The organism is Chloroflexia bacterium SDU3-3, from assembly GCA_009268125.1.
Lineage (GTDB): Bacteria > Chloroflexota > Chloroflexia > Chloroflexales > Roseiflexaceae > SDU3-3.
The window spans coordinates 1-57,671 of the sequence record WBOU01000006.1 but is presented as its reverse complement, the minus strand read 5'-3'; the positions used below and the strand labels follow the sequence as shown (position 1 = coordinate 57,671).

Sequence of the window (57,671 nt, the reverse complement as noted above, 5' to 3'; positions counted from 1 at the left end):
ATGGTCGCGCCCGAGCGCCCCGATGGCTGTCAGCTTGTCCTCGGGCAGCAGGTCGGCGCGGGTGTCGGTGATGCCGGTGGCCTCGGCCACCTGCCGCGCCACGCGGGCGTTGTCGCCGGTGAGCATGATCAGGTGGCGCACACCCAGCGCGCGCAGGCGGCCCAGCGCGGCGGCAGCGCCGGGGCGGGGCGTGTCGGCCAGGGCGATCAGGCCCAGCTCGCGCCCGCCCAGCGCCACCAGCATGGTGCTGCGGCCCTGCCCGGCCAGCTCGGCTAGGGATGCGCGGCTGGTGTCGCTCAGCGACACCCCGGCCTCCTCCAGCAGGTCAGGCGTGCCGATCAGGGCCGCTTGGCCGCCCACGCTGCTGCGCACGCCGCGCCCGGCCAGGTTGGCAAGCCCATCGGCAGCGGGCAGGGCCAGGCCGCGCTCGCGGGCGGCCCGCACCACCGCCTGGGCCAGCGGGTGGCTCGACTGCTGCTCGACTGCCGCCGCCACCTCCAGCAGCCGCCGCTCGTCCACGCCCTCGGCGGGGCGCAGCTCGGTGATGGCGAACTGGCCGGTGGTGAGCGTTCCGGTCTTGTCGAAGGCGATGGCGCGCACCTGCCCCAGGTTTTCCAGGTGTGCGCCGCCCTTGATCAGCACGCCGCTGCGGGCCGCCTGGCCGATGCCCGCCAGCACGGCGGCGGGCGTGCCGATGGCCAGCGCGCAGGGCGAGGCCGCCACCAGCATCACCATGGCGCGGTAGAAGCTCACATCCAGCGTCCACCAGCCCAGCAGCCACGGCACCACGGCCACTAGCCCGGTGGCGATCAGCACCGCAGGCACAAACCACGCGCTGAAGCGCTGGGCGAACTGCTGGGTGGGGCTGGTCTGCTGCTGGGCCTCGGCCACCATGCGCATCACCCGGCTGAGTGTGCTGTCGGCCACCAGCGTGTCCACCTGCACATCCAGCGCGCCATCCTGGCTGATGGTGCCCGCGAACACGCGCTCGCCGGGCTGCTTGGCCACCGGCACGCTCTCGCCGGTGATCGGGGCCTGATCCACATTGCCCTGCCCAGCCAGCACCACGCCATCCACCGGGATGCGGTCGCCGGGGCGCACCACCACTACGTCGCCCACGGCCACCTGGGCGATCGGCAGCTGCACTACATCGCCGCCGCGCCGCACCTGGGCGCTCTGCGGCATCAGCTGCCCTAGGGCGCTCACCGCGCTGCGGGCGCGGTCGAGGGCGTAGTGCTCGCCCGCGTGGCCGATCGAGAACAGCAGCAGCAGGAACGCGCCCTCGCTCCACTCGCCCAGGGCGGCGGCCCCAGCGGCGGCGGCCAGCATCAGCACGTCGGTGTCGAACTTGCCGCGGAACAGGCCGGGCACCGCCTCGGTGGCCACCTCGTAGCCGCCCGCCACATAGGCCAGCGCGTAGAACACCAGCGCCAGCCAGCCCGGCATGCCCAGGAACGACTCGCCCGCCCAGCCGACCAGCAGGAACAGCGCGCACAGGCCGATCAGCACGAAGTCCCAGCGCTCGCGCACCCACTGCGGCAGGAAGGTTGGCCCCTCGCCGCTGTGGTCGCAGCAGCCGACATGGTGCTCACCCTCGTGCGCGCAATCCTCGCCGTGCTCGTGCGCGGGCGCGGGCTGGAGCAGGCGCTCAAGCGTGGTGCGCTGCACCGCCGTGGGGTCGTAGGCCACTGCCAGCTGGCCGGGGGCGGCGCGGCTGGCGTGCAGCACGCCGCGCTGGCTCTGCAGCAGGGCCAGCGCGGTGTCGGCCTCGCTGGCCGCGCCCAGCGCCAGCAGCTCGTGGCGGTAGCGGCTGCCCAGCGTATCGCCCTGCTCGTGGGCCAGGCGTGCCAGGGCGGCCTCGTCGAGCAGCGCGGGGTCGTAGTGCAGGCAGAGGTCGGCGGCCTCGTCGGCCTGGACAATATGGGCCTTCTCGATGCCGCGCTTGGCGGCGAGCTGCTGGGCCAGCCAGCTGGCGCAGCCGGGGCAGCGGGCCGCTGGCAGCACCTGCGAGAGGTTGAGTTTAAGGGTTGCGCTCATAGATGCCTCGCTCTTTGAGATGCTATCTCAATAATTCAACGATTGAGCAACTATTCATATGTTACTACGAAATTGGGCCGTATGTCAAGTGCTAGAGGAACGTTTACCACCAAGACACCAAAGCACCAAGGGAACTATGGGACAAGAGAACGAAGACGACGAGGGCGCAAAGGCGCGAAAAACCGAAGAACTGTTTACCACCAAGACGCCAAGGAATGCAAAGAATGAATATATGTATGCTCAGGGGGGCTCGGATAATAGACCACAAGAACATTCAGAGCTTATTACGCTCATATTTTACAGAAAAAATAAAATATACCATAAGAGCAGTATTTTTCGGATAAAATTAAATATTCTGTGATTAAACATATTAAACAGCATTCCGTGACGTCTTCGTGACGAAGCATCGCTAGAGTGAGGGCGAGGACCGCACGCACAGAAAAGGAGAGCACCGAATGGAGAGAACGCAGCGTAGGCACCGCGCACCGGCGCTCACGGCCCTGATCACCGCCCTCACCTTCGTGCTGGGCAGCATGGGTGGGGCCACCGCCAGCGCCCAGGCCGCCACATCCTGCCAGGTGACCTACACCATCACCAACCAATGGCAGGGCGGCTTTCAGGCCGATGTGTCGATCGCCAACACCGGCAGTTCGGCGATTAGCGGCTGGACGCTGGCGTGGAGCTTCCCCGGCGGCCAGGAGATCACGCAGATCTGGAACGCCAGCGCCGCCCAGGCCGGTGCGGATGTGAGCATCAGCAACATCAGCTGGAACGGCAGCATCCCCGTGGGCGGCGCGCAGACTTTCGGCTTTCTGGGCAGCTGGAGCGGCAGCAACGATAGGCCTGCCAGCTTCAGCGTGAACGGCAGCCCTTGCGGCGGCGCGGCCACCACGCCTACGGCGCAGCCGACCACCGCCACGGCGCAGCCCACCGCCACCCGCACTAGCACGCCTACCGTGCAGCCCACGGCGGCGGCCACGCGCACGGCCACGGCGCAGCCCACCGCCACGCGCACCACCACCCCGACGCCCACGCGCACCATCTCGCCCACGCCAGCGCCCAGCGGCTGGAACCCGCCCAGCAACCTGGTGACACCGCTGAACGAGGTCTGGCAGCACGTCGAGTCGACCTACTCCAACCTCTACGGCTTTAAGAACTATGGCTGGGATCAGGTGATCGCGGGCCAGGGCAGCATCAACTACTGCGTGCGCTGGGACTCGGACGCGAAGGTGAGCGCCGCGCAGCGCGACCAGATCCACGCCGCGCTCAGCAGGCAGTTCAAGAAGTGGATGGACGCCATGCTCGACAACGGGCAGGGCACCAACGGCTGGCCCTACACCAGCGTGTCGGTCAAGGTGGTAGGCTGGGCCGTGCGCGACCGCAGCACCCTAGACTGGACCGACAGCTCGGTGGATATCTACGTGAACGACATCGCGGAGAATGCGCCGCAGTGCGCCGCGCCGTGCGGGCGGTTCTTCCACCAGGATGGCAACTACTCGGGCTGCCCCGGCGGCGCGGCCCGCCACTACGACATGTCGCTGTGGCTCACCAAGGGCATGGGCGGCGGCGCGGGCGGCGACTGGGGCCAGCGCGTCGGCAGCGAGTACATGGTGGGCGCGCTGAACAGCGACAACATCCACATTCTGCTGCACGAGATAGGGCACACCTTCGGCCTCGACGACTTCTACGACTGGACGCCCACCGGCATGTGCTGCTTCATCATGAACGCCGGGTCGGCCACCCAGATCACCGAGTTCGACAAGTGGATGCTGCGCGACTTCTGGCGGCACCTCAAGAGCCGCTACGGCTACTAGCGACCGGCCCATCCCGAGAACAAATATCACCAGGACGCCAAGACACCAAGTGAACAAGAGGGAAGAATATCAAGAAGAAGCGAGGGCAGAAAAGCATATGGGGATCGTGGAAATCTTCTTTCACTAGGCCCATGGTCCGAAGGTGCTACTGATGTTTTGATGGCCATAATCACCGTAGTCTGCCGGGATAGGCCAGAACATCGAGTTTAAAAGAGTATAGCCGCTCGCAAAATCACGAGCGGCTATACCCCGATTTGTGGCTTATAGCTGCAAGAAGCCGATAGTTACAAAGATGTAGGCTCTTCAGGAACGGACGTGATAATGGTCAAGTAGAACCAGATTTACCCAATATTGTTCGTCAGATACAGCATCAGGAAGCGGTAGAGAAAATTGCACGATTATGTTCCACGGCTACTCCTGAAGAGCCAGAGTGTATTGAGCATAACATATCAGGCAGCAGGGATATCGATGGTACAGCTCATTTCCAAACGGAGCCAGCGCCTTCACGTAATCGTTTGTCCGTACCTATCATATAGAAGGTTGTTTCTTTCTTTTTGTTGATATCACTAGCGTTAGCTTCCAAGCTGATCTCAAGCGTATCACCAACATGGAATATATTATTAACCTCAAGTACATTTTCATAATGATGAGATTGAGAACTACAGTCTAATTTGCTCATTGAACTATGAGAGCTGAAATTGCTTTTACCTTCTTCGATAGAGATAATTATATCTTTATAGGAGTTAGTTCCTGAACAGGTTAAACCTAGTATGATATTTGGTGTATCATCTGTAATAAAGAGTTCAAGTGTGCCTAATGTTGATACGGTATGTGGCTTAGGTATAGGTGTACTTTCTTTCCAAGGTGAATTGTTATTCAATATACTTGAGCAAGATGAAAGGGAAAACGCTAAAAGAACAAAAATACTAAGCTTATAGAGAGAAGTTGTCATTGTAATATCCTTGCTAACATCGATTAATATCTTTTGTATGATAATATCAATGTTTCGTAAAAGTTGGTAGTTGTGGTATTGTAAGTGAATGAATTCAAGGGGTGCGATGATCGATAATAATAGTGCTTTAAGTACACTTAGTATTAGTGATCTTTTTATAATTCTATCTGTCTAACTAATATCAACTAGGATATCCTAGTTGATATTAGAAAATGAACAGGTTAAAATTACTTTTGTTGCAAGATAATAATCATTTCACTTGCCAAACAGAATAGCTAACACCTCTAAACTCAAAGGCCTGACCAGACCCTGCTTTGTATGGATTACCTGCTAGGGGGAGTAAACCACACGTCATAATCAGTGACAAGATGCTTATGATAAGCATCAATTTCCCACGATGTGTTTGGTGGCATATTTAGCTAATATTGATAGGTACTACTACCCGATAAAGTGACATCAAATCCAATTCCGGCTGTAACAACTTGTGCCGAAACACCTACATTAGCATTAAAAGAATTACTCCATCCATATTGTGATGTGAGAGATAAAGTAGACTGGCAGCAGGAAGGCGCATTTCCAGAAACACTTGTCGCTAGAGTATAGCGGGTTGTCCATCCTCTTTTGACATTAGATATAGAATATCCTGTAGCAGCACTTGTCGAAAATGGGTTCGTGAAAGGCGGAGGGGCAAACTTCACAAAGACATCTTTGAATGCAACCAGCTTAACTTTTTTGCCCTGTTTGTAAAGATTAGGCTTCAGGTACTGCAATACTAAATCCTGCTGCGCTGGCGAAAACTGTTCCCACCTTGTACCAGCATTGTCACCAGCAAGTGCTAGCAGGGTAACAAGCTCTGCTGCTAGATCATCCGTCGTTTGACTCTGAACTTCCGCCTTCACTCATGGGACGATCACGAGGCTGAGCATGAAAAACATGCTGAGAAGCAGGATACGTACACGCATGATCTCTCCTTTTTGAATACCATTTAGTTAAAATTATTAGAAGTTGTTGGAAGTGGTATTAAGATTATAGCTATTTCATGCTACATGTCAATACATTATTTAATCTGTAGATTGCTGTTTCTGGCAATCCAATTTCATATTTAAACGGAAAAGATATCACATGCTAAGATCAGAAGAGAGCGATTAATGAAAATAACTGCTGCCAACCCAAGATGCCTAAGGCTTAACATAACATAACGAATTATTAGCACACCATAATTTGAAATCGCCAATATATTGCTCAATCACAGGGCGATAGCCATCATGTGTCTTGTTGTTATAGCCATAATCATGAACGTAGGTTGCCAACATAGGTCATAGCGACACTACAGACCCAATGTAAAAAGGGCATAGCCACTTGTGCTCTTGTACGTGGCTATGCCCCGACCTACAGCCCGTGTAGGGCACATGCCGACCAAACGAGGGGAACGATCTCTTTCCTTGGACAACGCGCCCGCTAGGCCAGCAGCACATCCTCGCCGCGCGTGTCTCCTCCCAAGCGTCGAAGTCGCGGCGCAGCGCATCCAGCTTGGCCCGCGCGGCGCGGATGTGCGAATTTGCCCAGCGGCTCTTGGCCGACTCTACCGCTTGATTCTAGCGTTAGCCCGCCGCCTCATCGGGATCGCATGGGTCGCCGTGGATCTCATCCCACAGCTCCTGGCCAATGGCCCGCGCCGCCTCGGCATTCTGCGCATCTACCGACTGCCAGTAGGCGATCTTGCGCTGGAGATACTCCATATGCGATTGCATCTGGCGGATGCGATCCTCCAGCAGCGGTCGGTACTCCTCCAGCAGGGCCAGCAGCTCGGGCGCGGCGGATGGCCCCTCGGGCGCCAGCTCGAAGTAGCGGCGCATGAGGTCGATCGGCATGCCGGTGGCGCGCAGGCAGGCCATGTGCTCCATGCGGTGCAGATCCTGGGCCGAGTAGCGGCGGTGCCCACTGGATGTGTCGCGGCGGATGGAGTTGAGCAGGCCGATCCGCTCGTAGTAGCGCAGGGTGTGCTCGCCTAGCCCGGTCAGCTCGGCGGCCTGCTGCACGGTGTACTCTGGCTCGTGGCCTGGGCGTATGTCGCTGGAGAAGGCTGCGGCATCCCGCCGCCCATAGCTTCGCTCTGCCATCGTGGCTTGTCCTTTCGGTCATCCGGATCGGGCCGCTGCGCCCATGATACACAACTTCGAGCGCGCTACGTCGAGGTGGCACCAGCTGATCTTCGGCTATGTTGCGGCTGCCTTGCAGTTGTTTGTCGAAGCTGTGCAGTTTTGTGAGGAAATCGCGCGTGTTTGGCGATCTATCATATGACAAACAGCGCTGTGTAGCTTTAGGGTGCGTTACATAGCAGTTCTCTTATCTTTACATAGTGTGCGCTACCCGTTTTTTGGCCATCTTAAACGTGTTATACTGCATATCAGCGAGGCTTCATGCTCCCAACGGCATGGAGCGATTCCTACCTTATACATACACCTATCGCCGCATATAGCGGCAGGCCCAGGCCAGGCCGCAGTACGAACTGCTATCGCAGCGGCCTTTTGACAAATAAGAGGGGTTGACGGCACAATATACCCTGCAGGAGATCATGCGACTGGCGCTGGCACCAATGGTGTCCTATCCCAATTCATCGCAGGGGCAGGGGAGCACATTCAACCAGATCAACGTACAACGATCCCGCAATTGCCAACCAGTGCTTTTGAATAGTGGTGTAGGAGTGCCACATACCATGATGATCACACAACGGCAGGCTGTACTAGGTATGTTAGGGCTACAGATCGTCGGCGCATGTATTCTGCTGATCATCCTGTTGGCCACCGGCGGCCTTATAGATCAGAAGCTGACTATCGGCATTGCGCTGGTGCTCTACAGCGCGCTGCTGGCCGCGTATATCAAGGGATGGGAGCCAGCGCGCTATATTAATGCGGTGGTGATGACGCTCTCGGTCGGCGCATCGATCGCCGAGCCATTTATCACCCAGCAGTTTGCCATCCAGCTGATCGTGGTGCCGATCATCATCCTGATCATGACCGACTGGCTCTGGGCTATCGGCAGCATCGTCGTGATGCTGGGGATGACCCTGTTCCGCGCTGGCGGCGTCGGCGTTTACACCAACGCCCAGATGCTGCTGCTGTATGCGGTGACGATCGCGGCGGTCGCGCTGCTGTGGAAGATCTCGCAGTCGAATGAGCTGCGGGCCAAGCTCAACGCCGATCGCGCCGAGGACGCCCGCTGGAAGGCCGAGCGCGACCAGCAGCTGGCCGAGGATCGCAGCACCGAGCTGGCCAAGATCAATAAGGACCAGGAGTCGCTGCTCGATCTGGTTTCGCAGCTGGAGATCCCGGCCATCCAGGTCGCCGAGGGTGTGCTGATCACGCCGCTGATCGGCAATATCGACACGCGCCGCGCCCAGATCATCACCCAACGGCTGCTGGCCATCGCCTACGAGCGCCGCGTGCACCTGGTCATCCTGGATGTGACCGGCGTCTCCATGCTGGACACCACGGTGGCGCAGCGGCTGATCAAGACCGCGCAGTCGCTCCAGCTGCTGGGCTGCCAAGTGACGATCAGCGGTATCACGGCGCAGATCGCGCTCTCGCTGACCCAGATGGGCGTGTCGCTAAACGATATGGTGCATACCACGCGCACCCCGCAGGATGCGCTTGACCAGTTCTATCATCAGCAGAGCCTCCAGGCGCGCTAAGGGCGGGCATTCGCGCGCTGGCAGATGCGCAGGGGCGGTCAGGATCTATCCTGGCCGCCCCTGCGTTTTCCCCCGCAGGCTAGAGCAGCTGCACCAGCCCGAAGGCCAGCGCCACCGCCGCCAGCCCCAGCACCACGCTTCCCGCCGAGTAGAGCAGCGCCAGCGCCCACTGGCCGCGCAGCATCAGCGTATAGGCCTCGTAGCTGAAGCTGGAGAAGGTGGTGAACCCGCCGAGCAGGCCGGTGACCACTAGCAGTCGCAGCGGCTCGCTGAGCGGCGCGCGCGTGACGTGCACCGCCATCACCAGGCCGATCACAAAGCTGCCTAGCACGTTGATGATCAGTGTGCCATAGGGGAAGGCTGGGCCAAATGTGCTGCCCGCCCAGATCGAGATGCCGTAGCGTAGGTTCGCGCCGACCGCCGCGCCAAGGGCGATCATCAGGATGGAGATCATCATAGCTTTCTGGTGTGCTCGTGCGGCATCGCGCGGGTCGGGTGCGGGCGCTTCAAGCTCATCGGGGTCACTCATCGGGGGCCTCGCGGGCGGATGGGCGGGCCACAGCGGCTAGCGCCGCCGCGACAATCGTGCGGTCGTGGGCGGTGGTGTGCAGCAGGTCGAGCGACCCAGGGTCGGCGTACTCGGCCACCAGCAGCGGGCGCACGAGGCAGCCCAGGAACATGGCCGCAAGCAGGTTGGGCTGGCCCGCGCGCACGCTGCCATCGCGCTGGCCCTCTGCCATCAACCGCTCAAGCATATCGAGCGGCCATAGGAAGCCGGGCGGGATCTCGCCAAACAGCTGAGGCTTCTGCTGAAGCACAAACAGCATGGCCGCAGGGTTGGCGCGGTAGCGCGCGAGTATCAGCTTCACGCAGCGCTCCAGCCGCGCAGGCGTGGCAAGCGGCAGCGCGACGATCTGCGCAGCGGCGTGGCCCAGATCGCCCATGTGCTCGATAAACAGCGCGCGGGCCACCGCTTCTTTAGATGGGTAGTGGCGGTAGAGCGCGCCCTCGGAGACGCCCGCGCGCTGCGCGATCTGCTTGATGCGCGTGCCGTCGTAGCCGTGCTCGGCGAAGCAGGCGAGCGCGGCTTCTAGGATCTTTAGCTCTTGGCTTGGTCGTGGCATGGGTTTTCTTTATGTGCGGGCTAGGCTCTGCCGCGTATGGTAGCGGGGGATTGGTGGTCTGTCAAACCTGGCGGCTGCTATCCCAAGGCTTGTACGTTCCTGATCGGCAGCATGTTTTTACCATCAAGACATCAAGGCGCGAAGGTGCGAAGGGGCATAGGGGTCAGGCGAATCGTTCGCTCTGGCCCTTTGCTGTGGTTGAACACATCGATCGCGTTGCGATCTGCTGCTTGACATGGTGCGCGTGGGTGTTTATAATAATTGTGAACATTCACTTACAAACAAAAGGAAGCATCATGCGAATCCAAGCATTTTCAACTGGCAAAGGCTATGTGAAAGAGGCCATGTGGCGAGCGCGGCGGTCGGGGGTGGCGCGCCATCTCGACACCTTCACCGACCGGCGCTGGAGCGAGGCCATCCCGATCTATGTGTGGGTGATCGAGCACGATGAGGGCATCTTCGTGGTGGACACGGGCGAGCGCGCCGATGCGCCGCACGCGCCGTTTGCGCGCTTCGAGATCGCGCCCGAGCAAGAGGTCGGCCCGCAGCTTGCGGCGCTGGGCATCACCCCCGCCGATGTGCGCGCCGTCATCCTCACCCACCTGCACGGCGACCATATGGATGGCATGGCGACCTTCGCCAACAACACCTTCCTGGTGGGCCGCGAGGAGTGGCAGGATACGCAGAAGCTCTCGCAGCGGCTGATCTTTCGCGCCCTGGGCCAGCAGATCCCCAGCTGGTTCCAGCCGCAGCTCGTCGATCTGCGCCCCGAGCCGCTGGGGCCGTTCCCGCGCAGCTTCGCGGTCACGCGCGATGGTGCGATCACGCTGGTGCCGACCCCAGGCCACACGCGCGGCCACCTCTCCGTGGTGGTGCGCGACGGCGATCTGAGCTACTTTTTGGCCGGGGATGCCGCCTACACCGAGCGGCATCTGCTCGAACGGCAGATCGACGGCGTGGGCTTCTACCCGCAGGATGCGCGGCGCAGCATGGACCAGATCGCCGCCTACATGGCTCTGCACCCCACCATTTTTCTGCCCTCGCACGACCCCGACGCGGGCCGACGGCTGCGCGAGCGGGCCATCACCACGCCAGTGGCGGCGGGTGCGGCCTACGGCGCGGGGAAGATCGCGGCGTGATCGGCCATCTCCAGCGGGTAGACGGTGGCGGCGCTGCCGTCGGGGAGCAGCTGCTCGACGGCCATGGTGCGCGAGCGATTCAGCCCGGATGCGTCGAAGCGGATGGGGCCAAAGAAGGTGTCGATCGCCAGCTGCTGCAGCTGGTCGCGCACCATGGCTGGGTCGAGCGAGCCGGCCAGCTCGATGGCGCGCTGGTAGGCCACCAGCGATGCGGCGGAGCACGCGGCGGTGTAGGGCGTGCTGGCGCTGTCGGGGAAGCGCTGGCGGAACGCGGCGTCGAAGCGGGCGGCGCTGCCCCACGGGTCGTCGCCTTGGTAGGCCAGCGCGGGCGTCCACTGGGCCGAGCCGAGCACGTAGTCGGCCCCGCCGCCCAGGGTCTTGCGGAAGGCGGGCGAGGCCGGGCCAACACTAAAGCCCATGGCGCGCGGCGCGAAGCCCAGCGCCTGGGCCTGCCGCACGATCAGCAGGGCATCCTGCAGGTGCGTTGCGCCCAGCAGCAGGTCGGGTCGGGCGGCCTGGGCTGCTGCCAGCTGCGCGGCCACATCCTGACTGTCGGCGGGGTACTGGGCCTGCGCCACCACGCGCATGCCGCGCCGCTGGGCGTAGGCGGCGGCACCCTCGGCGGTGGCGCGCGAGAAGATGTCGTCGGCGTGGAGGATGGCCAGGGTGCGCAGTGGCGGGTCGGCGGCCAGCGCCAGATCGACCATGCCGCGCAGGTAGCCGCTGGCGGGCGTCATGATGCCGAAGGTGTGGCGGTAGCCCTGGGCGAAGATGCTATCGGCGGAGCCGTTGCCCTCCACCAGCGGGATGCTGTGGCGCTCGGCCACGGCGGCGGCGGCGGCGGTAGGGCCAGAGCCATACGGCCCCAGCAGAAAATCCACGCGGTCGACCGCGATCAGCTTCTCGTACAGCTCGGTGGCCCGCTCGGGGCGCGACTCGTCGTCGTAGTAGCGCAGCTCGGCCAGGTAGCTGCGCCCGCCCACGCGGATGCCGCCCAGCGCGTTGATCGCCTCGATCGCCAGCAGGTAGCCGTCGCGGGCGTGCTCGCCCTCCTTGGCGGTCGGCCCGGTGATCGAGATCGTCGCGCCGAAGCGGATGGTGCGCGGTGGCTCGCCTGCGAGCGGGGCGCACTGGGCTAGGGCTAGCGCCGCCAGCAACAGCGTCGCAGCGCGCAGCAGCAGAGATCGATGCAGCATCGCAATCGCTCACTTTCCCCCTGGGCGGGTAGGCCGCAGGCGTACAACAGCGGGACTGGATGCATTGTACCGCATCCAGCCCCGCCGCGAGGAAGGCGCACCACCCCTGGGCTGCTAGGCTGCCGCCGCCTGGCCCTCGGCCAGCGCTGTGGGCTGGGCCTCGGCATCCACCACCTCGCCATCCAGCACGCGCCGCATCCGCTCGCGGTCCAGCGCGCCATCCCATCGCGAGACCACCACGGTGGCCACGCCGTTGCCGATCAGGTTGGTGATCGCGCGGGCCTCGGACATAAAGCGGTCGACGCCCAGCAGCAGGGCCAGCCCGGCCACCGGCACCGTGCCGATGGTGGCCAGCGTGGCGGCCAGCGTGATGAAGCCGCCGCCCGTGACCGCCGCCGCGCCCTTGGATGTGAGTAGCAGCACGGCCAGGATGGTGAGTTGCTGGCCCAGGTCGAGCTGCACGTTGGTGGCCTGGGCCACGAACAGCGCGGCCATGGTCAGGTAGATCGAGGTGCCGTCGAGGTTGAACGAGTAGCCTGCGGGGATGGTCAGGCCGACCACCGGCTTGGCGCAGCCCAGGTTTTCCAGCTTGGCCAGCATGCGAGGCAGCGCCGCTTCGGATGACGATGTGCCCAGCACGATCAGGATCTCCTCGCGGATGTAGCCCAGGAACTTCCAGAGGCTGAAGCCGGTGGCCCGCGCGATGGCGTTCAGCACCACGAACACGAACAGCGCGCAGGTGATGTAGACGCAGGCCATCAGCTTGCCCAGCGAGAACAGCGAGCCGACGCCGTACTTGCCCACCGTGAAGGCCATCGCGCCGAACGCGCCCACGGGCGCGAGCCGCATGATCAGGCCGATCGCGTCGAAGAACAGGTGCGAGGCGTGGTCGAGCAGGTCGGCCACGGGCTTGCCCTTCTCGCCGAAGCGGGCCAGGGCCACGCCGAACAGGATGGAGAACAGCAGCACCTGCAGGATCTCGCCGCTGGCGAACGCGCCCAATACGGTGTCGGGGATCATGTGCAGCAGGAAATCGACGGTGTTGAGCGACTGCGCGCCCTTGGTGTAGCTCTCGATCGCCGAGGTGTCGAGCGCCTTGGGGTCGATGTTCATGCCCGCGCCCGGCCTGACTAGGTTCACCACCACCAGGCCGATCACCAGGGCCAGCGTCGAGACCACCTCGAAGTAGGTGAAGGCCTTGAGCCCCACGCGGCCCACCTCGCGCATGTCGCCGATCTTGGCGATGCCGGTGACGACCGTGAAGAAGATGATCGGCGCGATCATCATCTTGATCAGCTTGATGAAGGCGTCGCCCAGCGGCTTGAGCGATGCGCCGAACGCGGGGAAGAGGTAGCCGATCAGCGCGCCGATGGCGATGGCGGCTAGCACCTGCACGTAGAGGTGCTTGTAGAACGGGGTGGGGCGCTGGGCGGGCGCGCCGCCGGTGGCGGCGCTGGGGGCGGCAAGCGTGGCATGATCCATGGTGGTGCGCATCCTCGCGTCCTTTCTGCTGCTGCTTGTTGCTGGGGGTGCTGTCTCAGATGGGTTTATGGTAGCAGCGCGCTGTAAAAAGGGCGTAAATGCGCGGGGGCCGATCGTAAATAATGTATAAATAATGCGGCCACCGTCGAGCGCAGGCCAGGGCGCTACGGCTAGCTGGCTAGGCTTCTGCCCGCTGCTCGGCGGCGCAGGTCTCCCTTGCGCAGCTGGCCGACAGCCAGATAGCCGCCCGCTGTCAGCAGCCCCAGGCCGAGGCAGATCTGCCACAGCGCCCCAGGGCCAAGCCTATCGATCACTAGGCCGCCCAGCGCAGGCGCGACGAGCACCGATAGCGAACGCATGGTGCTGTGTATCCCCTGATAGGATGCGCGCAGCTGATCTGGCGACAGCTGGGCGATCAGCACGCTCGCGATCGGGATGGAGAGAATCTCGCCCACGGTCCAGATCGCCGCGCCGATCAGATAGGCTGGGTAGGTGCTCATCCAGCTATAGATCCCCATCCCCAGGCCCAGCATCAGCGACGCCACGCCCAGCGCGATATGCAGATCGCGCCGCTGGAAAAAGCCCAGCAGCGGGATGCTGACCGCGACGACCATCAGCGCATTCACCGCCACCACGGTTCCGTAGGCAAGCGCGCCTAGGCCGTGAGCGACCATGTCGAGCGGCAGCGCCGATGACCACTGCACGTAGATGCAGTCAAACACGAACCCGAGCACGGAGTAGGCCCACAGCCACGGGTCGGCCAAGGCGCTGCGCAGCGGCGGCAGCCCAGCCCCGCGCCTTGGCTGCCCAGTCTCGGGGATGCCTACCCATACCAGTGCCGCAAAGCAGAGCGTGGCCGCCGCATCGCCCACAAATAGCAGCGTGTACGAGATCGGCGCGACCACCCCGGCGACCAGCGGCCCGATGGCGTTGCCGAGATTGTTTGCCCAGTAGCGCAGCCCAAACGCCTGCACACGCTGCTCTGGCGGCACCACATCGGCGATCACCGCCGACGTGGCCGGGCGGAACACCTCGTTGAAAAACTGGTAGGGGATGGCCAGCAGCAGGATGACCGGGATGCTGCGCACAAAGCCAAGGGCCAGCATCAGCAGCCCGGTGGCCCCAAGGCTGATCAGCAGGGTCGCGCGCCGCCCGACCATGTCGGCCAGTACGCCGCCGCATATGCCCGCCGCCAGCGACCCGAGGCCCATAAGCGAGATGATCAGCGTGGTCTGCGTAATCGACAGCCCCATAGAGGTGGTGAGGTAGAGTGTGAAAAAGGGGATGACGAAGTTTCCAGCCTTGTTGATGAACGATCCGACGACAAGAAACCAGAATGGCCGTGCGAACGGCATGCGCTTGGCGATAGCGCCAAGCAGCGGCCTGGGCGATAGATTCACGGTCGATCTCCTTTTCCCAATCTTCCCAGCGCATCCCCACACGCCCACGCCAATTTGGCAGAACCCATGCGATGCCCTAGAATTTTGCCAGAGCGGTCGCGTAGCGACCAGTGGGAGAAGAGACGCGGGGCATTAAAAAACGGCCATGCACACAATCGCCATCATCGCGCACGACGCGGTCAATCTGTTTCAGCTGGGGGTTGCGACCGAGATCTTTGGGCTAGAGCGGCCAGAACTGCGCGTGCCCTGGTACCACACGCTGGTATGCGCCGCTGAGCCGGGTGCGGTGCGTAGCGGCAGCGGCGTGATGATCAGCGCGCCGCACGGCCTGGCCGCGCTGGCCGAGGCCGATACCGTGATCGTACCAAGCTCGCCGCGCCTCCGCAGCGGGCCGCCGCCCCCCGAGCTGCTTGCGGCGCTGCATAGCGCGTGTGGCCGGGGCGCTCGGCTGATATCGTACTGCACCGGCGCATTTTTGCTGGCCGCCGCCGGGCTGCTCGATGGGCGGCGCGCCACCACTCACTGGGCCTGGGCAGGCGAGCTGGCGGCGCGCTACCCTAAGGTGCGCGTCGACTCGCGGGTGCTCTATGTCGACGATGGTCAGGTGCTGACCGCCGCAGGCACGGCGGCTGCCATCGACCTTTCGCTGTATGTGGTGCGCCAGGACTATGGGGCCGAGATCGCCGCAGCCGTGGCTCGCAGGATGGTGGTGCCGCTGCACCGCGAGGGCGGGCAGGTGCAGTATATTGAGACGCCGCTGCTCCGGCCCGATGCCGATGCGCCCTTGAGCGCGACGCTGGGCTGGATGGCAGCGCACCTCCATGAGGCGCTGACGATCGAGCAGCTGGCGGCGCACGCTGTGATGAGCGCGCGCACCTTCACGCGCCGCTTCAGTGCCGCGCTGGGCACTACACCGCACCAGTGGCTGCAGCGCCAGCGGATCGCCCTAGCCCAGCGCCTGCTGGAGACCACCGATACGCCTATCGAGGAGATCGCAGCGCAGTGCGGCTTTGGGTCGGCTGCGGTGCTGCGCTTTCACTTCCGGCGCGCGGTGCAGGTGTCGCCACAGGCCTACCGCCGCGCCTTTCAGCTGGGGCGCGGCGAGGCACCCATCACGTAGGGGCACTTTCGCGTTTTTTCCTCACCTCGTGCCTTCGTGGTGAATCGTTCTTTTGGAGCTTTGGTGGTAAACGGTCTTCCCTCACATGGTGTCACGTTTGGGGCGTTTTTGGGTCGGGCCGACCGTAGGCAATGCTTGCAGCGTTGCGCGGTCGGGGCGACCGGGTGCGGCCTCGATGGAGGAGGTTCTGTGTGGCGGGTGGGTGGTGCCCTGCGCGGGCGGCGTCAGGGGCCAGCCCTCAACAGGTGTCACTTTTGAGGCTGCTTCCGCGTGGTTTTTGGGTCGCCCCAACCGTAGGCAATGCTTGCAGCGTTGCGCGGTTGGGGCGACCGGCTGCGGCTTCGATGATGAGGGTGGTTTTTGTTCGGTTGGTGAATGCCCTACGCGGGCGGCGGCTAGGGGCCAGCCCCTAGCAACCCCGCGATGGGGCGATGCCCCCTTCGAACCCCCAATTTTGGGCGTTCCCGTGCCGTTCCCTCTATGGTTCGTGCATATGGCCATCCAAACACCAGCGGCACCTTCGCCGCATGGGCCGGGTGGGTAGGGTTGAGCGGTGCTTCTTTTGAGGCTGGTTTGCAGGCGATACTGGTTGTGTATGACCCGGCACGCGGGTTTGCGCCATGTGCCGCATCCAGAAGCCGCACTCATGAAAGTGACACCCTGTGAGGGCGATGCCCCTTGGAACCCCAATTTGGAGCGTTCCTGTGCTGTTCGCTGGCGGCTGGTGTTGGTGCATATGGCCAGTTTGCGCGAGCGACACCTTCGCCGGATGGGCCGGGTGGGTGGGGCGGTGCGGCGGGCATGGTTTGTTGGTGATAGAGGTGCGGTGTTTGGTTGTTGCATGGCTCGTATGCAATGATCTGCGCCAGATATGAATAAAATACCCTACATCATACATGAATTTGATCGATTATCATCGCCGGAAGCTTAATCACCATCGCCGGAAGCTTAATCACCATCGCCGGAAGCTTAATCACCATCGCCGGAAGCTTAATCACCATCGCCGGAAGCTTAATCACCATCAACAGGCCTTAACATCATTTTCTAATAGCGATCTTCGCCGCTCTCGCTTTCGCGTCTTTGCGGTGAATCGCCCCTTTGCCCCTTTGCCCCCTTGGAGCCTTGGAGTCTTGGTGGTAAACGGTCTCCCCTTCGTGTCTTCGCGTCTTCGTGGTGAATCGTCCCCTTCGCGTCTTCGTGGTATTCGTCCCCCGCTACGGCGCGAAGCGGTAGCCTACGCCCGACTCGGTGAGGATGTGGCGGGGGCGGGCGGGGTCTGGCTCGATCTTGCGGCGCAGGCGACCGACATAGACGCGCAGGTACTCGGCCTCGTCGCCATACTGTTCGCCCCAGACGCGCTGGAGGATCATGCGGTGGGTGAGCACGCGGTTGGGGTTACTGACCAGGAAGGCCAGCAGCGAGAACTCGGTGGGGGTGAGCTTCACCTCGTCGCCGCGCGCCCGCACGGTGTGGCCCTCTAGGTCGATCTCCAGATCGCCGAAGCGCTGGGCCACGGCAGCCTGCGGTGTCCACTGGCTGCGGCGCAGCACCGCCTGGGTGCGCGCCAGCAGCTCGCCCACGCCAAACGGCTTGGTGAGGTAGTCGTCGGCCCCTAGCTCGAAGGCCGCCACCTTGTCGGCCTCCTCATCCATCGCGGTCAGCACGATGATCGGCACGGTGGACTGCTCGCGCACGCGGCGGCAGACCTCCAGCCCATCCATGCGCGGCATCATCACATCCAGGATGAGCAGGCTGACCTGCTCGGTGCCCCAGAGCGCCAGCGCCTCCAGCCCGTTGGTGGCCTCGACCACCTGGAAGCCCCGCGCCCGCAGGTTGCGGCTGACAAAATCGCGCAGCGCCGCCTCATCCTCGGCCAGCAAGATTGTTTTCTGCTGCATCGCTCTCCTCTTCCTCTCGCTCCTTCGCAATCGGCAGCGTCAGGCAGAACGTCGTGCCTGCGCCGTCGCTCTCGGCCCAGATCCTGCCGCCGTGAGCCTCGACAAACGCCTTGCAGATGGCCAGCCCCAGGCCGGTGCCGGTGGCGCGGCGCTGCACGCCCCGCTCGGCGCGGTAGAACCGCTCGAAGATGTGCGGCAGATCTTCGGCGGCGATGCCGGGGCCGTCGTCGCGTACCTGGATGCGCACCGTGTCGCCCGCGCGCTCGGCGCTGAGCCAGATACCGCCCTCGCCGTAGGCCAGGCCGTTGGCCAGCAGGTTGCGCAGCACCACCTCGATGCGCGGGCGCTCCACGGCCACGGGCGGCAGCCCGGGCGGGATGCGCCGCACCAGGCGCGGGATGGGCTGGTGCAGCGCGGCCAGCGCGCCGTCGAGCAGCGCGCCCACATCCCAGGCCCTGGGGCGCAGCAGCAGCAGCCCGGCCTCCAGCCGCGAGAGGTCGAGCAGGTTGCTGACCAGCGCGGCCAGCTTGTCGGCCTCGCTGCTGATCGTGCGCAGGAAATGCTGCTGGTCTTCCGGCCCCCACACCACGTCATCCTCCAGCAGCGAGCTGGCGTGGCCCTTGATCGCGGCCAGCGGCGTGCGCAGCTCGTGGCCCACGGCGGCCAGCAGCGTGCTCTTGAACTGGTTGGCGGCCAGCGCCTCGCGGTAGAGCCGCTCATTCTCGCGCGCCACCTCGCGCAGGCGCTCGTCGCTGCGCTCGTAGAGCACCGCGTGCTCCCAGGCCAGCGTGGCGTAGTTGGCGAAGGTGAGCAGCAGGCCCAGGTCGTGCTGGCTGAACGGCTCGGGGCGGGTGCGCGAGACCAGCAGCACCACGCTGCCCACGTGCTGGCTGACGATCGGGATGGCCAGCAGGGCGCGGAACCCGGCGGCGTAGGATGCGGCGGGGAACGGCTCGCCGCTGCCCGCGATCATCTGGGTGGGCGCGCCGCTGCGCAGCGCCAGCGCCGAGGGCGAGTCGGGGGTGTCGGGGGCGATGTGGATGGAGCGGTCGTAGGACTCGGCGCGGCCCGCGCTGGCCAGCACCTTGAGCGCGCCGTCGTCGCCGGGCACGAGCACGGCGGTGGCCTGCACATCCACCAGCCGCTGCACCTCGCGGATGATCGTGGACGCAACCACGCCGGGGTCGAGCGTGCGCACCACCTCGCTGGATGTGTCCAGCAGGGTGCGCAGCTGGGCCAGCCGCGCGGCCACGTCGCCCTCCAGCCGGTGGAGCGTGCGGGCCAGCGCGCCCACCTCGTCGGCGCGGGCCGCTGCGGCGGGCGGCGGCGCGGCGGGCAGCTCGCCCAGGGCGGCGTAGCGCCCGGCCAGCTGCTGGAGCGGGCGGATCACGCGGCGCACCAGGGCCAGCCACAGCAGCAGCCCGCCCAGCGCGGTCATGGCCAGCGCGGCGATCAGCCAGCTGCGCACGCTGGCCACCGCCGCCAGCGCCACGCTGGCGGGCCGCTGCACCACCACCGCCCAGCCCAGCCCCGGTACCGGCACCGCGCTGTAGAGCCACAAGCTGCCGCGCACATCGGCCAGCTGCGCGCTCTCCTGCCCGGCCAGCGCCGCGCCCGCCCCCGGCAGCTCGCCCAGCATCGGCTGTAGGATGCGCTCGCGCTCGGCGGTGGCGATCAGCTGGCCGCGCCCGTCCACCACGCTGATCAGCAGCGGCTGGCCGCGCCCGCTTTGGTCGGCCACCACGGTGCGCAGCGGGCTGCTCAGGTCATCCAGCAGCACGTTGGCCGCCACCACGCCCAGCAGGTCGCCTCGCGCGTCGCGCACGGGCTGGGCGATGATCACCACGCCGTTGTAGGTGGAGAGGTCGACCACCCCCGGCTCGACGAAGGGGCCGCTGGCCTGCGCGGCGCGGCGGAACACCCGCTCGCCCGAGTAGTCGGTGCCCAGCGTGCGTGGGTCGCTGGGCGAGGAGTAGCGCATCACGCCCTGGGCGTCCAGCCAGTACACGCGGTCCATCTCGGGGCGGGCGGCGCGGAAGGCGGCCATGGCCCGCTCGGCGGCGGGGCCGCCCTGGCGCAGCCCATCCTGCTGGCCCAGTGCGCCTACCGAGCGCTGGGCCAGATCCATGGTGCTGGCTGTCTCCAGGGCGATGGTCTTGGCCAGCGCTAGGTCGGCGGCGCGCGCGCCCGCCACCAGCTGCCGCTCGATGATCACGCTCAGGCCGATGCCGCCGCCCAGCAGCACGGCCATGAACAGCAGGTAGCCGCCGAGCAGCTGGGTGAGAAGCGATTGGCGATCTGGGATCTGCATCGTTGCACCTCGTTCGGGTGCGCATAGTGTAGCAGATGCCAGCCTTCTTCACCACGAAGACACGAAGGGCAGAGCGAACGGATTTACCACCAAGACACCAAGACACCAAGGAATAAAATGGGACGAATAACCACGAAGACGCGAAGGCACCAAGGAAAAAAGCGAGGTCGCATCAGGATGAGCTGCTAGGCTGCCGCAGCTGGCCGTCGCTGGCGGGCAGATCCTCGCGCTTGCGGCGGATGCTGCTGCCCACCGCCACGCCTGCGGCCAGCAGCACCAGGTTCTTCAGCACAAACTCGCCCTCGGTGGTGAGCAGCAGCGGGTTGCCGCGCTGGAACATGGCGCGCGGCTGGGTCAGGAAGGGCAGGAAGGTGCCCGCCAGCTGGATGGCGAACAGGATGAGCATGGGGCGCAGGGCCACGCGGGCCAGCAGCCCCGCGCCGATGGTCATCTCCCACAGGCCGATGCCCAGCACCGCCGCGCGCCGGGGCAGAAAGGGCAGCGTGTCGGCCACGAAATCGGCCACCGGGCTGGCCCCGGTCACCTTCAGCGCGCCAAACCATACATAGACCACCCCGAGGCTGGCGCGCAGCATCGGCAGGCTGGCCGTGGCGAGCATTTCGGTTATTGCGGCATCGGTGCGGTCTACCCGCTGGGTTGCATCCATCATTTCCTCCCTTTCAGCATCGGCGCAGACAGCTGCTCGTTCGATACAGGGCAGCCGATAAGAAGCAGGTACCATACCAGCATACGCGCAGATCTGCTCTGGGCATGCGTATTGACGTGGCAGAGGTGCTGCGGCTACGATGTCCCGGAGCGGCGCACGTGTGATATGAGCGATCGGAGGCTTCCATGCGACCCTGGGTTTCTTCTATGCTCTGCCTGCTGATCAGCGGCTGCGCTGCGCTTGAGCCGCCCGCCGCCGGGCGACCTCTCGCGTCATCCGCTAGCGCGCCACCGCCCACAGCCGCGCCGCTGCCGACTGTGGCCCCACCCTCCATCACGCCAATCGGCATTGCATCGCCCGCCGTGCTCGCCGACGGCTGGCGGCGCTTCCCATGGCAAAAGATCGTGATCGATCTTCCCCCCATATCAACCTGGCAAGAACACACGTCAGGTTCGCTTGTCTTCAGCGATACTTTGGTGATCGACCAGGGGGCCATTACCTACCCGGCGGCAGATTCTGGGGTCGAAGGCCCCTATGGCCCAACCTTCGCCCTCGTGCGATTTCCCGGCTCGCTTGACGACTGGATCGATGCCGAGCGACAGCGGAATCTGCCTGGAAATCCTGTGGACGAACCAACCATCGAGCACCGAGAGTTGGCGGGGACGCAGGCGGTGGCCTACCAGCGTGCGATCAAGGGGGTCGGAACTATAGAGTACTATGCGCTGAAGGTTGATCCTGAACAGCTCCTGTGGATCAGCGTCGAAGATACGGAGAACAAGACCTATAATGAGGTGCTAGATCGGCTGAGCATCCAGCCATAGCCCCGATCCGCCGCGTGGGTAGGGGCCAGTTTGACCTTACCGCCGTGTCAGGGTATACCATAGCGGCTGACAGAAGCTTGGCAGCTGGATGCGATCTGCCGCGAGATCGAGCGCCTGGGCGACATGCGGGGCCGCGTCGAGCGGCGGCTGGCCCTGCTGCGCCCCTTCCCGCCCGGCATCGACTAGGCGCGGCGGCGGTAGCGCGGCACACGGTGGCGCTCCAGCGTGCGCGAGCGCGGCGCGGCCAGCTTTCTGCCCTGCGCGGCCAGCACCGCCCCCAGCTGCGCAGCTAGCTGCCCGCTGTCGGGCGCGAGGTCGCCCAGGTAGGGCACCCGCGCCCGCACCTCGGCGATGATCCGCTCCAGGCGGCGCGGGCAGTCGGGGTCGGCCCGCGCCGCCGCCATCTCCACCATTGCCTGGCTGAGGATGCCCAGGTCGCGCTGCAGCAGCGCCAGCAGTGGCGCCAGGCTCGGCTCGGCGTTGGGCAGGTTGTAGCGCTCGTACAGCTTGGCGGGCGGTATCAGCATGGATGTGGCCACGTTCAGCGCGTGGATGTGGCTCAGCACGTGGTCGAGCAGCTCGGCGGATGGGTGGTCGTAGACCTCGAACCCATCGGTCACGAGGTAGACCACCTGGGCACCGTCGACCAGCGGCACGTGTTCCTCGGAGATCGGCATGGCGCATTCCTCATGGGCGGCGTGGGAGCGGGGCGCTTGCCTGCCCCGCTCGGCTGTTCTGTGGGCTGTAGTATACCCCAGCCCCCGAACAGCCCCAGGCGGCGCGATGCTATAATGCCCCAGACCGCATCGTATCAAAGAGAGAACCCCGCTATGAGCGCGCTCACCGCCCCCACGCCCCGGCTCGCCGCCGTGGGCCAGTGGCTCAAGATCTGGCTGCTCTGCATCGCCGCCGCTGTCGTCTACGGTATCCTCCACGATCAGGTGACGGCGCGGCTGTGCCTGGCCTACTTCACCGTCGGGCACGCGCCGGTCTTCCCAACCCAGGACCCGACGCTGCTCGGCATCGGCTGGGGCGTGATCGCCACATGGTGGGCGGGGGCCATCCTTGGGCTGCCCACCGTGCTGGCCATGCGCCTCGGCAGGCGGCCCGCGTGGGGCAGCCCGCAGCTGGTGCGCCCCCTGGCCGCGCTGATGGCCAGCGTGGGCCTCGCCGCGCTGCTCGCGGGTATCGTGGGCTATGCCCTGGCCCAGGCGGGCTTGGTGCGCCTGCCGCAGGTCACGCTCGCCACGCTCCCGCCCGGCGTGGAGGCGGGCTTCATCAGCGCTAGCTGGGCGCATCTCACCTCCTACGCCGGGGGCATCGTCGGGGGAGTGGCGCTGTGGGTGTGGCTGTGGCGGCACCGTTCGCCCGCGCACACAGCGCCGCGCAGGCCGGGGCTGCGGGCTGTTGCCATGGGCGCGGGGCTGGCGCTGCTGGCGGCGCTGTGGCTGGGTGGACTCTTTGTCGGCTACACCGTCTCACAAACGACGCAGGACTACTACTTCCCGGCGGGAGGGCGGTAGCGTATGGCTACAGCAGGCAGATCGGCAGATCGCTACCAATCCAGTGGATCGAGCATGCCCTACTATTGGTCTGCAAATGCCGAGCACATCGTATCACTCTGCCGCCCCTGGCGGACGGGGGATGGCTGCGACCCTGCGGCTCTAGCCCTGGCGGAAGAGCGGCTTGGCATCGCGCTGCCAGCGATCTTAGCGCAGTTTCTTACGAGCTGGGGAAACCGCTTTGATCTTGTCAGCTATCGTGAGGTGCTCTTTTCCCCTGAGCATTTCCGAATATCTGGTGATATGCTCCTCTGCGGACAGGAGAATCAAGGCTGCTATGTTTGGGGCATCCCAATCGCGCAGATCACCGATGCTGATCCTCCTGTCCATTTTGTATGGTGGAATTGGCATAGCGATCAGCCGATCTTTCCCTGGAAACTCGGGATTCGTCACCTCTCGATCTTTCTTGATTACATAACCTATGGCAATATGTTTTCGGGCGCTACAAAAAGCGCTAGCATGAGCAGAATTACGGATGTGGCTAGATTGAGCGCTGGTGGCTATCGGCACATCGTGCTGGCATGCACCCCGCCGGGCCTTGAGCCAGACCCAACCTGGGAGTGGGTAATCTATCAGAAAGATGGTATCGCCATCGACCCCGGATTTGGAAGTACCTACGCGGTGGCATCAAGCCACGAGCTGCTCCTAGAAGCCGAGCGGGTGCTGGGCGTGGTGTGGGAAAAGCGCTGGCAATGTGCTATGCCCGATATTGTAACTTCACCTCAATATGGCCGCTAAACTGGCAAAAAACGTCCTTCCTCTCATCGTTTGGCATCGTCGCTGCGGGCTGGATTATGGCCAGCGTGCGGGTGCGGCACCTTCGCCGGATGGGCCAGGTAGGTTGGGTTTGTCCCCTTCGCGTCTTCGTAGTGAGATAGGACTTTGCTCCCTTGGTGTCTTGGCGTCTTGGAGGTAAAAGGCTCTTCCACACACCCAGGTGCTTGCCGCCGCGTGGCGTTTGGCGTAGCATGGCCCCACAACCGCACGCTAGTGGAGCAGAACCATGGCAACAGCCCTCGCGCCCGCCGCCCGGCCCGCGCCCAGCGCGGCGGCGCTGGCCCGCCGCATCCGCGCCCTGATCGCCGTGATGATCGCGGGTCTGGTGATCAGCGGCCTCACCGCGCTGCCGCTGCGCTGGGAGATCGACATCCTTGCCGGGCTGATCGGCCCGGGCAGCGCCGCCGCACAACTGTGGCCCGACATGGCCGCGTGGGTCGGCATCATCCGCCAGACCCTGGCCGAGGTCGAGCGCAGCTACCCGCTGATGCTCTACGGCACCGACTGGCTGGCCTTCGCCCATATTGTGATCGCCATCGCCTTTGTCGGCCCGCTGCGCGACCCCGTGCGCAACATCTGGGTGATCGAGTTCGGCATGATCGCTTGCGTGCTGATCTTCCCGATGGCGCTGGCCTTCGGGCCGCTGCGCGGCGTGCCGCTCTTCTGGCAGATGATCGACTGCTCGTTTGGCGTGGTGGGCTTCGTGCCGCTCTGGCTGGCGCAGCGCGACATCCTGGCGCTGGAGAAGCTGCAGCGGGCGGAGGTGGGCGCGTGAACATTGTCAACGTCGGCTACGACTCGACCAACTACTATGTGCTGGACAGCCGCCCCAAGCTGCTGATCGACATCGGCTTCCCTGGCACGCTGCCCAAGCTGCGCCACCGGCTCGACCGCATGGGCCTGGCCCTGGCCGAGATCGGCCACCTGATCTGCACGCACTACCACCCCGACCACGCCGGGCTGGCCGAGGAGCTGCGGCTCGCGGGTGTGCGGCTGGTGGTGCTGGATGTGCAGCGCCACGCCGTGCCGCTGCTGGGCGGCCTGATCAAGCCCGAGCTACGCTACCAGCCCATCCAGCTGGCGCACGCGCTGGCCCTGCCGCTGGCCCAGAGCCGCGCGTTTCTGGCCAGCCAGGGCGTGGCGGGCCAGATCATCGCCACCCCCGGCCACAGCGACGACAGCGTGAGCGTGGTGCTCGATACCGGCGAGGCCTTCACCGGCGACCTGCCGCCCGCATCCGACCTAGACGGCGCGGTGGCCCAGAGCTGGCGCGCGATCGCCGCGCTGGGCGGGCGCGTGGCGCACCCCGGCCACGGGCCAGCCCGCCCTGTCCTAGCGGGCCGCTGAGGCGCTACGGCCCCACCAGCCCCATGTCGATGCGCATATCGGTCACGTGGCCATCGGCGGAGAGCACCTGCACCTGCCAGCGCCTGCTCACTGGCCAGCCCGCCGAGTCGCTGCGCTCGCAGAACAGCTGGCCGGGGTAGGCGGGCAGGCTGCGGCAGCGGAAGCCCTCGCCCTCCATCCGCCCCTCGGCGTCGGCCAGAGCGCTGCCGGGCGGCATTAGCGCTAGCAGCACGCTGCGCATGGCGCTGGCCTCGTCGATCCGGCCTGTCGCGCGGGCGCTCGCCACGTTCATCCACGAGAAGCCGGTCACCACCGCTACCGCCGCCGACCCCCACAGCGTGAGCAGCAAGAGCATCCGCAGTATAGTCCGCATGATCATGGCCTCTATCCTTTTGTGAGAAATGACGGGCGCTGCCGCCTTGCTCGTTGGGCCTGGCAGACAGAGCGATTATAATGGCGCGAGAGCATAGAGCAAGATGCAAGCTCTGTCAATGTGCGCCCGTCTCACTTTTTTTCATCATCACTATAGGCAGGAACAAGGCCATGAAGATCTCGTGGATCGTGCCCGACCGATTGGCGGCCAGATGGGCTGGCCGTGCTGGGCTTCGGGTGCGGCTTTCTGCTCGATCCACGGTTAGTCGTTCGATCCATGTGATTGCTGGGGTATCTGGCTCCGCGCAATGTGTGGTGTGGCAAGCTGCATGGTGATCGTGCCAAGCAGGAGAACGATCGCCCCAAGCCAGTAGGGTGCTTCACCGCCGATCTGCATATACAGCGCCCCGGCCAGCAGCGGCCCCGCAATTTGGCTCAACGCGCGTAGCGCCTGCTTGCCACCCTGCACCATCCCTTGTTCATCTGCGCCCGCCGATGCTGAGATAAGCCCGTTCAGCGGCGGCTCCAGCACGCCGCCGCCGATAGCGAAGCAGGCAACACCAACAAAGAGCAGTACGGGCGATGGCACAATGGCGACACCACCGATCAGGATGAAGCTGATCGCCTCACACACGAACCCGCTCATGATCAGGCGCGTCTCGCCAAACCGCCTGATCAACCGGCCCGACAAGACGGCCTGCATAAAAATGTCGATACCGCCGATAACCAGCAGCAGCAGGCCAATAGATTCAGGCGTCCACGCCAGGGTGTCGATGGCCAGCACCGCCAGCTCGGAGGTAAACATCGCAAACGGGAAGGCGTAGACGACGCTGGTCACCAGCAGCCAGCGCAGGCGCTTGATGGCGAGGATATCACCGATCTGCTTGAGTGGGTTGAGGTCGGCAAAGCCGACATGCGTGGTGCGGTGCTGCGGTTGTAGGCTTTCGGGCATGGCAAAAAAGCCCCAGATCGTGGTGGCCAGCAAGATCGCCGCTGAGAGATACAGCGGTGCGGCATACCCCAGGCTGGCCAACAGGCCACCGATGACCGGCCCGAAGATGAGGCCAATGCTGGCAATGCCGCCGAGCTGCCCGAACCGCTTGCCGCGCTCCGACGGCGTGCTGACATCGCCGATATACGCGGAGAGAATGCTGATATCGCCACCCGTGAGCCCGTCGATGATTCGTCCGACAAACAGTACCCACAGCGCACCGCCGATCCCGAGCAGCAGATAGCCAATAGCCGATCCAAGCAGGCACAGCAGCAGCAGCGGGCGGCGGCCAAAGCGATCGCTGAGCACGCCGAGCGCGGGCGCGGCGATACATTGGCACAGGGCGTAGGTCGCCGTCAGCCAGCTGACCACCACGGGCAGCTGGCTGGTATTCCCGACGTACTGCTGGATGATAAAGGGCAGCACCGGAATGACCAGGGTTATGCCCATCACGCTCAGAAACGTCGTAAATAGCACAAAGAGCAGGGTGAAGCGTGACGCACGCGCCGGTGCGTCAATGATGCGCCCATCGTTTGATGTGGTATCCAAAGGTGTCCTCCCATAGCGTTGTGGTGCAGCACAGTAGTCATCGCAGCAGTCATTGGCTGCGACACACGCTCACCATGGCTAGTGTAGGGAGGAGCGCCATGCGGCGGTATCATCCGGGTGGGTAGCTTGGGGGGTGATTACTGCGAGAGTATATCCAGATCGTGCGCGGCGCGAGCGGCCTCAAGACGGCTGGCCACCCCCAGCTTTCGGTAGATGTTTTTGACATGAACCTTGACGGTGTTGACCGAGACGACGAGGTCAAGCGCGATCGCCGTGTTGCTCTGGCCAGCAGCGATCAGGCGCAGCACGCGGCGTTCCTGTGGGCTCAGCAGCTCGACTGCGCTGCGCTCCTCAGCGGGTGTGATGTGGTGCAGCATCGTTTTGGCAAAGGCGCGCAGCCGCTGGTCATGGATGGCGGGCAGGGTTGTGCGGAGCAAGGGCGCGAGCGCTTCCCCTTCCCTGATCAGCACATGCTGGGCGCTGGCGTGGTGGGCGCTGGCAAGCGCTGCGGCGAGCAGGTGCCGGGCATCGTGCAGCTGCCCGGTCGCAGCGAAGGCGCGGGCCAACAGCACGCGCAGCTCCAGCGCCACCCGGGCGCGCCCATCCAGCTCGGCTGCGGCGAGCAGCGGCTCAAGGATCTGCGCCGCCGACGCGGGATCACCTTCGGCCATGGCCAGGCGTGCCAGTAGCAGGGCTTCACGATCCTGATGCATGCGTGGCTGTTCCAAATTGGTGGGGCGCGTATCGCGCCAGCGCTGGGCGGCGGCGAGGTCGCCGGTGGCAAGGGCGATGCATGCCTGCTCATAGGCGATTTGGGCATCCAGCTGCCGATCCATCGGCTGGTCGGCCAGCGCACGGCAATACAGCAGGGCCGCACAGCGGGCGAGCGCCGCCGCACTCTGGCCACGGGCATGTTCCACGCGGGCCATGATGAGTGCGGCATGCGCGGCGGCGGGCTGGTGTGGGTTCTGGCCCGTGGCTTCAACGATTTCATTGGCCAGTGCCCAGGCCGTATCCAAGTCGTATGCACACCACGCGATCTCGGCCAGCCCATGCAGCGCGAGCGCCGTATCTTCGAGGTCGCCCATCATACGCGCGTCTGCCAATGTCTGGCGAAATAAGCCTGCGGCGCGCAGCGAATCGGTCTGCTCCAGCACGCTCCAGCCGAGCACCACGGTGGCGGCACGGGCAAACTGCCGATTTCCCACCTGTGCGCTCATGGCCAATGCCTGATCAAACAACGCGCCTGCGTCCGCCAATCGGCCAATACCATATGCGCCCACGGCCAATGTGCCAATGCACATGCTGCGCCAGTTCCATGCGGTGGATGGGAGCAGCTCAAGCGCCGTTCTGGCCCAGCGGACCGCAACCGCTATGTTGCCGCGCTCCCGCGCCATGAGCGAGCGGAAGGTGTCGACCAGGCCCAGCTGGCCCAGCTCGTCGGCGGCGCGAAAGCCCTGCTCGGCCAGCGCCAAAAGATGCTCAGCATCGCTCACGTCGCCATGGGGCTGCATCGTGCTGGCAACCGCCAGGGTCAAGTTGAGGAGCGGGCGCTGATCGCGGATCGATGCTGGGAGCCGTACTAGCCAGCGGTGCAGGGTATAAAATTCCGGCAGGCTCTGTGGCTCGGGGTGATCTAGCGTAAAATGCCGCCTCGCCACCTGCTCGATCAGGCCCGCAGCACGCACACCATCATGGGTACCAAATGCCGCCTCGATCGCCTCGGGCAGGAACCCGTGCCCTTCGTACCAGCGCCCGGCGCGCTCAAGCAGGCCTTGCACGGCAGCCCCCCCAAGCCGACGACGTGCTTCCGCCTGCATGGCCGTCGCAAACAGCGCGTGGTAGCGATACCACATTCCTGCTCGGTCCAGCGGCTCAAGAAAGAGGTTGGCCTGATCCAGCGTGTCCAGCATGGACTGGCTGTCAGTGCGAGCGGTCACGCTATCACACAATGAGGCGGTCAGGCGAGTAAGAAAACTGGTCTCCAGAAGGAACTGCTGGAGTGGGGTTGGCTGATGGTGCAGCACCTCGCTGACAAAGTACGCGCCGATGCCGCGACGATCGGTGAGGAACTGCGCCAGGATTGTGCGCATGTCGCCCGTAGAAGGTCGCTCCAAGGCCAGGGTGAGCAGCCGCACCCCGGCGGCCCAGCCTTCAAGATGCGATCCCACCAGCGCGAGCTCGTGCGGGGGCAGGCGGTGCGCCGTTGCCTGCGCGATGAATGCCGCCGTCTCGTCATCGGAAAAGCGCAGATCAGCTGCCTCAATCGCGGTGACCTCGCCAGCGGCAATGTGGCGCGCCAGCGGCAAGGGCGGCTGGGTTCGGCTCATCAGAATGAGGTGGAGGGATGGCGGCAGATGGGCCAGCATGGTGCCGATGGCGTCGTGGATCTGCGGTGCCGTGATCACATGGTAGTCTTCCAGAACAAGGATGCTGGGGTAGGATAGGAGCGCCAGCTCATTGAGCAAGGTGGTAAGGACCATGTCGAGCGGGGATTTGATGGTGATCGGGGTCTCAAGCAGCGCGAGCGACTGCGCTCCCACCTCTGGGCCGAAGGCGCGGCAGGCGGTGATCACGTAGCGCCAAAAACGCAGCGGGTCATTGTCGCCTTCATCGAGCGCCAGCCAGGCGATGCGGGGCGGATTGCGCATGGCAGCAAGGTGCTGGAGCCACTGGCAGACCAGGGTTGTCTTGCCAGCGCCTGCGGCGGCGCTGAGCAGGGTGAGTTTACGCATCCGTCCAGCGTCGAGACGGGCCAGCAGCCGCTCGCGTCTGATGAGCGAGCTGTGGAGGCGTGGCACCTGCAGTTTGGGCGCGAGGAGCGGCGCAGTCGTCACGGTGCTAATACCATCCGGTTCGGCCAGTGCCGACGGGGTGTGGGAACTCCTTGCTAGCTCATCCTCAGCACAGAGCGCTTGGGCCAATGCTTCAAGATGCGCCCACGTGAGCACCGCCCCGCGCCCAGCATAACGTTTCACCACTCGCCCGTTGCGGCGGCGATAGGCATACCAGTAGCCGGGGCCAGCTTTGCGCCGCTCTTTTAGCAGATTCAGCCTTCCCGAGCGCCCCTGGAACGCGAATGAGCGATGCGCCTCAAGCCAACGCTGCCACGACTCGGCGTCCACCGGGCTGGCCTGACCACCCTCGTGGAGTTCATACTGGTGACTCGCGGCAGACCAGCGCAGCAGCGTATGGGCATGTTTTGGCAAGTGCGCATCTTTCTTGTAGCCCGATGGGTGTTCCCCAACCAGAGAAAGGAGTATAGCTCAGATCAAGTTCTCCCACAAATGTTCCCCAACATGGGGTGATGGCAGACAGCTGCTATGGTGAGCGCTGGTAGGCACCAGATCGCTGGATGTGCCGGGTAATATAGGTCAGTCGCCGTGGGAACCGATAGCGCTCACACGCGTGCTAGCCTGCGCAGGGCCGCCTCTCCATCTGCGGGTCGCTGGGGCTGCTGGCCTTTTTGTTGGGCGCGCTGCTCTAGCGCTGAATCGGTCTCTGCGCCTATGCGTGGCTGTTTCGCCCATGCTACACTCTTGCCATACGCCCTACCAACTTCCACAGAAAGGTGACAACGATGTCGCGACTCTTCCGCTGGGTGCTACCTGTGCTGGCTGCGCTGGCCGTTGGCACGCCCGCCGCGCAGGCCCAGGCCGACCAGCAGTGCTTCGCCGAGACAGGATTCTGCATCTCCGGGCGCATCCGCGAGTTCTGGCAGCAGAACAGCGGCCTCATCGTCTTTGGCTACCCCAAGGGGCCGCAGCAGGAAATGGTGATCGAGGGTAGGGCCATCCAGGCCCAGCAGTTCGAGCGCAACCGCCTGGAGCTGCACCCCGAGAACGCCCGCCCCTACGATGTGCTGCTCGGGCGGCTGGGGGCCGACCGCCTAGCCCAACAGGGCCGCGACCCCTTTACCTTCGCCAACAGCGAGCCGCAGCCCGGCTGCCGCTACTTCGCCGAGACCCAGCAGAATGTCTGCGGCGACATCCTAGCGGCGTGGCGCGCCAGCGGGATCGAGCTAGATGGCAGGGGCGGCAAGACTGAGGCCGAGAATCTGGCCCTGTTCGGCCTGCCGCTCTCCGATCTGATCAGCGAGGAGGTGAACGGCCAGACCCTGCAGGTGCAGTGGTACGAGCGGGCGCGCTTCGAGCTGCACCCCGAGAACCAGCCTCCCTTCAATGTGCAGCTGGGCCTGCTGGGCAACGAGCTGTTGGGCAACGGCGCGCCCGCCCCGCAGCCCAGCCTGGCCAAGCCCCTGCCCGCGCCCACCTTCAACAGCTGCCAGCAGGACCCCAATCCGGGCGCCGCGCCCGACTACCCCGTGCTGATCGTCGCGATCGACAAGGGCGCGGAGACCGTGACGCTGCAGAATGTCAGCGGCGAGCCGGTGGATCTGACCGGCTGGCATATGTGCAGCATCCGTGGCAACCAAGAGCATCCGATCGGTGGAACCCTGGCGCCCAACGAGCAGAGAACATTTGGTGGCCCGGCTGGGAACATCTGGAACAATCAGGACGATGACGACGGCTCGCTCTACAACAGCAGCGGCCAGCTCGTCTCGTACTACGAGGAGTCCTGATCTCCCTGCCGCCCGGCTAGTCGCCCGCGATAGCCACCGCGCACACCCGCTCGTCGGAGAGCGCGGTGGCCAGCGCGTCGAGCGCGGCGTGCTGCTGCGGGTCGATATACCTGCGGATGCTGGCCAGCTCCTGGGCCAGAGCACGCACATCCTCGCCTGTGAGGCGCAGGTTGGTGCGGTAGTAGTCGCGCAGTCGGCGCAGGCGGTGGCAGCTGCCCCAGTAGGCCGTGGTGAAGATCGCGCGGTGCAGCGGCTCGGCTATTTCCAGCAGGCCGATCTGCGCGCCGCGCTGCCCCAGAAGTACCACATCCAGCCCCATAGCATGTACCTGTTCTACCCCTAGTGTGGGTGCTATTTATCGGTTTCTATAGTGAAAACTTGACAATCTTCAGCGATGCGTCTATCCTAATGCCCGATTAAAACCGGCAGCACGCTGCGTCGAGCCTTCCGCCCGCCGTGCGGCCTGACCTGAGGAAAGACCTTCGCACATGTACCACATCCGCCGCGCCCTGAGCGCCATCGCGCTGTGCGCCACGCTGGCCAGCTGCGCTGCCCCCGCCGCCACCGCGCCCACCCCCGCCGCCACGTCCCCCGCTGCTGCCAGCGCCGAGGCCAGCGCCGCACCTGTCGCCAGCGCCGCGCCTGCCGCCACCGCCGAAGCCGCCACGCGCTTGGTCAAGCACGCCATGGGCGAGACCCTGGTGCCCATAGCGCCCAAGCGTGTGGTCACGCTCGACATGGGCGAGCTGGATGCGGCGCTGATCCTCGGCATCAAGCCGGTCGGTTCGGTCACCATCTTCGAGGATGGCAAGTTCCCCGCGTACCTGGGCGACAAGACCGAGGGCATCGAGGTGGTGGGCACAATCGCCTCGCCCAACCTAGAGAAGATCCTCGCGCTCAAGCCCGACCTCATTCTCAGCAGCAAGACCCGCGACGCCGATCGCTATGAGCTGCTCTCGAAGATCGCCCCCACCGTGTTTGCCGAGCGCCTGGGCGACGCCTGGCTGGACAACTTCCGCCTGTTCGCCGAGGCCATGGGCAAGCAGCAGGAGGGCGAGGCGCTGGTGGCCGACTACCAGCGCCGCCTGGCCGACCTGCACGCCAAGCTGAGCGCGGCAGGCCCCATGCCCACCGTCTCGATGGTGCGCTTCATGCAGGGCGGGCAGACCCGCATCTACCACGCGGGCAGCTTCATCGGCACCATTTTAGCCGAGGGCCAGTTCCCCCGCCCCGCTGCCCAGCAGCTCACCGACAAGGTCTGGACTGAGGCCAGCAAAGAGCTGATCGGCGATCTGGATGGCGATGTCATCTTCTACGGCATCTACGGCAAGCCCGAGGATGCGCCGGTGGATGAGTACCTGAACGACCCGCTGTGGAAGCAGCTCAAGGCGGTCGAGCGCCAGCGCGTGGTCCAGGTGAACGACGACTACTGGTACACCAGCATCGGCCTGATCGCCGCGAATCTGGTGATCGACGACCTAGAGAAGTTCCTGCTGCCGCAGCCCACCCCGTAGCATCGTGGCCAGGCCCCTTGGTGCGCCGCCAGGGGGCCTGCCCATACCGAGAATACTGCCGATTTCCCCCTTCCCCGCTTAAATTCCCCCCATATCCCTCAAAAATTGGTTATTTCAACGCTTTCCGTGACGGCGACCGTGACGCTTCCGTGACTATCGGACACTATGCTATACCCATATCGTGACGCGGTGAGAAGAGCAGCGCAGAGAACTGCCCCGACCCACGCCACGCACCACACCGGCGCGGCCAAGCACTGCTCGCTGCCGACCGGCCTGGGCACATTGTTCCGCTCTTTGTTCGAAGTCAATGGAGGCATTCGTGACAAAACTCCGGAGTTTCAAACGTCGATGGGTGACAGCGGCAGCAGTTGCACTTGTTGCGCCGATGCTACTTTCCTCCCAGGGTCTCGCATCGAAGGATGCAGGGGCAGCTGGCACGCCCGCCGTGTTCCGCGTGAACGCACAGGGCCAGATCACCAAGAATGGCCAGATCTACCAGATCCGCGGCGGATCGTGGTTCGGCCTACAGGGCCGCTATGAGCCGGCCAGCGACTCGACCAACCCGCGCGGCGCGCCGATGGAGCAGTATATCGGCAACGTGTGGTGGGCACCCAGCGGCCGCACCATCACCCAGGACCTCAACGAGATGAAGGCGCTTGGCATCAACGTCATCCGCCTGCCGCTCTCGCACCAGACCCTGGACGCCAACGACCCGCAGGGCCGCGAGCCAGTGCTGAAGAATGACCCCTCGGTGCGCATCGCCAACTCGCGCCTGGCCCTTGAGACCATGATCAAGGCCGCCGACGCCGCTGGCATCGACGTGATGCTCGACATCCACTCGTGCTCGAACTACGTGGACTGGCGCAAGGGCCGCCTGGATGCCCGCCCGCCCTATGTGGATGCTGAGCGCGACAACTACGACTTCAAGCGCGAGGACTCGTCCTGCGCCTCGACCAACAACCCCTCGACCGTGACCCGCATCCAGCCCTACAACGAGACTATCTGGCTGCAGGATCTGAAGACCCTGGCTGGCTTCTCCTCGACGCTGGGCGTGAGCAACATCATCGGTATCGACATCTTCAACGAGCCCTGGGACTACACCTGGGAGGAGTGGAAGACCCTGACCGAGCACGCCTACACCGCGATCAACGAGGTGAACCCCAACATCCTGATCTTCACGCAGGGCATCTCGGCCACTGCTGGCAACCAGGATGGCACGCCGGACACCGTCACCCAGGTGCCGCACGGCGGTGGCATCACCCCGAACTGGGGCGAGAACCTCTTCGAGGCCGGCGCGAACCCGCCGAACGTCCCGAAGGAGCGCCTGGTCTTCACCCCGCACGCCTACGGCCCCTCGGTCTTCGTCGGCGCGCAGTTTATGGACCCGGCCCAGCCGCAGTGCGCTGGCTTGGAGGGCGACGCCGCTGGCGATGCCAAGTGCAACATTGTGATCAACCCGACGCTGCTGCGCCAGGGCTGGGATGAGCACTTCGGCTACCTGAAGGCGATGGGCTACGCCGTGGTGATCGGCGAGTTCGGCGGCAACGTCGACTGGCCCGGCGGCGGCGCGACCCTGCGCGACAAGAACCGCTTCGGCTACCTGACCGACAAGACCACCGACCTGAAGTGGCAGACCGCCTTCGTTGACTACCTGATCGATCGCGGCATCACCGACACCGTGTACTGGTCGATCAACCCCGAGTCCGGCGATACCGGCGGCCTCTACACCTCGCCCTACATCGCGGGCAGCAACGAGTCGGCCTGGGGCACCTGGGGCACCTGGGACACCCGCAAGACCAACCTGCTGAAGCGCCTGTGGGCTGTCGGCTCGGTGCCCGGCACGCCGGTGACGGTGACGCCGACCACCCCGGTGACCACCACCCCGGTGACGGTGACCCCCACCAAGACCGTGACGGCCACCCCGGTGACCCCGACCCCGGTGACGGTGACCCCGACCCCGGTGACGGTGACCCCGACCAAGACCCCGGTGACCCCGACGGCCACGCCGGTGACGCCGACCGCGACCCCGGTGACGCCGACCACCACGCCTGGTGGGGCCTGCAGCCCGGTCAGCTCGACCATCAGCGGGCCATTCAGCTACGACGGCGCTGGCACCTTCTGCTGGAAGGCTAGCAGCCTGGGCAGCTACGTCAACTCGTGGAACCTGACCAAGCTGACCATCAACGGCGTGGACTTCACTAACAAGTGGGCCTCGTCGGGCAGCTTCCCGGCGGCGATCGACGGCTACTGGTACGTGAGCTACACCGGCCCCTACGCCTGGAGCCACTTCGAGGCCAAGTAGTCCGCAGGCCCTAGGGCCACATGTGAACCGCCCCGAGCATCGGGGAACCAAAACCACCCTCGCAAACTATTGCGAGGGTGGTTTTGGCATGTGGTCGCCGCGCGCGGCGTATAATGGCCACATCCGCCACACCGCGAGGAGCACCATGGAGCAAGAGACCGCCCAGCAGATCGCCTGCCAGCCCGCCCTGCTGCGCCAGTGCCGCTTTTTTCACGACCTTGATGACCAGGCGCTTACCTATGCGGCCAGCGCCGCACACCTGGCGCGCACTGCGGCGGGGGCCTTCCTGTTCCACCAGGGCGACCCCGCCGAGTCCTTTTATGTGCTGGTCTCCGGCCACGGTCGGCTCAGCCAGATCAGCGCCGAGGGCCAGCAGGTGATCATGGGCCTGGTGACGCCCTACCAGGAGGTGGGCATCGTCGCGGCCATCCGTGGCGCGGAGTACCCGCTCGATCTGCAGGCTATCGACGACTGCGCCGCGCTGGTCTGGGAGCGCGCCGCGCTGCTGGCCCTGATCGAGCGCACGCCCCGGCTGGCGCTGCGCGCGCTGCACATGGTCTCGGGCCGCTTTGTGGAGCTGCAGCAGCGCTATCGCGAGCTGTCCACCGAGCGTGTCGAGCGGCGGGTGGCCCGCGCCCTGCTGCGGCTGGTGGCCCAGGTGGGCCGCCCCGACGCAGGCGGCATCGCGCTCGATCTGCCCCTGGCCCGCCAGGATATCGCCGAGATGACCGGCACCACGCTCTACACCGTCAGCCGCATCCTCAGCGGCTGGGAGCAGCAGGGCATCGTCAGCACCGGGCGCGAGCGCGTGGCCCTGCTGCTGCCCCAGCGTCTCACTCAGATCGCCGAGGATCTGCCGGAGTCATGATTTCACCACCAAGGCTCCAAGACTCCGAGATTATAAAGAAACGTGGAGCCTTGCAGCCTTGGTGGTAAACGCTCTGATCTCTCGGAAAGGATCTGTTTGCGCTAGCGCAAAGACAGCGCTGTGCGCCGCTGGTATGCTCTTCTCAAGGTATAAAAATGAGGAGAGGCGCGATGTTTTGCTACCAGTGTCAGGAGACGAGTAAGAACAGCGGCTGCGATATCCGCGGGATCTGCGGCAAGGATGAGACGATCGCAGCGCTGCAGGATGAGCTGCTCTATGCGCTGAAAGGGCTTGCGGCCGTGGGCGTGCGCGCCCTCGACAGCGGCATCAACGATACGGCCACGGGCATCTTCATCGCCCAGGGCCTGTTTGCCACGCTCACCAATGTGAACTTCGACGGCGAGCGGATCTGCCAGCTCACCCGCGAGGCGGTGGAGCGCCGCAACGCCCTGCGCCAGCGGGTGCACGCGGCCCGCCACGCCGCCGGGCTACGCTGCCCCGGCCCGCTGCCCGAGGCCGCCCGCTGCACGGCAGAGGGCGACATGGCCGCGTTCGTCGAGCGGGGCCGCGCCCACTCGCCCCACGCCAACCCCCACCCCGACGCCGATGTCCAGTCGCTGCGCGAGCTGATTACCTATGGCCTGAAGGGGCTTTCGGCCTACTGCGACCACGCCTATGTGCTTGAGCACATCGATGCCGACCTGCTGGCCTTCATGCAGCAGGCGCTGGCCGCCACCCTGGATGACAGCCTAGATGCGGCGGCGCTGACCGCGCTGGCCCTGCGCTGCGGCGAGGTGGGCGTGCAGGCCATGGCTCTGCTGGATGGGGCCAATACGGGCCGTTTCGGCCACCCCGAGCCGACCATGGTGCCGATTGGCGTGCGCCCCGGTGCCCCGGGCATCCTGGTGAGCGGCCACGACCTGCTCGACCTCTACGAGCTGCTGGAGCAGACCGAGGGCACCGGCGTGATGGTCTACACCCACGGCGAGATGCTGCCCGCCCACGCCTACCCGGCCTTCAAGCGCTTTGCGCACCTGGCGGGCAACTACGGCGGCGCGTGGTGGACCCAGCAGCGCGACTTCGAGCGCTTCAACGGCCCCATCCTGATGACCACCAACTGCATCCAGCAGCCGCGCGCCAGCTACCAGGGCCGGATCTTCACTACCGGCATGGCGGGCTACGCCGATGTGGCGCACGTGGCCGACCGCGCGCCGGGCGGCCAGAAGGACTTCGCCCCGCTGATCGCACTGGCCCGCACCTGCCCGCCGCCCATCGAGCTGGAGCATGGCGAGATCCCCACCGGCTTCGCCCGCAGCACCGTGCTGGGCCAGGCCGACAAGGTGCTGGAGGCCATCTCCTCGGGCGCGCTCAAGCGCTTTGTGGTGATGGCGGGCTGCGATGGCCGCCACAAGGAGCGCAGCTACTACACCGACGTGGCCCAGGCCCTGCCCCAGGACACCATGATCCTCACCGCAGGCTGTGCCAAGTACCGCTACAACAAGCTGAACCTGGGCACCATTGGCGGACTGCCGCGCGTGCTGGACGCCGGGCAGTGCAACGACTCGTACTCGCTGGTGGTGATCGCGCAGGCGCTGGCCAAGGCCGTGGGCGCGCAGCACATCAACGATCTGCCGATCTCGTATGACATCGCGTGGTACGAGCAGAAGGCCGTGCTGGTGCTGCTCTCGCTGCTCTCGCTGGGCGTCAAGCACATTCGGCTTGGACCGACGCTGCCCGCCTTCCTCTCGCCCAATGTGCGCGATCTGCTGGTGAACACCTTCGACCTGAAGGGCATCTCCACGCCGCAGGAGGACATCGCCGCGATGATGGTTGGTGCGTAGTGCACTGATAGAACACAACGCGGGCATGTGAGCATCAAGCTCACACGCCCGCGTTGTGTTTGGTGAATCGCCGTTCGAACGCTTGTCCGACTGCTACTCCATGGAAAGCTCCAGCTTCAGCTGGTCGAGGAAGTCGCACATGAAGGCGGTGCGCTTGGCGGCCTCGGCGCGGCCCGACGCAGTGTTCATGCGGTCGGCCAGCTGGAACAGCTTGACATAGAAGTGGTCGAGCGTATTCACCTGGTCATCCAGCGGGCGGTCGAGCGGGAACGGCTCGGCGGGGTCGTAGAGCCGCCGCCCGAGCGCGCCGCTAAGCATCAGGCAGCGGGCGACACCCACCGCGCCCAGCGCATCCAGGCGGTCGGCATCCTGCACCACCTTGGCCTCGCGGCTGCGCGGCGGGATGTTGGCCGAGAAGCTGTGGGCCTCGATGGCGTGGCGGATGGCGGGCAGGTGCTCCGCTGGGTAGCGGATGCTCTGCAAGAAGGCCACCGCCGCCTGGGCCGCCAGCGCCGAGGCGTTCGCGCGCAGCGGCGAGTTCTTGGGCACCACCACGCAGTCGTGCAGCCAGGCCGCCGGGATGACCACGGCCAGCTCGGCGTTTTCGAGCATCGCCAGCGTGCGGGCGTTGGTCACCACGCGGCGGATGTGCTCCAGGTCGTGTGCGGCGTCGAATCCCTTCGATCGATCGAGCAGAAACTGTTCGAACTGAGGCTCCCAGGAAGTGGTGTGTGGCAGGGTAGACATAAGCGTGGCTCCATTGGTGAGGACATGCATTGGTCCAGGTGCGCGGCGGGCGCTTTTTCTGACAGATTATTATTGCAAGTAGTAGGCCGATTGCGCAACCCACCGGGGCGATACCGCAGCGCCTACCGATACGCCGAGCAGGCATGAAAAAACAGGCACGAAGGATGATACCATCCTTCGTGCCCGCCCATGCTGCCGGAGCGCTGCGAGTTATTTTGCCAGAAATGCCTGCAGGTCGGCCACGAAGCGCTGGGGCTGCTCGACGTGGGTGCCGTGGCCTGTCTGGGTGTACACCACCAGCTTGGCGTGGGGGATCGCCTTCACCAGGGCCTGCTGGTCGGCCAGGGTGAAGATGCCATCCTGATCGCCGTAGATGATCAAGGTGCGGGCGTGAATGCGGCCCAGCTTGGCGCTGTGGTTCTCGGCGATCAGGCCGTTCAGAGCCTGCTTCCAGACCGATGCGGGCACCTTCAGGCTCTCGCTCACCGCCGTGTCGAGGAACTCGTCGGGGATGGGGCGGTAGAAGGTGCTGGCCTGGAAGTCGCGTACGAAGGCCGGGTCGATCGGGTCTTCCAGCGTCTGCACCGCCTCGTTCAGGCCGATGATTACCTCGTTGCCTGCCGAGGTGGGCGCCGAGCCGATCAGCACCAGTTTGTCCACACGGGTGCGGTAGTCGGTGGCTACCTTGTGGGCGATGAAGCTGCCCATCGAGTGGCCCACCAAGTTGGCGCGCTTGATACCCTGGGAATCCATGAACGCCACCACATCCTTGGCGAAGTCGGCCTGGGTGTAGCAGCAGGCCGGGCGCGAGCTGTCGCCGTGGCCGCGCTGGTCGAGGGCGTAGACGTGGTACTTGCTGCTGATCAGCGGCAGGTTGCGCTCGAACGAGCGCCACGAGTCGGTGTAGCCGTGCAGGAAGATAATGACGTTGTCTTTGCCCTTGCCTTTTTCCACATAGTGCAGGGTGACGCCGGTGCTAAGCTTGACCGTATGCGAAGAGAGTCCGAGGGCTTCGGGTGGGGTAGGGCCGTTGGCGCTGACGCTGTTCGTTGGGGCAATCACGAGCGTAGCGATCAGGGCCGTGAGCGCGATAAAGGCGTGAAGTCGTCGAAACATCGCGGTTCCTTTGCTGATTCCACAGATCTCATATGAGACTGTGCGCATGTTGATTGTACGTGCCGCAAAGGTTTTGCCCTAGAATCCTAAGGCGGATTATCACAAAACCGAAATGTTTATGCTCATATAGTACTGAAGTACTGTCAAAATACCTCTTGGAGTCTTGAAAAAAACCACTATAACCGCATTTTAACAAAAAATCGGGTATGGCGTGCGAAAAACAAAGGCGGCCCAGGAGCAAAAGTACTACTCCTGGGCCGCACCTGCCAATGGTCGGGCTAGATCTGGGCGACCTTGCGGCCCAGGCGGCGCAGCGCCAGCAGCAGGCCGCTCTGCAGTGTGGCGCTGGGCGTCAGCGCGCTCAGGTCGGCCCCCAGGCTTACCAGCGTCTCGGCGGCCTCGGGGCGCAGGCCTACCAGGATGGTGTGTGCGCCCAGCAGCTGGGCAGCCACCGCTGCGTTCACCATGACCTGGGCCGCCTGCACATCCAGCATGCCCGCGCCAGTCACATCGAACAGCACCATACGGGCCTTCTCGTGCTCGACGGCGTGCAGCAGGTCTTTCATGATCTGTTCGCCGCGCTTCTCATCGAGGTTGCCGATGATTGGCAGCACCACCACGCCCTGGAACACTGGGATGATCGGGGTAGACATGCGGCGCAGCGTGTCGGTGCTCTCCTGCAGCTCGGCCAGCGTGTTGGCCAGCTCGGCGCGCTGCTCTTCGAGTGCGGCGGTGCGCTCGGCCACCTGAACTTCGAGCGCGGCGTTGGCCTGCTGGGCAGCCAGGTAGCTGGCCTGCAGCCGCCGCGTCATCACATTGAAGTTACCTACCAGCCGCCCAAGCTCGTCGCGGGTGGTGACGGGCAGGTTGCCGCTCAGCTCGCCGCGCGCCGCCGCCTGGGCCGCCTGATCCAACAGGCCGATCGGGCGGATCATCTGCTGGGCGAAGTAGAGGCCCACGATCGCCACCAGCACTAGCAGGATGAGCGACAGCGCCACCATGGTGATCGTGGTGGTGCGCTCCTGGGTATCTAGCGCCGTGCTGATATTGCGCACCGCGCGGGTGGTGTCGGCGGCGGGCACCATGATCGCATAGGTCCAGCCGGTGGTGGCGACCCGCTGGTAGGCCAGGATGTATTCCTGCCCGTTGCTTGGCAGCGAGCGCGCGCCCGAGGGCTCGGCGCTGGCGGCGATCTCTTTGGCCACCGTCGCCAGCTTCTGGTTGCTCGACTGGAAGAGGTTGAGGCTATCCAGCAGCTTCTCGTCGCCCATGATTTTTTCGGGGGTCGGGAAAGGCGGGAGTCCTAGGGTGGTGTGCTGTGTGTTAGGCGCGGCCACCAGGGTGCCATTGGCATCCATGATAAAGGCGAAGGCGCTGGTGTTGGGGATGCTGAAGGCCTCGGTCTGGGCGATCAGCTTGGTCAGCTCCATGTCGATAGCGGCCACGCCCAGTAGCGTGGTGTCGCTGTACACCGGCGTGGCGCAGGTGATCACCCAGCCGCGCCCCAGCGGGTCGACGTAGGGCGGCGTCCACACCGGCGTCTTCTGCGGGTTGTGCTCGGCGTCGGCCAGGTAGAAGAAGTTGAAGTTGCGCACGTCCATGTCGGGCGGCAGGCCGTCGATCGCCGAGAACGGGTAGCCGCGGTTGATGGTGTCGGGCGTGTTGATGTAGACGTAGCTGGCGTCGGGGTTGGCGTGGAAGACCGCGCGGTAGGGTAGATCGAGAAACTCCGACGTGGTGATCAGGCTGGTCATCGCTGGGGTCAGCGGCTTGGTGTTCGGCACATACAGGTTCGAGCTATCGCCCCGCTGTGTGAAGGTGCCGTACACGCCCTGGTCGCTAAACGTGTAGTTGCCCGGCTCCCAGTAGCGCCCGAACGCCTCGGGGTGAGTCAGGATGCCCTGGCTGATCTCGCCCGCCAGCATAGTGTTGGCGTAGATCGTGGTGAGCTGCTGGTTGGCGATCGTGCCCTGCGACTGGGCGATCTGCTGGATGGACTGCTCGGACTGGGCCTTGAGCTCGCCGCTCAGCAGGCCGTTGAGCAGCTGCTGGTTCTGGCTGTTGAGCGTGAAGAGCACAGCTAGCATGACAAGGACGACGATGGCGGGCACCGAGACCAGAAGGAGAATGATCTTACTTCGGATGCTGAGACGGGGCATACTTGGACCTCGACATCATGCGGCGACGTGGCTGGCGGTGAAGCACGAATCGTGGCCACTGCGCGGGGTGGCTCGATCATAGCCCCAGCTGAAAGTATTTTCTCTATCAAATTGTAACACAAGAACGCGTGGGCACGCGCTATTTTTGCGGCCCTGTGCTGGCAGACAGTGGCCCAGCGAGGGCTGCCCGGTAGCGCTGTAGTATCGCCATGTCGAATCTGAACATGCTTGTAGATTTCTAGTAGAATCATTTGCGCTTTGTATATGTCTCTACCCAAATGTGTATAGCTGCAACGGCGTGCGCTTGTTGCTGTTGAGCCGATTGTGATGTTTGAAACAAGCATCACCGCCTATTTTTCTAGGCCACTAGAATGCCACATGCTTGTTCATTCGTTATGGATCTTGCCGCACCCCCCAGATTATGGTGAAGTCCATCTTTGTGTTTATATACATCTCTAGAAAGATTATTCGATTGTAGTAAAATTCTACTTGACAAGTAGTAATGGCTCTGCTACACTCTGCTCACAAGCACAGCGACAAAACTGTACTTTGGAACAACAGAGCGCAATGTGTGCGCCGCCTATGTTCGTTAAGGAGGTCATTGTGGATTCTCAGCGACGGACCAACCTCTCCCGCCGACAGATGCTCCGCCTGTTTGCCACCACCGCAGGCGTCACCGCAGCAGGCGCTATCTTGGCCGCATGCGGCAACCCGCCCGAGGACGCAGGCACCGCCGGAGGCGCAACCGCCGCCGCTGGCGATAATAGCCTCCTCAACGCCCCGACCGCAACGCCGATCGCCCCGCAGTCGTTTGGCTCTAGCAGCGCGAAGACCAAGATCCGCTTTTGGACCATCCTGAGCAGCGTAGATGGCACAGTGATGAACAACTTGGTCCGCAAGTTCTGCGAGGAGAACCCCGATATCGCTGTGGAGTCGCTGCAGGGCCTCACCGACTTCAACCAGAAGCTCCAGGCCTCTACTATCAGCAACACCGCCCCCGAGGTCGCGCTCATCCGCCACACCTACATCGGCCCGTTTGTCGACAAGAACATGCTCGGCCCGATCGAGGCCAGCGAGCTGACCAGCGCAGGTATCAACGCCGAAGACTACGACCCCACGGTCTGGAAGTTCACACAGTACAAAGACAAACAGTACACGGTGCCGCTCGACATTCACTGTATGGCTATGGTCTACAACAAGAAGATCCTGGCCGACAACAACCTGCAGGTGCCCACCACGCTGGATGAGTGGACGAAGGTGGTCGAGACGGTGACAAAAGGCGACGTGCTGGGCTACAACACCTTTGGCATTGGTAGCGGCGCAGCCGAGTACATGACCTGGTACATTTTCGCCATCTGGCAGCAGTTTGGTGTGAGCATGATCAGTGAGGATGGCACCAAGGCCGCCTTCAACACCCCCGAGGGCGTTGCGGCGATCAAGTGGATGAAGGAGATCCAGTCGAAGGGCAACCCCAAGAACGTCTCCACCGCCGACCTTGGCCGCACCGGCAAGCTGGCCACCTGGCCCGACGGCCCGTGGATCTCGACCCTGTACTTCGACCCCAGCCAGGCCGAGTCGGCCAACGACATGGATGCCGCCCCGCTGCCCCAGAAAGACCTCAACAAGAAGGCGGTGTGGGGCCAGAGCCACCAGTTCGCGCTGCCCCGCCAGGCCAACCCCGACCCCGAGAAGCGCGCTGCCGCGCTCAAGTTCATCCTGTGGATGAGCGAGCACAGCGCCGACTGGGCCAAGGCTGGCCAGGTGCCCGCGCGCAACTCGGCCCGCGACGAGGCCCTGAACGGCAGCGACCCCATCCTGCAGAAGCTGAAGGCCTGGGCTTCCGAGCTGCCCTACGTCTCCTTCATGCCCGCCCACCCCATGCTGCTGGAGGTGATGCCGCGCATTGCAGCCAATGTGGAGGGCGCGCTGCTCGACCAGTGGAGCATCGAGGAGGGTCTGAAGAAGGCCGAGGACGAGGTAAACCAGATCCTGGCTGGCTAGTTCCCCGCTCGTGCGGTGCGCCCTGGGCCAGGGCGCACCGCGCACCACAAAGGTGTGCCAATGAATACCCTGAATCAAGCCGCCGCAACCCAGAAGCCAGCACAGCGCAGCCTCACAATGACCCTGAAAAATATTGCCCCCTGGCTCTATCTGCTGCCCTTTCTTGTGTTTTTTGGGATCTTTCAGCTGTATCCGATCTTCTACGGCCTCTTTGTCAGTCTCACCAAGTGGGATCTGGTCTCCGACCCGCAGTTTGTAGGCCTGACCAACTACATCAATCTCTTCACCAAAGATACGCTCTACTGGACGGCGCTACGCAACACCGGCCTGTTTGTGGCGCTGAACGCCCCGCTGGCGATCGTCATCCCGCTGGGGCTGGCCATGCTGGTGAACGAGAGCATCCCTGGCCGCGACATCTTCCGCAGCGCCTTCACGGCCCCGCTGATGATCTCGGTCTCCTCGGTGGGCGTGCTGTGGGTGTGGTTCCTCAACCCCACGCTGGGCCTGATCAACCACTACTTTCGCATCCTGGGCATCCCCGAGCAGAACTGGCTGGCGCAGAACGGCTGGGCCATGGTGGCGGTGGTGATCACCACGGTCTGGTGGAACTCGGGCTGGAACCTCGTGCTGTTCCTAGCGGGCCTGCAAGAGATCCCCGAGCAGCTGTACGACGCGGCCAAGATCGATGGCGCTGGGCCGTGGGGCCTGTTCCGCTATGTGACGCTGCCCGGCCTGCGCCCGACCGTGCTGTTCGTGGGCGTGACCACGATCATCGGCTCGTTCCGCGTGTTTGGCCAGGTGTTTGTGATGACCAGCGGCGGCCCCTTCGACTCGACCCGAACGGTGGTGCAGCACATCTATGAGACCGGCTTCCGCTACTTCCGCATGGGCAACGCCTCGGCCATCGCCTGGTCGCTGTTCCTGATCGTGCTGGTGTTCACCGTGCTGCAGTTCCGCTTCATGAACGAGTCGGAAGAATAGGGGAGAACCATGGCTGCTACTCTCACAACGCTGCAACGCCGCGGCATGCGCTTCCCGTGGCCGCGATTTATCGCCCTGGTGGTGCTGGGCGTGCTGTGGGCCGCGCCGGTGGTCTGGATGTTTCTGACCTCGCTCAAGCCCGAGAAGCAGATCATCCGCATGCCGCCGCGCTGGCTGCCCGATAATATCACCGATCTGACGCTTGAGAACTACCGCCTGGTGCTGTTCTTCCCGCGCGGCGTCGACCTGATGACCTCGTTCATGAACAGCCTGATGGTGGCGCTGATCGGCACCATCCTGGTGGTGATCGTGGATGTGCTGGCGGGCTACGCCCTGGCGCGCCTGAAGTTCCGGGGCCGCAACCTGATCTTCGCGATGGTGGTCGCGTCGATGATCGTGCCCGGCGAGATCATGCTGATCCCCAACTACATCACCGTGTGGCGTTTCGGCTGGCTCAACCAGTTCACCGCGCTGGTGCTGCCCGCGCTGGCAGGCGGCTTCGGGGTCTTCCTGCTGCGCCAGTTCATGCTGGGGATCCCGCGCGAGCTGGAGGAGGCGGCCCAGCTGGATGGCTGCAACAGCTTCCGCATCCTGACCTCGGTCATCCTGCCCACGGCGCGCGGCGCGGTGGCCACGCTGGGCATCTTCACCTTCCTGGGCTTCTGGAACGACTTCACCTGGCCCTACCTGGTGATCAACGAGGCCACCAAGATGACCCTGCCGGTGGCGCTGATCCAGTTCAAGGGCGACTATTTTAGCAACTACGGCCAGCTGATGGCGGGCGCTGCGGTTTCGGCGCTGCCTGCGATCACCGTGTTCCTGCTGGCCCAGCGCATGATCATCCAGTCGATCACCCTGACGGGCATCAAAGGCTAATCAACCCGTTTCTGCAAGGTTTAAAGGTACTCCCATGAGCAAAACGCCACGTACTGCCCGCGTCCGCCTCGACACCGAGCGCACGGTGGGCACGATCTCGCCCTACCTCTTTGGTGGCTTCGCCGAGCATATGGGCCGCTGTGTCTACGAGGGCATCTACGAGCCGGAGTCGCCCCACGCCGATGAGCAGGGCTACCGCCGCGATGTGATGGCCGCGCTGCGCGAGATGCGCCTGAGCATCCTGCGCTACCCCGGCGGCAATATGCTGAGCGGCTACAACTGGCTCGATGGCGTCGGCCCGGTGGCCAAGCGCCCGCGCCGCCGCGAGATGGCCTGGCAGTCGATCGAGACCAACCGCTTCGGCACCAACGAGTATATCGACTTCTGCCGCAAGATGAACATCGAGCCGATGCTGGGCGTGAACCTGGGCACTGGCACGATCGCCGATGCCGCCGCGCTGGTGGAATACTGCAACGCCCCAGCGGGCACCTACTACGCCGACATGCGCGTCTCGCACGGCTACGCCGAGCCGCACAATGTGAAGTACTGGTGCATCGGCAACGAGATGGACGGCCCCTGGCAGATCGGCCACCTGGACATGGAGGAGTACGCCCGCAAGGCTCGCGAGGCCGCCAAGGTGATGAAGATGCAGGATCCCAACCTGAAGCTGGTGGTCTGCGGCTCCTCTACCACGGGCTTGCCTACCTACCCGGCCTGGGACCGCACCGTGCTGGAGACCTGCTGGGAGCAGGTGGACTACCTGGCGCTGCACTACTACGCCACCAACGAGCCGTCGGACACGCCTAGCTACCTGGCCATGGCCGCGCAGTTCGAGAGTCACCTCGACACGCTGACGGGCCTGCTGCGCTATGTGAAGACCCACAACCGCTCGAAGCACGATGTCCACCTCTCCTGGGATGAGTGGAACGTGTGGTACAAAGACACCTCGGGCGCTGGCGGCTGGCAGGTGGCACCGCACCTGAGCGAGGAGATCTACAACCTGGAGGATGCGCTGGTGGTGGCCCAGTGGATGAGCGTGTTCCTGCGCCGCTGCGATGTGCTGAAGATCGCCTGCATCGCCCAGATCGTCAACACCATCTCGCCGCTGCTCACCACATCCGACAAGCTGCTCAAGCAGTCGACCTACTACCCGTTCGTGCTGTTCGCCCAGAACGCCAGCGGCAAGGCCCTGGATGCCCTGGTGACCGCGCCCGAGTACGAGACGGGCCGCTTCGGCACCCAGCAGCTGATCGATGTCTCGGCCAGCTACGACGAGGAGCTGGATCGCGGCGCGGTCTTCCTGGTGAACCGCAGCCTGACCGAGACCATCACCACCGAGCTGGAGTGGCAGGGCGCGGCCCCCAGCGCCGCCCAGCCGATCTACCAGATGTCGGGCAGCGACCCCAAGGCCGCCAACTCGTTCGAGCAGCCCGATGTGGTGGTGCCCCACAAGCTGGCCGCCCCCGAGGTGCGCGATGGCCGCATCACCCTGAGCCTGCCGCCGCTGTCGTTCACGGTGGTGCCCACCAGCGGCTACAAGCGCTAGGCCCGCCGCCTCGCCAGTTGGCCCCGACGCGATCATGGCGTCGCTTTCGATCCTGATCGCGGGCTTAGCCGCGATCAGGATCGGGCTGTGTTGTAGGCCGTATGCGCTCTGATGCCGCAGAAGGCTATCTGCGACCAGCGCTCATCGGATTGAGGCCTACCTGATGAAAAGACGCGGACAGCGCTTCTTTTCTTCCCTTGGTGCCTTGGAGTCTTGGTGGTAAAGCGTTTTCTGCCGATCAAGAACGCAGAGACTCTGGGCTGTGTTGTGACCCATGCGGCGTATGGTCGCCGCTGCTGTATATTGGGTCAGGAGCGCTTCATCGTGGAGCCGGTATTTCTCTCATTCTGCTGTGCGTGCTGCGACGATGTGGCGCACAAGGTGGCAACTGATGCCACGGAAAGAGATGTGCGACGATGCTAGACACGATCTCCCGACGCGCCATGCTCTGCCTGTTCACCGCGCTGCTGCTGGTTGGCTCGGCGCTGCCCTCCGCCGCCTCGGCCTCGACCGGCGACTACGCGGCGCACGACCCGACCATGATCAAGGCGGGCAGCTACTACTACGTGTTCTCCACCGGCGATAACGCGTATAACAAGGGCAATATCCAGATCCGCCGCTCGGCGGACCTGAACAGCTGGGCGCGGATCGGCACCGTGTTCTCAAGCGTCCCCGCCTGGATAACCACGGCGCTGGGTACCACGCCCGGCAACCTGTGGGCGCCCGACATCAACTATATCAACGGCACCTACTACCTCTACTACGCCGGGTCGACGTTTGGCACCAACAGCTCGGTGATTGGCCTGGCTACCGCCACCAACATCGAGGGGCCGTGGACCGACCAGGGCCAGGTGCTCAAATCCACCTCCTCCAACAACTACAACGCCATCGACCCCGAGGTGGCCTGGACGATCACCAACAACGCCCGCGCCGAGCAGTGGCTGGTGTTCGGGTCGTTCTGGGATGGCATCAAAATGCGGCGGCTCGACGCGGCGACCGGCAAGCTCTCGACTTCCAACACCACACTGTACTCGCTGGCCTCGCGCGGCGGCGGTGCGATCGAGGCCGCGTCGATCGCGTGGCGCAATGGCTACTACTACCTGTTCGTCTCGTTCGACACCTGCTGCCAGGGCACCAGCAGCACCTACCGCACCATGGTCGGGCGTTCCACCAGCATCACCGGGCCCTACGTCGATCAGGCGGGCACCTCCATGCTGAACGGCGGCGGCACCCAGATCCTGGCCAGCTCCTCGCCCTACATCGGCCAGGGCGGCGGCGACGTGGTGCTCGATGGCTCGACCTACCGCTTCGCCCACCACTACTACGATGCGAACGACGGCGGCGCGCCCAAGCTGGCCGTGCGTAACCTGACATGGACGAGCGACGGCTGGCCGATCGCCGGGCCGGTGCTGCCCGACACCCAGGGCAGCGGCAGCACCTTCACCCTGGTGAACCGCAACAGCAGCAAGGTGCTGGATGTGGCCAACTGCGGCACGGCGGATGGCGCGAATGTGCAGCAGTGGGCCTCGCTGGGCAACACATGCCAGCGCTGGAAGCTGGGCGACGCGGGCAGCGGCTACTACACCCTGACCAATGTGAACAGCGGCAAGGTGCTGGAGGCGGCGGGCTGCGGCACGGCGGATGGCGTGAACGTGCAGCAGTGGACCTCGCTGGGCAACACCTGCCAGCAGTGGCAGGTGCTGGTCACCAGCGCCAACTATGTGCGGCTGGTGAACCGCAACAGCGGCAAGGTGCTGGATGTGGCCAACTGTAGCACGGCGGATGGCGCGAATGTGCAGCAGTGGGCCTCGCTGGGCAACAATTGCCAGCAGTGGTATCTCAAGCCGTAGACGGATCTTGATGGAGTGACTGTATCTCTTCGTGAGGTTTGTGAACTTTTGTTCGGATGCGTTACTCTCAGGCCGGATGCGTTACTCTCAGGCCGGATGCGTTACTCTCAGGCCGGATGTGTTACTCCCAGAGCATATCTACGCATCACAGGTAAAAGCATCCATATCCGCAGAAATGTTCACTTTTCTCATGTTTGCAACTGTCTGCCTATGGCAGCAATCTGTGCTATCATCGTGGGCGGATCGCAGGCTTTGATACAAGGGGAGCGGTGCGATCCGCCCACGATCAGTCGGTCGGACGATCTACCGTACATGTGAGGGGAACAACCATGAGTAAATATGCCATAGGCGTCGATTTTGGCACCGAGTCCGGGCGTGCGGTGCTGGTGGATGTGGCCGATGGGCGCGAGGTGGCTATCGCTGTCCACCCCTACGCCAACAGCGTGATCGACGAGTATCTGCCGGGCACGAGCATCCGGCTGGAGCCGGACTGGGCGCTGCAAGACCCGAACGACTACATCGAGGTCTTCAAGCACACCATCCCCGAGGTGCTGCGCACGAGCGGCGTGGCCCCCGCCGATGTGATCGGCCTGGGCGTCGACTTCACATCCTGCACCATGCTGCCCACCAAGGCCGACGGCACGCCGCTCTGCTACCTGCCCGAGTGGCGCGACACCCCCCACGCCTGGGTGAAGCTGTGGAAGCACCACGCCGCCCAGGATGAGGCCAACCGCCTGAACCAGATCGCCCGCGACCTCGGCTACAGCTTCCTCGACCGCTACGGCGGCAAGATCAGCTCCGAGTGGTTCTTCCCCAAGGTCTGGCAGATCCTCAACGAGGCCCCCCAGGTCTACGCCGCCGCCGACCGCATCCTAGAGGCCACCGACTGGGTGGTGTGGCAGCTGACCGGCGTGGAGACCCGCAACGAGTGCACGGCGGGCTATAAGGCCATGTGGTCGAAGACCGAGGGCTTCCCACCCGATGACTTCTTCAAGGCGCTCGACCCACGCATGGAGCACGTGGTGGATGAGAAGATGTCGCGCACGCTGGCCCCGCTGGGCGCGAAGGCCGGCGGCCTGACCGCCGAGGCCGCCGGGTGGACCGGCCTGCTGCCTGGCACCGCCGTGGCCGTGGCCAACGTAGATGCCCACGTGGCCGTGCCCGCCGCCGCCGTGCGCGAGCCGGGCTATATGGTCAGCATCATGGGCACATCCAACTGCCACATGGTGATCGGCGCGGAGGAGCGCGAGGTGCCCGGCATCTGCGGCGTGGTGCAGGATGGCATCCTGCCCGGCTTCCCCGGCTTCGAGGCGGGCCAGTCGTGTGTGGGCGACAGCTTCGCGTGGTATGTCGAGAACTGCGTGCCCGCCGCCTACGAGCGCCAGGCCGCCGAGCTGGGCGTGAGCGTGCACCAGGTGCTGGAGCGCAAGGCCGCCGCGCTGAAGCCCGGCGAGAGCGGCCTGCTGGCGCTGGACTGGTGGAATGGCAACCGCACCATCCTGGTGGATGCCGACCTGACCGGTGTGATTCTGGGCCTCTCGCTAGCCACTAAGCCCGAGGAGATCTACCGCGCCCTGATCGAGTCCACCGCCTACGGCACCCGCATCATCATCGATAACTTCGAGCAGCACGGCGTGCCCATCCGCGGCATCATCGCCGTGGGCGGCCTGCCCGAGCGCAACCCCATGCTTATGCAGATCTACGCCGATGTGACGGGCCGCACCATCCGCCTGATCGGCACCAGCCAGGGCGGCGCGTTCGGCTCGGCCATGTACGGCGCGGTGGCGGCTGGCCCCGAGGCGGGCGGCTACGCCACCATCTACGATGCCACCGAGCGCATGGCCCGCCTGCGCGACACCACCTACACGCCCATCCCCGAGAACCAGAAGGTCTACGAGCAGCTCTACCAGGCCTTCGTGAAGCTACACGACTACTTCGGGCGGGGCGAGAACGACGTGATGAAAGACCTCAAGCGCCTGCGCGAGCACGCCCGCACCCAGGCGTAGGGGGACGAATACCACGAAGGCGCGAAGGCGCGAAGGTTCGGAAGAACCGATTTACCACCAAGACACCAAGGCATCAAGGTTTTGGAAGGTGCTGTTTCGGGGCGAATACAAGGGGCTGGGGAATAGGGATGTTCCTCGGCCCCACCCGTCCGCTCGTAGCGACCGATGTACGCCGAACGGTTCGGAAGAACCGATTTACCACCAAGACACCAAGGCATCAAGGAATGTAAGGGAGTAGGAGTCTGTTGCTGCCCTAACCACTCAGCCCATGCGGCGAAGGTGCTTCTCATGTTTTGATGGCCATAATCATGAACAGCAGCCGCCTGCGTAGGGCATAGGAACGATACAAATTGGGGTTCGAAGGGGCGATGCCCCTCGCGGGGTTACTAGGGGCTGGCCCCTAGTCGCCGCCCGCGTAGGGCATCCACCCACCAGACAAGAGGAACCATTATCATCGAAGCAGCAGGTTGGGCCGACCTGCAAGCATTGCCCGGTCGGGCCGACACGGAGCAAGCCCGATTTTCAGACCGCGAACACACCCGCAGGAGCGGACAAAAATCCGACAAGCTGGCACAATCCGGCGAGCCGCCGCCCGCACCTGCGCTATGATAGATTTACCCTGCGGGCAGCCTGTGCGGCCCGCAGCATAACCAAGGAGCATGAAAATGCTAGAGCAACTGAAAGAGCAGGTCTGCGCGCTCCACATGGAGCTGCCCAAGAACGGCCTGGTGACATGGACGGGCGGCAACGTGAGCGCCCGCGACCCCGAGACCGGCCTGGTGGTGATCAAGCCCAGCGGTGTGCGCTACGAGAACCTGCGCCCCGAGGATCACGTGGTGCTCGACCTGGAGGGCAAGATCGTCGAGGGCAGCCTCTCGCCCTCGTCCGACACCGCCAGCCACCTCTACATCTACCGCCACCGCCCCGATGTCAACGGCATCGTCCACACCCACTCGCCCTACGCCACCGCCTTCGCCGCTGTTGGCAAGCCCATCCCGGTCTACCTCACCGCCATCGCCGATGAGTTCGGCGGCCCCATCCCCTGTGCGGGCTTCGCCCTGATCGGCGGCGAGCAGATCGGCGAGCAGGTGGTCGAGCACATCGGCAGCTCGCCTGCGGTGCTGCTGAAGAACCACGGCGTGTTCACCGTGGGCAAGAGCGCCACCGCCGCCGTCAAGGCCGCCGTGATGGTGGAGGATGTGGCCCGCACCGTGTGGTACGCGCTGCAGATCGGCACGCCCGACATCATCCCCGACGAGGATGTCGCCAAGCTCCACGCCCGCTACACCAACGTCTACGGCCAGCGCTAGGTCGCGCTCCATATAGAAGGAATGATTATGAATATCAACCTCAAGCACAACGAAGTGTGGTTCGTCACCGGCAGCCAGCACCTGTATGGCCCCGAGACCCTGGAGCAGGTGGCCGAGCACTCGAAGATCATCGCCCAGGCGCTCTCCGACGCGGCGGACATCCCCGTCACCGTGGTGTTCAAGCCGGTGCTCACCACCCCCGACGAGATCACGCGGCTCTGCCTGGAGGCCAACAGCGCCCCCAGCTGCGTGGGCCTGATCGCCTGGATGCACACCTTCTCGCCCGCCAAGATGTGGATTGCGGGCCTGCACCGCCTGCAGAAGCCGCTGGCCCACCTGCACACCCAGTTTAACAGCGACATCCCCTGGGCTGACATCGACATGGATTTCATGAACCTCAACCAGTCGGCCCATGGCGACCGCGAGTTCGGCTTCATGGCCAGCCGCCTGCGCCTGAACCGCAAGGTGGTGGTGGGCCACTGGCAGGACACCGAGGTGCAGGCCAGCCTGGGCGCGTGGGCGCGCGCCGCCAGCGCCTGGCACGACGCGCAGGGCGCGCGGGTGGCCCGCTTCGGCGACAACATGCGCCAGGTGGCCGTGACCGAGGGCGACAAGGTCGAGGCCCAGCTGCGGCTCGGCTATAGTGTGAACGGCTACGGGGTGGGCGATCTGGTGGACGTGATGCGCCAGATCTCCGACGACGAGGTAGGCCGGATCGTCAGCGAGTACCTGGATCTGTACGATGTGGCGGCGGCCCTGCGCCCTGGCGGCGCGCAGCACCAGTCGCTCATCGAGGGCGCGCGGATCGAGGCGGGCCTGCGCCACTTCCTCGATGCGGGCGGCTTCACCGCCTTCACCACCACCTTCGAGGATCTGCACGGCATGGCCCAGCTGCCCGGCCTGGCCGTCCAGCGCCTGATGGCCGACGGCTACGGCTTCGCTGGCGAGGGCGACTGGAAGACCGCCTCGCTGGTGCGAACCATGAAGGTGATGGCGGCGGGCCTGAAGGGTGGCACCTCGTTCATGGAGGACTACACCTACCACCTGCGCCCCGGCAACATGCAGGTGCTGGGCGCGCACATGCTGGAGATCTGCCCGTCCATCGCATCCGAGAAGCCCCGCATCGAGATCCACCCGCTCTCGATCGGCGGCAAGGCCGACCCGGTGCGCATGGTTTTCAACTCGCAGTCTGGCCCGGCGCTGAACGCCTCGGTGGTGGATATGGGCAACCGCTTCCGCATGATCGTGAATGTGGTGGACGCCGTGCCCGCCGAGCAGCCGCTGCCCAAGCTGCCGGTGGCCCGCGTGTTCTGGAAGTGCCAGCCCGACCTGAAGACCGCCGCCGCCGCCTGGATCTACGCTGGCGGCGCGCACCACACCGGCTTCAGCCTGGCGCTCACCCCCGAGCACCTGTCCGACTACGCCGATATCGCCGGGATCGAGTACCTGCAGATCGACAGCGACACGCGCCTGCACAGCTTCAAGAACGAGCTGCGCTGGAACGATGCGGCCTACCTGCTGAAGGGGCTGCACCATGGATAGCGCGCGCATCCAGGCGGCGCTCCAGGGCGCGGGCGACACCCGCGAGGTGCTGATCGGCGACGGCGCGCTGGCCCAGGTGGCGGATGTGTTCAAGCGCAGCTTCCCCGGCCAGCCCGCCGTGGTGATCGCCGACGAGAACACCTTCGCCGTCGCAGGGCGCGAGGTCTACCTGCTGCTGAGCGACGCGGGTGTGCCGATTGTCCCGCCGGTGCTGTTCCCATCCGACCCGCCGCTCTACGCCGAGTTCTCGCACGTGCTGGCGCTGGAGGAGCTGCTGCGCAGCCTGGGCGCGGTGGCCGTGGCCGTCGGATCGGGCACGCTCAACGACCTGTGCAAGCTGGCCTCGCACCGCGTGGGGCAGCAGTACATGTGCGTGGGCACCGCCGCATCCATGGATGGCTACACCGCGTTCGGCGCGGCCATCACCAAGGATGGCTTCAAGCAGACCATGGAGTGCGCCGCGCCCCGCGCCGTGCTGGCCGATCTGCGCGTGCTGGCCCAGGCCCCCGCGCAGATGAACGCCACCGGCTACGGCGACCTGCTGGGCAAGGTGACGGCGGGCGCAGACTGGATCCTGGCCGACGCGCTGGGCATCGAGCCGATCGACGAGCGTGCCTGGCCGCTGGTGCAGGATTCGCTGCGCGAGTGGACTGGGCGGCCCGATCTGGTGCGCGCGGGAGATCCTGGCGCGCTCTCCAGCCTGTTCGAGGGCCTGATCATGGCGGGTGTGGCCATGCAGATCAGCGCATCCTCGCGCCCGGCCTCGGGCTGTGAGCATCGTTTCAGCCACCTGTGGGAGATGGAGGCGCTGGCTCACGGCCACCCAGCCATCCCCCATGGCTTCAAGGTGGGCATCGGCACCATCGCCGGGGCCGCGCTCTACGAGCGCGTGCTGGCCGCCGACATGGATGCTATCGACATCGACGCACGCTGCCGCGCCTGGCCCACCCGCGAACAGGTGGAGCGCAGCGTGCGGCAGGGCCACGACTCGCCACAGATCGCCGAGAACGCGGTGGCGGAGAGTTTGGCTAAGTACATCACGCCCGAGCAGCTGCGCGAGCGCCTGCTGCTCATCCGCCAGCTCTGGCCGCAGATCCGCCCGCGTCTAGAGGCCCAGCTGTTGCCCGCTGCCACCATTCGCGACATGCTGGCGGCGGTTGGCTGCCCCACCACCCCCGCCGAGATCGGTCTGAGCCTTGATCATGTGCGCGAGAGCTACTGGCTGGCCCGCACCATCCGCAGCCGCTACACTGTGCTCGATCTGGTGAATGAGACCGGACTGCTGGAGCCGTGCGTGGCCCAGCTGTTTGCGCCGGGCGGCTACTGGGTTTAGGAGAACGACCACAGGTCGTAGGAGCTATCGGGTCGTCGGGGCAATACCGGCGGCCCGATAGCCGTTTTTCACAGAAATGTTATTGCGAATAAAGCGTGTAGGGCCGTTGGGCATCTTTACAAAAATACCCTCGATGATATACTAGAAGCCGTCTCTATCTTCTCATCCTAGCTCTCAACATCTTGAATGCGCTGGATACCCCCTCACAACTGGCCGAAATAATCTGAAAGAACGGGTTGCGCGATGCCTCGACGAAATCGGAATGATGATGCCCTCGTGACCGCCGCCGAGCCGGTGCGCGTCGAGGCCAGCCCGTTCGCCGAGGCGCCCACCCTGGCCGACCGCCCGTTCGCCCCGCCCGCGCAGGAGACCGCGCAGCCGCAGCAGGCGGTGCCGGAGGCGTTTTCGTTTGGCGAGATCGCGCTGACGGCCGAGGGGGCCGCCGCGCGTGGCAGCCGCCCGCCTAGCGCGCGGACAAGCCCGCGCAGCGCGCCCAGCGCCACGCCCACCGCGCCCGATGCCCCGGCGGGCGGGGCACCCCGCAGCTTCTCGTTTGGCAGCCTGCCGCTTAGCGCCCCCGGCAGCGCGCCGATCGTGCAGCCCTCGCTGCGCATCAACGCGCCGGGCGACCGCTACGAGCAGGAGGCCGACGCCGTGGCGGAGCAGGTGATGCGCGCCCCCGCCGCGGGCGCCCCCACCGCGCCCGCCCCCACCGCTGTGGACAGCGGCGGCGCGGGCATCGCCACCACCCCCGAGGTCGAGCAGCAGATCGGCCAGCTGCGTGGCGGCGGCAGCCCGCTGCCCACCGGTGACCGCAGCTTCTTCGAGGAGCGCATGGGCGCCGATTTCAGCCAGGTGCGCATCCACACCGGCGACCAGGCCGCCAGCACGGCGCGGCAGATCAACGCCCGCGCGTTCACGGTCGGGGCCGACATCGCCTTCGACCACGGCGAGTACACGCCCGGCACCAGCGCGGGCCGCGAGCTGCTGGCCCACGAGCTGACCCACGTCACCCAGCAGCTGGGCGGCGCGGTCGCCCGCAAGGTCCAGCGCGCTCCGAGCAAGGATGATGAGACCGAGACCGCGCCTAGCACGCCCGCGCCCGAGGAGCCCGCCGCGCCCTCGATCGAGGAGGCGGTGGCGACGGCGGTGGCCACCGTGACGCCAGATGAGGTGGCCGCCGCGCCGATCGAGGGCGTGGCCGTGCAGCCGGTGGCGCTGGCCGAGGCCCAGATCGCCGACAAGGGCGGCGCGGGCGGCGGCGCAGGCGGCGGCGGTGGGGCCGCCGAAACTGCAGGCGGCGAGCAACAGGACGCGAAGAAAGATGCCACCGCTGACGCATCTGCGCCCGCCGCCAAGGACGTGCGCGCCGCACCGGGCGACGCCACGCCGACCGAGGGGGCTGGTGGGGCCGCATCTGCGCCCGCCGGGGCCGCGACCGGCACCGCCCCCGCAGGCGCGGACGCCAAGGCCGTCGACCCCAACGCCAAAGTCGCCGACCCCAACGCTACGGCGGCTACCGATCCCAACGCCAAAGCCGCCGACCCCACGGCCGAGGCTGCTGCCAAGGAGGCCGAGGCCAAGGCTGCCGATCCTACCACCAAGAATGCCGATGTCAAGGCTGCCGACCCTGCCGCGAAGGATGCCGAGGCGAAAACGGCTGATCCCGCCGCCACCCCGCACGCGGCGGCGGAGGCCGCCGGGGCCGCGACCGAGGATGATGAGGACGCCAAACGGCGGCAGGCCCAGCCGGGCGCGGGGCCGCGCATCCAGCGCGCGCTGGCCCGCCCGCGCACCGCCAGCGAGGACCCGGCCTTCCAGGCCGTGGCCACCGGCGTGAAGGCCAC

General features: G+C 64.8%; 44 protein-coding genes and 1 pseudogene (1 of these 45 running past the window's edge). 24 read left to right on the top strand and 21 right to left on the bottom strand.

What is annotated here, in order from left to right; genetic code table 11:
• Window positions 1–2,037 carry the 5' portion of a cadmium-translocating P-type ATPase gene (cadA, locus tag F8S13_11450; protein KAB8142865.1) on the bottom strand. Its footprint begins 351 nt before the window's first position, so only the first 2,037 of its 2,388 coding nucleotides appear in the window; its start codon is at window positions 2,035–2,037; its stop codon lies off the left edge, out of view.
• A 533-nt stretch (window positions 2,038–2,570) separates the two neighbouring features.
• On the opposite strand from cadA, the gene F8S13_11445 reads away from it, so the two are divergent.
• Entirely contained in the window at window positions 2,571–3,851 is a 1,281-nt protein-coding gene (locus F8S13_11445; GenBank protein ID KAB8143137.1) for a cellulose-binding protein, read from the top strand.
• A 478-nt stretch (window positions 3,852–4,329) separates the two neighbouring features.
• On the opposite strand, the gene F8S13_11440 is transcribed toward F8S13_11445, so the two are convergent.
• The 3 genes from F8S13_11440 to F8S13_11430 form a co-directional block, all read right to left on the bottom strand.
• Window positions 4,330–4,803, bottom strand: coding sequence for a hypothetical protein (locus tag F8S13_11440; GenBank protein KAB8142864.1), 474 nt, complete (start codon window positions 4,801–4,803; stop codon window positions 4,330–4,332).
• Window positions 4,804–5,222: 419 nt separating this feature from the next.
• Complete coding sequence (locus tag F8S13_11435) at window positions 5,223–5,702, bottom strand: hypothetical protein (GenBank protein ID KAB8142863.1); 480 nt, start codon at window positions 5,700–5,702, stop codon at window positions 5,223–5,225.
• A 702-nt stretch (window positions 5,703–6,404) separates the two neighbouring features.
• On the bottom strand, window positions 6,405–6,923 hold the full coding sequence (locus tag F8S13_11430) for a MerR family transcriptional regulator (protein ID KAB8142862.1): 519 nt from the start codon (window positions 6,921–6,923) through the stop codon (window positions 6,405–6,407).
• A 455-nt stretch (window positions 6,924–7,378) separates the two neighbouring features.
• Here F8S13_11430 and F8S13_11425 point away from each other — a divergent pair, with 455 nt between their 5' ends.
• Window positions 7,379–8,494 carry an STAS domain-containing protein gene (locus F8S13_11425; GenBank protein KAB8142861.1) on the top strand — a complete coding sequence of 372 codons (1,116 nt, stop codon included), beginning with the start codon at window positions 7,379–7,381 and terminating at the stop codon, window positions 8,492–8,494.
• Between the two features lie 79 nt (window positions 8,495–8,573).
• Here F8S13_11425 and crcB read toward each other — a convergent pair whose 3' ends face one another.
• Both crcB and F8S13_11415 read right to left on the bottom strand, forming a co-directional pair.
• Window positions 8,574–8,948 (bottom strand): fluoride efflux transporter CrcB, encoded by a 375-nt coding sequence (gene crcB / locus F8S13_11420; GenBank protein ID KAB8143136.1) that lies wholly within the window; start codon window positions 8,946–8,948, stop codon window positions 8,574–8,576.
• A 67-nt stretch (window positions 8,949–9,015) separates the two neighbouring features.
• Window positions 9,016–9,618, bottom strand: a complete 603-nt coding sequence (locus F8S13_11415) for a TetR/AcrR family transcriptional regulator (protein ID KAB8142860.1) — start codon at window positions 9,616–9,618, stop codon at window positions 9,016–9,018.
• Here F8S13_11415 and F8S13_11410 point away from each other — a divergent pair.
• A complete protein-coding gene (locus tag F8S13_11410) occupies window positions 9,612–10,757 on the top strand; it encodes an N-acyl homoserine lactonase family protein (protein ID KAB8142859.1) in 1,146 nt (381 codons plus the stop codon). The genes F8S13_11415 and F8S13_11410 overlap by 7 nt on opposite strands.
• Here the strand turns inward: F8S13_11410 and F8S13_11405 are convergent.
• The 3 genes from F8S13_11405 to F8S13_11395 form a co-directional block, all read right to left on the bottom strand.
• The gene (locus F8S13_11405; protein KAB8142858.1) at window positions 10,730–11,953 is read right to left on the bottom strand and encodes an ABC transporter substrate-binding protein; all 1,224 of its coding nucleotides are present in this window, start codon (window positions 11,951–11,953) and stop codon (window positions 10,730–10,732) included. The genes F8S13_11410 and F8S13_11405 overlap by 28 nt on opposite strands.
• Window positions 11,954–12,067: 114 nt before the next feature.
• Window positions 12,068–13,435: a dicarboxylate/amino acid:cation symporter gene (locus tag F8S13_11400; GenBank protein ID KAB8143135.1), complete on the bottom strand. Its 1,368-nt coding sequence runs from the start codon at window positions 13,433–13,435 to the stop codon at window positions 12,068–12,070.
• Window positions 13,436–13,605: 170 nt separating this feature from the next.
• Entirely contained in the window at window positions 13,606–14,835 is a 1,230-nt protein-coding gene (locus F8S13_11395) for an MFS transporter (protein KAB8142857.1), read from the bottom strand.
• A 145-nt stretch (window positions 14,836–14,980) separates the two neighbouring features.
• On the opposite strand from F8S13_11395, the gene F8S13_11390 reads away from it, so the two are divergent.
• The gene (locus F8S13_11390; protein KAB8142856.1) at window positions 14,981–15,955 is read left to right on the top strand and encodes a helix-turn-helix domain-containing protein; all 975 of its coding nucleotides are present in this window, start codon (window positions 14,981–14,983) and stop codon (window positions 15,953–15,955) included.
• Window positions 15,956–17,169: 1,214 nt separating this feature from the next.
• Here F8S13_11390 and F8S13_11385 read toward each other — a convergent pair.
• From F8S13_11385 to F8S13_11375, 3 genes are all read right to left on the bottom strand, one after another.
• Window positions 17,170–17,853: a response regulator transcription factor gene (locus tag F8S13_11385; protein ID KAB8142855.1), complete on the bottom strand. Its 684-nt coding sequence runs from the start codon at window positions 17,851–17,853 to the stop codon at window positions 17,170–17,172.
• Window positions 17,819–20,164, bottom strand: a complete 2,346-nt coding sequence (locus tag F8S13_11380; protein KAB8142854.1) for a GAF domain-containing protein — start codon at window positions 20,162–20,164, stop codon at window positions 17,819–17,821. Before F8S13_11380 ends, F8S13_11385 begins: the two co-directional genes overlap by 35 nt.
• 172 nt (window positions 20,165–20,336) lie before the next feature.
• A complete protein-coding gene (locus F8S13_11375; protein KAB8142853.1) occupies window positions 20,337–20,831 on the bottom strand; it encodes a hypothetical protein in 495 nt (164 codons plus the stop codon).
• Between the two features lie 206 nt (window positions 20,832–21,037).
• Between F8S13_11375 and F8S13_11370 the strand changes: the two genes are divergently transcribed.
• On the top strand, window positions 21,038–21,652 hold the full coding sequence (locus tag F8S13_11370; protein KAB8142852.1) for a hypothetical protein: 615 nt from the start codon (window positions 21,038–21,040) through the stop codon (window positions 21,650–21,652).
• Window positions 21,653–21,834: 182 nt separating this feature from the next.
• Here F8S13_11370 and F8S13_11365 read toward each other — a convergent pair whose 3' ends face one another.
• A complete protein-coding gene (locus F8S13_11365; GenBank protein ID KAB8142851.1) occupies window positions 21,835–22,329 on the bottom strand; it encodes a hypothetical protein in 495 nt (164 codons plus the stop codon).
• Window positions 22,330–22,482: 153 nt separating this feature from the next.
• On the opposite strand from F8S13_11365, the gene F8S13_11360 reads away from it, so the two are divergent.
• The 4 genes from F8S13_11360 to F8S13_11345 all read left to right on the top strand — a co-directional run bounded on the left by F8S13_11360 (window position 22,483) and on the right by F8S13_11345 (window position 25,338).
• Entirely contained in the window at window positions 22,483–23,175 is a 693-nt protein-coding gene (locus F8S13_11360; protein ID KAB8142850.1) for a hypothetical protein, read from the top strand.
• Window positions 23,176–23,229: 54 nt separating this feature from the next.
• Complete coding sequence (locus F8S13_11355) at window positions 23,230–23,952, top strand: hypothetical protein (GenBank protein ID KAB8142849.1); 723 nt, start codon at window positions 23,230–23,232, stop codon at window positions 23,950–23,952.
• 265 nt (window positions 23,953–24,217) lie between these two features.
• Window positions 24,218–24,766 carry a hypothetical protein gene (locus tag F8S13_11350; GenBank protein ID KAB8142848.1) on the top strand — a complete coding sequence of 183 codons (549 nt, stop codon included), beginning with the start codon at window positions 24,218–24,220 and terminating at the stop codon, window positions 24,764–24,766.
• A complete protein-coding gene (locus F8S13_11345; GenBank protein ID KAB8142847.1) occupies window positions 24,763–25,338 on the top strand; it encodes an MBL fold metallo-hydrolase in 576 nt (191 codons plus the stop codon). Before F8S13_11350 ends, F8S13_11345 begins: the two co-directional genes overlap by 4 nt.
• A 4-nt stretch (window positions 25,339–25,342) precedes the next feature.
• Here F8S13_11345 and F8S13_11340 read toward each other — a convergent pair whose 3' ends face one another.
• The 3 genes from F8S13_11340 to F8S13_11330 form a co-directional block, all read right to left on the bottom strand.
• Entirely contained in the window at window positions 25,343–25,717 is a 375-nt protein-coding gene (locus tag F8S13_11340; protein ID KAB8142846.1) for a hypothetical protein, read from the bottom strand.
• Between the two features lie 255 nt (window positions 25,718–25,972).
• Entirely contained in the window at window positions 25,973–27,250 is a 1,278-nt protein-coding gene (locus F8S13_11335) for a TCR/Tet family MFS transporter (GenBank protein KAB8142845.1), read from the bottom strand.
• A 137-nt stretch (window positions 27,251–27,387) separates the two neighbouring features.
• On the bottom strand, window positions 27,388–27,627 hold the full coding sequence (locus F8S13_11330; GenBank protein KAB8143134.1) for a response regulator transcription factor: 240 nt from the start codon (window positions 27,625–27,627) through the stop codon (window positions 27,388–27,390).
• 3,275 nt (window positions 27,628–30,902) lie between these two features.
• Here F8S13_11330 and F8S13_11325 point away from each other — a divergent pair.
• Window positions 30,903–31,499: pseudogene (locus F8S13_11325) on the top strand (CAP domain-containing protein).
• Window positions 31,500–31,848: 349 nt separating this feature from the next.
• Here the strand turns inward: F8S13_11325 and F8S13_11320 are convergent.
• Window positions 31,849–32,151 carry a hypothetical protein gene (locus F8S13_11320; protein KAB8142844.1) on the bottom strand — a complete coding sequence of 101 codons (303 nt, stop codon included), beginning with the start codon at window positions 32,149–32,151 and terminating at the stop codon, window positions 31,849–31,851.
• Window positions 32,152–32,248: 97 nt separating this feature from the next.
• Window positions 32,249–32,515 (bottom strand): hypothetical protein, encoded by a 267-nt coding sequence (locus tag F8S13_11315; protein KAB8142843.1) that lies wholly within the window; start codon window positions 32,513–32,515, stop codon window positions 32,249–32,251.
• Between F8S13_11315 and F8S13_11310 the strand changes: the two genes are divergently transcribed.
• From F8S13_11310 to hcp, 4 genes are all read left to right on the top strand, one after another.
• Window positions 32,504–33,346 carry an iron-siderophore ABC transporter substrate-binding protein gene (locus tag F8S13_11310; GenBank protein KAB8142842.1) on the top strand — a complete coding sequence of 281 codons (843 nt, stop codon included), beginning with the start codon at window positions 32,504–32,506 and terminating at the stop codon, window positions 33,344–33,346. The two genes, F8S13_11315 and F8S13_11310, sit on opposite strands and share 12 nt — an antisense overlap.
• A 307-nt stretch (window positions 33,347–33,653) precedes the next feature.
• The gene (locus F8S13_11305) at window positions 33,654–35,648 is read left to right on the top strand and encodes a glycoside hydrolase family 5 protein (GenBank protein ID KAB8142841.1); all 1,995 of its coding nucleotides are present in this window, start codon (window positions 33,654–33,656) and stop codon (window positions 35,646–35,648) included.
• 88 nt (window positions 35,649–35,736) lie between these two features.
• Window positions 35,737–36,516, top strand: coding sequence for a Crp/Fnr family transcriptional regulator (locus F8S13_11300; GenBank protein KAB8142840.1), 780 nt, complete (start codon window positions 35,737–35,739; stop codon window positions 36,514–36,516).
• A gap of 155 nt (window positions 36,517–36,671) precedes the next feature.
• Window positions 36,672–38,357, top strand: coding sequence for a hydroxylamine reductase (gene hcp, locus F8S13_11295; protein KAB8142839.1), 1,686 nt, complete (start codon window positions 36,672–36,674; stop codon window positions 38,355–38,357).
• A 93-nt stretch (window positions 38,358–38,450) separates the two neighbouring features.
• Here hcp and F8S13_11290 read toward each other — a convergent pair whose 3' ends face one another.
• The 3 genes from F8S13_11290 to F8S13_11280 all read right to left on the bottom strand — a co-directional run bounded on the left by F8S13_11290 (window position 38,451) and on the right by F8S13_11280 (window position 42,379).
• Window positions 38,451–39,104 (bottom strand): HD domain-containing protein, encoded by a 654-nt coding sequence (locus F8S13_11290; protein ID KAB8142838.1) that lies wholly within the window; start codon window positions 39,102–39,104, stop codon window positions 38,451–38,453.
• A gap of 210 nt (window positions 39,105–39,314) precedes the next feature.
• Window positions 39,315–40,220, bottom strand: a complete 906-nt coding sequence (locus F8S13_11285; protein ID KAB8142837.1) for an alpha/beta hydrolase — start codon at window positions 40,218–40,220, stop codon at window positions 39,315–39,317.
• A gap of 278 nt (window positions 40,221–40,498) precedes the next feature.
• Window positions 40,499–42,379 (bottom strand): HAMP domain-containing protein, encoded by a 1,881-nt coding sequence (locus F8S13_11280; protein ID KAB8142836.1) that lies wholly within the window; start codon window positions 42,377–42,379, stop codon window positions 40,499–40,501.
• Window positions 42,380–42,946: 567 nt separating this feature from the next.
• Here F8S13_11280 and F8S13_11275 point away from each other — a divergent pair.
• From F8S13_11275 to F8S13_11230, 10 genes are all read left to right on the top strand, one after another.
• On the top strand, window positions 42,947–44,380 hold the full coding sequence (locus F8S13_11275) for an extracellular solute-binding protein (GenBank protein KAB8142835.1): 1,434 nt from the start codon (window positions 42,947–42,949) through the stop codon (window positions 44,378–44,380).
• A gap of 60 nt (window positions 44,381–44,440) precedes the next feature.
• On the top strand, window positions 44,441–45,361 hold the full coding sequence (locus F8S13_11270; GenBank protein ID KAB8142834.1) for a sugar ABC transporter permease: 921 nt from the start codon (window positions 44,441–44,443) through the stop codon (window positions 45,359–45,361).
• Between the two features lie 9 nt (window positions 45,362–45,370).
• The gene (locus F8S13_11265) at window positions 45,371–46,237 is read left to right on the top strand and encodes a carbohydrate ABC transporter permease (GenBank protein KAB8142833.1); all 867 of its coding nucleotides are present in this window, start codon (window positions 45,371–45,373) and stop codon (window positions 46,235–46,237) included.
• 34 nt (window positions 46,238–46,271) lie between these two features.
• Window positions 46,272–47,783 carry an alpha-N-arabinofuranosidase gene (locus tag F8S13_11260; protein KAB8142832.1) on the top strand — a complete coding sequence of 504 codons (1,512 nt, stop codon included), beginning with the start codon at window positions 46,272–46,274 and terminating at the stop codon, window positions 47,781–47,783.
• Between the two features lie 416 nt (window positions 47,784–48,199).
• Window positions 48,200–49,633 (top strand): family 43 glycosylhydrolase, encoded by a 1,434-nt coding sequence (locus F8S13_11255; GenBank protein ID KAB8142831.1) that lies wholly within the window; start codon window positions 48,200–48,202, stop codon window positions 49,631–49,633.
• 329 nt (window positions 49,634–49,962) lie between these two features.
• Window positions 49,963–51,639 (top strand): ribulokinase, encoded by a 1,677-nt coding sequence (locus F8S13_11250; protein ID KAB8142830.1) that lies wholly within the window; start codon window positions 49,963–49,965, stop codon window positions 51,637–51,639.
• A 665-nt stretch (window positions 51,640–52,304) separates the two neighbouring features.
• The gene (locus F8S13_11245; protein ID KAB8142829.1) at window positions 52,305–52,949 is read left to right on the top strand and encodes an L-ribulose-5-phosphate 4-epimerase; all 645 of its coding nucleotides are present in this window, start codon (window positions 52,305–52,307) and stop codon (window positions 52,947–52,949) included.
• Between the two features lie 27 nt (window positions 52,950–52,976).
• Complete coding sequence (araA, locus tag F8S13_11240; protein KAB8142828.1) at window positions 52,977–54,491, top strand: L-arabinose isomerase; 1,515 nt, start codon at window positions 52,977–52,979, stop codon at window positions 54,489–54,491.
• Window positions 54,484–55,824, top strand: coding sequence for a sn-glycerol-1-phosphate dehydrogenase (locus F8S13_11235; GenBank protein ID KAB8142827.1), 1,341 nt, complete (start codon window positions 54,484–54,486; stop codon window positions 55,822–55,824). The genes araA and F8S13_11235 overlap by 8 nt, the downstream gene beginning before the upstream one ends.
• Window positions 55,825–56,067: 243 nt before the next feature.
• A partial coding sequence (locus F8S13_11230) for a DUF4157 domain-containing protein (protein KAB8142826.1) occupies window positions 56,068–57,671 on the top strand: 1,604 nt, incomplete at its 3' end.

What these genes read in the sequence shown, in the direction of transcription:
- F8S13_11445 (KAB8143137.1), top strand. Translation starts at nt 2,571, where the DNA reads ATGGGTGGGGCCACCGCCAGCGCCCAGGCCGCCACATCCTGCCAGGTG.
- F8S13_11440 (KAB8142864.1), bottom strand. Translation starts at nt 4,803, where the DNA reads ATGACAACTTCTCTCTATAAGCTTAGTATTTTTGTTCTTTTAGCGTTT.
- F8S13_11430 (KAB8142862.1), bottom strand. Translation starts at nt 6,923, where the DNA reads ATGGCAGAGCGAAGCTATGGGCGGCGGGATGCCGCAGCCTTCTCCAGC.
- F8S13_11425 (KAB8142861.1), top strand. Translation starts at nt 7,379, where the DNA reads ATGCGACTGGCGCTGGCACCAATGGTGTCCTATCCCAATTCATCGCAG.
- crcB (KAB8143136.1), bottom strand. Translation starts at nt 8,948, where the DNA reads ATGATCTCCATCCTGATGATCGCCCTTGGCGCGGCGGTCGGCGCGAAC.
- F8S13_11415 (KAB8142860.1), bottom strand. Translation starts at nt 9,618, where the DNA reads ATGCCACGACCAAGCCAAGAGCTAAAGATCCTAGAAGCCGCGCTCGCC.
- F8S13_11405 (KAB8142858.1), bottom strand. Translation starts at nt 11,953, where the DNA reads ATGCTGCATCGATCTCTGCTGCTGCGCGCTGCGACGCTGTTGCTGGCG.
- F8S13_11400 (KAB8143135.1), bottom strand. Translation starts at nt 13,435, where the DNA reads ATGGATCATGCCACGCTTGCCGCCCCCAGCGCCGCCACCGGCGGCGCG.
- F8S13_11390 (KAB8142856.1), top strand. Translation starts at nt 14,981, where the DNA reads ATGCACACAATCGCCATCATCGCGCACGACGCGGTCAATCTGTTTCAG.
- F8S13_11385 (KAB8142855.1), bottom strand. Translation starts at nt 17,853, where the DNA reads ATGCAGCAGAAAACAATCTTGCTGGCCGAGGATGAGGCGGCGCTGCGC.
- F8S13_11380 (KAB8142854.1), bottom strand. Translation starts at nt 20,164, where the DNA reads ATGCAGATCCCAGATCGCCAATCGCTTCTCACCCAGCTGCTCGGCGGC.
- F8S13_11375 (KAB8142853.1), bottom strand. Translation starts at nt 20,831, where the DNA reads ATGGATGCAACCCAGCGGGTAGACCGCACCGATGCCGCAATAACCGAA.
- F8S13_11370 (KAB8142852.1), top strand. Translation starts at nt 21,038, where the DNA reads ATGCTCTGCCTGCTGATCAGCGGCTGCGCTGCGCTTGAGCCGCCCGCC.
- F8S13_11365 (KAB8142851.1), bottom strand. Translation starts at nt 22,329, where the DNA reads ATGCCGATCTCCGAGGAACACGTGCCGCTGGTCGACGGTGCCCAGGTG.
- F8S13_11360 (KAB8142850.1), top strand. Translation starts at nt 22,483, where the DNA reads ATGAGCGCGCTCACCGCCCCCACGCCCCGGCTCGCCGCCGTGGGCCAG.
- F8S13_11355 (KAB8142849.1), top strand. Translation starts at nt 23,230, where the DNA reads ATGCCCTACTATTGGTCTGCAAATGCCGAGCACATCGTATCACTCTGC.
- F8S13_11350 (KAB8142848.1), top strand. Translation starts at nt 24,218, where the DNA reads ATGGCAACAGCCCTCGCGCCCGCCGCCCGGCCCGCGCCCAGCGCGGCG.
- F8S13_11340 (KAB8142846.1), bottom strand. Translation starts at nt 25,717, where the DNA reads ATGATCATGCGGACTATACTGCGGATGCTCTTGCTGCTCACGCTGTGG.
- F8S13_11330 (KAB8143134.1), bottom strand. Translation starts at nt 27,627, where the DNA reads ATGCTGCACCACATCACACCCGCTGAGGAGCGCAGCGCAGTCGAGCTG.
- F8S13_11320 (KAB8142844.1), bottom strand. Translation starts at nt 32,151, where the DNA reads ATGGGGCTGGATGTGGTACTTCTGGGGCAGCGCGGCGCGCAGATCGGC.
- F8S13_11305 (KAB8142841.1), top strand. Translation starts at nt 33,654, where the DNA reads ATGGAGGCATTCGTGACAAAACTCCGGAGTTTCAAACGTCGATGGGTG.
- F8S13_11300 (KAB8142840.1), top strand. Translation starts at nt 35,737, where the DNA reads ATGTGGTCGCCGCGCGCGGCGTATAATGGCCACATCCGCCACACCGCG.
- hcp (KAB8142839.1), top strand. Translation starts at nt 36,672, where the DNA reads ATGAGGAGAGGCGCGATGTTTTGCTACCAGTGTCAGGAGACGAGTAAG.
- F8S13_11290 (KAB8142838.1), bottom strand. Translation starts at nt 39,104, where the DNA reads ATGTCTACCCTGCCACACACCACTTCCTGGGAGCCTCAGTTCGAACAG.
- F8S13_11285 (KAB8142837.1), bottom strand. Translation starts at nt 40,220, where the DNA reads ATGTTTCGACGACTTCACGCCTTTATCGCGCTCACGGCCCTGATCGCT.
- F8S13_11280 (KAB8142836.1), bottom strand. Translation starts at nt 42,379, where the DNA reads ATGCCCCGTCTCAGCATCCGAAGTAAGATCATTCTCCTTCTGGTCTCG.
- F8S13_11275 (KAB8142835.1), top strand. Translation starts at nt 42,947, where the DNA reads ATGTGTGCGCCGCCTATGTTCGTTAAGGAGGTCATTGTGGATTCTCAG.
- F8S13_11270 (KAB8142834.1), top strand. Translation starts at nt 44,441, where the DNA reads ATGAATACCCTGAATCAAGCCGCCGCAACCCAGAAGCCAGCACAGCGC.
- F8S13_11265 (KAB8142833.1), top strand. Translation starts at nt 45,371, where the DNA reads ATGGCTGCTACTCTCACAACGCTGCAACGCCGCGGCATGCGCTTCCCG.
- F8S13_11260 (KAB8142832.1), top strand. Translation starts at nt 46,272, where the DNA reads ATGAGCAAAACGCCACGTACTGCCCGCGTCCGCCTCGACACCGAGCGC.
- F8S13_11255 (KAB8142831.1), top strand. Translation starts at nt 48,200, where the DNA reads ATGCTAGACACGATCTCCCGACGCGCCATGCTCTGCCTGTTCACCGCG.
- F8S13_11250 (KAB8142830.1), top strand. Translation starts at nt 49,963, where the DNA reads ATGAGTAAATATGCCATAGGCGTCGATTTTGGCACCGAGTCCGGGCGT.
- F8S13_11245 (KAB8142829.1), top strand. Translation starts at nt 52,305, where the DNA reads ATGCTAGAGCAACTGAAAGAGCAGGTCTGCGCGCTCCACATGGAGCTG.
- araA (KAB8142828.1), top strand. Translation starts at nt 52,977, where the DNA reads ATGAATATCAACCTCAAGCACAACGAAGTGTGGTTCGTCACCGGCAGC.
- F8S13_11235 (KAB8142827.1), top strand. Translation starts at nt 54,484, where the DNA reads ATGGATAGCGCGCGCATCCAGGCGGCGCTCCAGGGCGCGGGCGACACC.